The organism is Halomonas sp. C10-5 (assembly GCF_057169305.1).
The window spans coordinates 564754-620285 of sequence record NZ_CP175665.1 but is presented as its reverse complement, the minus strand read 5'-3'; the positions used below and the strand labels follow the sequence as shown (position 1 = coordinate 620285).

At 63.7% G+C, this 55532-nt stretch carries 53 protein-coding genes and 1 tRNA gene (2 of these 54 only partly in view); 21 read left to right on the top strand and 33 right to left on the bottom strand.

All coding sequences use genetic code 11. The features are described 5' to 3' along the window. The 3 genes in view from ACJ7IV_RS02925 to rnk are tightly spaced (at most 54 nt apart) and all read right to left on the bottom strand, a layout consistent with a single transcriptional unit that may run on beyond the window. Positions 1–840: the 5' portion of an EAL domain-containing response regulator gene (locus tag ACJ7IV_RS02925; RefSeq protein WP_483865686.1), read on the bottom strand. The gene continues 432 nt to the left of window position 1, outside the view; only the first 840 of its 1272 coding nucleotides appear in the window; it begins with the start codon at positions 838–840; its stop codon lies beyond the left edge, outside the window. A gap of 54 nt (positions 841–894) precedes the next feature. Beyond that, positions 895–1515 carry a LysE family translocator gene (locus ACJ7IV_RS02920; RefSeq protein WP_483865685.1) on the bottom strand — a complete coding sequence of 207 codons (621 nt, stop codon included), beginning with the start codon at positions 1513–1515 and terminating at the stop codon, positions 895–897. Positions 1516–1525: 10 nt separating this feature from the next. Further along, positions 1526–1939, bottom strand: a complete 414-nt coding sequence (gene rnk, locus ACJ7IV_RS02915; protein ID WP_161430600.1) for a nucleoside diphosphate kinase regulator — start codon at positions 1937–1939, stop codon at positions 1526–1528. 206 nt (positions 1940–2145) lie between these two features. On the opposite strand from rnk, the gene ACJ7IV_RS02910 reads away from it, so the two are divergent. Continuing rightward, entirely contained in the window at positions 2146–2301 is a 156-nt protein-coding gene (locus ACJ7IV_RS02910; protein ID WP_483865684.1) for a hypothetical protein, read from the top strand. Next, positions 2291–2887 carry an exopolysaccharide biosynthesis protein gene (locus ACJ7IV_RS02905; RefSeq protein WP_483865683.1) on the top strand — a complete coding sequence of 199 codons (597 nt, stop codon included), beginning with the start codon at positions 2291–2293 and terminating at the stop codon, positions 2885–2887. The genes ACJ7IV_RS02910 and ACJ7IV_RS02905 overlap by 11 nt, the downstream gene beginning before the upstream one ends. Before the next feature lie 8 nt (positions 2888–2895). Here ACJ7IV_RS02905 and ACJ7IV_RS02900 read toward each other — a convergent pair whose 3' ends face one another. Together ACJ7IV_RS02900 and ACJ7IV_RS02895 are read right to left on the bottom strand one after the other, a co-directional pair. Continuing rightward, positions 2896–3201, bottom strand: a complete 306-nt coding sequence (locus ACJ7IV_RS02900; protein WP_023006604.1) for an addiction module antidote protein — start codon at positions 3199–3201, stop codon at positions 2896–2898. Then, on the bottom strand, positions 3198–3530 hold the full coding sequence (locus tag ACJ7IV_RS02895) for a type II toxin-antitoxin system RelE/ParE family toxin (protein ID WP_483865682.1): 333 nt from the start codon (positions 3528–3530) through the stop codon (positions 3198–3200). Before ACJ7IV_RS02895 ends, ACJ7IV_RS02900 begins: the two co-directional genes overlap by 4 nt. 911 nt (positions 3531–4441) lie before the next feature. On the opposite strand from ACJ7IV_RS02895, the gene ACJ7IV_RS02890 reads away from it, so the two are divergent. From ACJ7IV_RS02890 to ACJ7IV_RS02855, 8 genes are all read left to right on the top strand, one after another. Next, positions 4442–5344 (top strand): DNA-methyltransferase, encoded by a 903-nt coding sequence (locus ACJ7IV_RS02890; protein ID WP_483865681.1) that lies wholly within the window; start codon positions 4442–4444, stop codon positions 5342–5344. Then, positions 5341–5805, top strand: a complete 465-nt coding sequence (locus ACJ7IV_RS02885; RefSeq protein WP_483865680.1) for a BglII/BstYI family type II restriction endonuclease — start codon at positions 5341–5343, stop codon at positions 5803–5805. The genes ACJ7IV_RS02890 and ACJ7IV_RS02885 overlap by 4 nt, the downstream gene beginning before the upstream one ends. Before the next feature lie 11 nt (positions 5806–5816). Next, positions 5817–7151 carry a hypothetical protein gene (locus ACJ7IV_RS02880; RefSeq protein ID WP_483865679.1) on the top strand — a complete coding sequence of 445 codons (1335 nt, stop codon included), beginning with the start codon at positions 5817–5819 and terminating at the stop codon, positions 7149–7151. Between the two features lie 6 nt (positions 7152–7157). Continuing rightward, positions 7158–9068: an SNF2-related protein gene (locus ACJ7IV_RS02875; protein ID WP_483865678.1), complete on the top strand. Its 1911-nt coding sequence runs from the start codon at positions 7158–7160 to the stop codon at positions 9066–9068. After that, positions 9065–9898 carry a protein NO VEIN domain-containing protein gene (locus ACJ7IV_RS02870; RefSeq protein ID WP_483865677.1) on the top strand — a complete coding sequence of 278 codons (834 nt, stop codon included), beginning with the start codon at positions 9065–9067 and terminating at the stop codon, positions 9896–9898. The genes ACJ7IV_RS02875 and ACJ7IV_RS02870 overlap by 4 nt, the downstream gene beginning before the upstream one ends. A gap of 4 nt (positions 9899–9902) precedes the next feature. After that, positions 9903–10646, top strand: coding sequence for a type I restriction enzyme endonuclease domain-containing protein (locus ACJ7IV_RS02865; RefSeq protein ID WP_483865676.1), 744 nt, complete (start codon positions 9903–9905; stop codon positions 10644–10646). Positions 10647–10930: 284 nt separating this feature from the next. Beyond that, positions 10931–11407 (top strand): hypothetical protein, encoded by a 477-nt coding sequence (locus ACJ7IV_RS02860; protein ID WP_483865675.1) that lies wholly within the window; start codon positions 10931–10933, stop codon positions 11405–11407. A gap of 1499 nt (positions 11408–12906) precedes the next feature. Next, positions 12907–14523, top strand: coding sequence for a hypothetical protein (locus ACJ7IV_RS02855; protein WP_483865674.1), 1617 nt, complete (start codon positions 12907–12909; stop codon positions 14521–14523). 1288 nt (positions 14524–15811) lie between these two features. On the opposite strand, the gene ACJ7IV_RS02850 is transcribed toward ACJ7IV_RS02855, so the two are convergent. From ACJ7IV_RS02850 to ACJ7IV_RS02840, 3 genes are all read right to left on the bottom strand, one after another. Beyond that, positions 15812–16123, bottom strand: a complete 312-nt coding sequence (locus tag ACJ7IV_RS02850) for a hypothetical protein (RefSeq protein ID WP_483865673.1) — start codon at positions 16121–16123, stop codon at positions 15812–15814. 558 nt (positions 16124–16681) lie between these two features. Next, on the bottom strand, positions 16682–18232 hold the full coding sequence (locus ACJ7IV_RS02845; protein ID WP_483865672.1) for a DUF6538 domain-containing protein: 1551 nt from the start codon (positions 18230–18232) through the stop codon (positions 16682–16684). 99 nt (positions 18233–18331) lie between these two features. Next, positions 18332–18418 (bottom strand) — tRNA-Leu (locus ACJ7IV_RS02840). A gap of 113 nt (positions 18419–18531) precedes the next feature. Here ACJ7IV_RS02840 and queA point away from each other — a divergent pair. The 5 genes from queA to secF all read left to right on the top strand — a co-directional run bounded on the left by queA (position 18532) and on the right by secF (position 24084). After that, a complete protein-coding gene (gene queA / locus ACJ7IV_RS02835) occupies positions 18532–19566 on the top strand; it encodes a tRNA preQ1(34) S-adenosylmethionine ribosyltransferase-isomerase QueA (protein WP_483865671.1) in 1035 nt (344 codons plus the stop codon). Between the two features lie 31 nt (positions 19567–19597). Continuing rightward, positions 19598–20716 carry a tRNA guanosine(34) transglycosylase Tgt gene (gene tgt, locus ACJ7IV_RS02830; RefSeq protein WP_483866538.1) on the top strand — a complete coding sequence of 373 codons (1119 nt, stop codon included), beginning with the start codon at positions 19598–19600 and terminating at the stop codon, positions 20714–20716. 106 nt (positions 20717–20822) lie between these two features. Next, on the top strand, positions 20823–21155 hold the full coding sequence (gene yajC, locus ACJ7IV_RS02825; RefSeq protein WP_161430555.1) for a preprotein translocase subunit YajC: 333 nt from the start codon (positions 20823–20825) through the stop codon (positions 21153–21155). Between the two features lie 145 nt (positions 21156–21300). Continuing rightward, positions 21301–23151, top strand: coding sequence for a protein translocase subunit SecD (gene secD / locus ACJ7IV_RS02820; RefSeq protein ID WP_483865670.1), 1851 nt, complete (start codon positions 21301–21303; stop codon positions 23149–23151). A 9-nt stretch (positions 23152–23160) separates the two neighbouring features. Continuing rightward, the gene (secF, locus tag ACJ7IV_RS02815) at positions 23161–24084 is read left to right on the top strand and encodes a protein translocase subunit SecF (protein ID WP_483865669.1); all 924 of its coding nucleotides are present in this window, start codon (positions 23161–23163) and stop codon (positions 24082–24084) included. An 87-nt stretch (positions 24085–24171) separates the two neighbouring features. Here secF and ACJ7IV_RS02810 read toward each other — a convergent pair whose 3' ends face one another. Then, positions 24172–24630: an META domain-containing protein gene (locus ACJ7IV_RS02810; RefSeq protein WP_483865668.1), complete on the bottom strand. Its 459-nt coding sequence runs from the start codon at positions 24628–24630 to the stop codon at positions 24172–24174. Next, positions 24624–25064 carry a VOC family protein gene (locus ACJ7IV_RS02805; protein ID WP_483865667.1) on the bottom strand — a complete coding sequence of 147 codons (441 nt, stop codon included), beginning with the start codon at positions 25062–25064 and terminating at the stop codon, positions 24624–24626. Before ACJ7IV_RS02805 ends, ACJ7IV_RS02810 begins: the two co-directional genes overlap by 7 nt. 90 nt (positions 25065–25154) lie before the next feature. Here ACJ7IV_RS02805 and ACJ7IV_RS02800 point away from each other — a divergent pair, with 90 nt between their 5' ends. Further along, positions 25155–25691 (top strand): DNA-3-methyladenine glycosylase I, encoded by a 537-nt coding sequence (locus ACJ7IV_RS02800; protein ID WP_483865666.1) that lies wholly within the window; start codon positions 25155–25157, stop codon positions 25689–25691. Positions 25692–25818: 127 nt separating this feature from the next. Continuing rightward, on the top strand, positions 25819–26886 hold the full coding sequence (locus tag ACJ7IV_RS02795) for a metal-dependent hydrolase (RefSeq protein ID WP_483865665.1): 1068 nt from the start codon (positions 25819–25821) through the stop codon (positions 26884–26886). A gap of 75 nt (positions 26887–26961) precedes the next feature. On the opposite strand, the gene ACJ7IV_RS02790 is transcribed toward ACJ7IV_RS02795, so the two are convergent. From ACJ7IV_RS02790 to metE, 3 genes are all read right to left on the bottom strand, one after another. Next, on the bottom strand, positions 26962–27570 hold the full coding sequence (locus ACJ7IV_RS02790) for an FMN-dependent NADH-azoreductase (RefSeq protein WP_483865664.1): 609 nt from the start codon (positions 27568–27570) through the stop codon (positions 26962–26964). Positions 27571–27719: 149 nt separating this feature from the next. Beyond that, positions 27720–28421, bottom strand: coding sequence for a COG3650 family protein (locus tag ACJ7IV_RS02785; protein WP_483865663.1), 702 nt, complete (start codon positions 28419–28421; stop codon positions 27720–27722). Positions 28422–28530: 109 nt separating this feature from the next. Beyond that, a complete protein-coding gene (gene metE / locus ACJ7IV_RS02780) occupies positions 28531–30831 on the bottom strand; it encodes a 5-methyltetrahydropteroyltriglutamate--homocysteine S-methyltransferase (RefSeq protein ID WP_483865662.1) in 2301 nt (766 codons plus the stop codon). A 100-nt stretch (positions 30832–30931) separates the two neighbouring features. On the opposite strand from metE, the gene ACJ7IV_RS02775 reads away from it, so the two are divergent. Continuing rightward, on the top strand, positions 30932–31846 hold the full coding sequence (locus ACJ7IV_RS02775; protein ID WP_161430539.1) for a LysR family transcriptional regulator: 915 nt from the start codon (positions 30932–30934) through the stop codon (positions 31844–31846). A gap of 2 nt (positions 31847–31848) precedes the next feature. Here ACJ7IV_RS02775 and ACJ7IV_RS02770 read toward each other — a convergent pair whose 3' ends face one another. Next, positions 31849–33462, bottom strand: coding sequence for an ATP-binding protein (locus ACJ7IV_RS02770; RefSeq protein WP_483865661.1), 1614 nt, complete (start codon positions 33460–33462; stop codon positions 31849–31851). Between the two features lie 3 nt (positions 33463–33465). Beyond that, the gene (locus ACJ7IV_RS02765) at positions 33466–34179 is read right to left on the bottom strand and encodes a winged helix-turn-helix domain-containing protein (protein WP_483865660.1); all 714 of its coding nucleotides are present in this window, start codon (positions 34177–34179) and stop codon (positions 33466–33468) included. 382 nt (positions 34180–34561) lie between these two features. Here ACJ7IV_RS02765 and ACJ7IV_RS02760 point away from each other — a divergent pair, with 382 nt between their 5' ends. Then, a complete protein-coding gene (locus ACJ7IV_RS02760) occupies positions 34562–34777 on the top strand; it encodes a DUF3565 domain-containing protein (protein ID WP_483865659.1) in 216 nt (71 codons plus the stop codon). 61 nt (positions 34778–34838) lie between these two features. Here the strand turns inward: ACJ7IV_RS02760 and ACJ7IV_RS02755 are convergent, their stop codons facing one another. The 9 genes from ACJ7IV_RS02755 to ACJ7IV_RS02715 form a co-directional block, all read right to left on the bottom strand. Next, positions 34839–35018, bottom strand: coding sequence for a PLDc N-terminal domain-containing protein (locus tag ACJ7IV_RS02755; RefSeq protein WP_483865658.1), 180 nt, complete (start codon positions 35016–35018; stop codon positions 34839–34841). 108 nt (positions 35019–35126) lie between these two features. Continuing rightward, entirely contained in the window at positions 35127–37451 is a 2325-nt protein-coding gene (locus tag ACJ7IV_RS02750) for a helicase C-terminal domain-containing protein (protein WP_483865657.1), read from the bottom strand. Next, a complete protein-coding gene (locus ACJ7IV_RS02745) occupies positions 37433–39127 on the bottom strand; it encodes a VRR-NUC domain-containing protein (RefSeq protein ID WP_483865656.1) in 1695 nt (564 codons plus the stop codon). The genes ACJ7IV_RS02750 and ACJ7IV_RS02745 overlap by 19 nt, the downstream gene beginning before the upstream one ends. Positions 39128–39158: 31 nt before the next feature. Beyond that, entirely contained in the window at positions 39159–40208 is a 1050-nt protein-coding gene (locus ACJ7IV_RS02740; RefSeq protein WP_483865655.1) for an NAD(P)H-dependent flavin oxidoreductase, read from the bottom strand. Between the two features lie 133 nt (positions 40209–40341). Next, on the bottom strand, positions 40342–40863 hold the full coding sequence (locus tag ACJ7IV_RS02735; RefSeq protein ID WP_483865654.1) for a retropepsin-like aspartic protease family protein: 522 nt from the start codon (positions 40861–40863) through the stop codon (positions 40342–40344). A gap of 22 nt (positions 40864–40885) precedes the next feature. Next, on the bottom strand, positions 40886–42046 hold the full coding sequence (locus tag ACJ7IV_RS02730; protein WP_483865653.1) for a phage tail sheath family protein: 1161 nt from the start codon (positions 42044–42046) through the stop codon (positions 40886–40888). Between the two features lie 74 nt (positions 42047–42120). Then, positions 42121–43482 carry an MFS transporter gene (locus ACJ7IV_RS02725; protein ID WP_483865652.1) on the bottom strand — a complete coding sequence of 454 codons (1362 nt, stop codon included), beginning with the start codon at positions 43480–43482 and terminating at the stop codon, positions 42121–42123. A 65-nt stretch (positions 43483–43547) separates the two neighbouring features. Continuing rightward, positions 43548–43721 (bottom strand): hypothetical protein, encoded by a 174-nt coding sequence (locus tag ACJ7IV_RS02720; protein ID WP_170293766.1) that lies wholly within the window; start codon positions 43719–43721, stop codon positions 43548–43550. Between the two features lie 65 nt (positions 43722–43786). Further along, positions 43787–45421 (bottom strand): BCCT family transporter, encoded by a 1635-nt coding sequence (locus ACJ7IV_RS02715; RefSeq protein WP_483865651.1) that lies wholly within the window; start codon positions 45419–45421, stop codon positions 43787–43789. 244 nt (positions 45422–45665) lie between these two features. Here ACJ7IV_RS02715 and ACJ7IV_RS02710 point away from each other — a divergent pair, with 244 nt between their 5' ends. Both ACJ7IV_RS02710 and ACJ7IV_RS02705 read left to right on the top strand, forming a co-directional pair. Next, the gene (locus ACJ7IV_RS02710; RefSeq protein WP_483865650.1) at positions 45666–46661 is read left to right on the top strand and encodes an LLM class flavin-dependent oxidoreductase; all 996 of its coding nucleotides are present in this window, start codon (positions 45666–45668) and stop codon (positions 46659–46661) included. An 84-nt stretch (positions 46662–46745) separates the two neighbouring features. Continuing rightward, entirely contained in the window at positions 46746–47150 is a 405-nt protein-coding gene (locus tag ACJ7IV_RS02705) for a hypothetical protein (protein WP_483865649.1), read from the top strand. 3 nt (positions 47151–47153) lie between these two features. Here ACJ7IV_RS02705 and ACJ7IV_RS02700 read toward each other — a convergent pair whose 3' ends face one another. The 9 genes from ACJ7IV_RS02700 to ACJ7IV_RS02660 all read right to left on the bottom strand — a co-directional run. After that, entirely contained in the window at positions 47154–48353 is a 1200-nt protein-coding gene (locus ACJ7IV_RS02700; protein WP_483865648.1) for a benzoate/H(+) symporter BenE family transporter, read from the bottom strand. Between the two features lie 92 nt (positions 48354–48445). Beyond that, positions 48446–49696, bottom strand: coding sequence for a benzoate/H(+) symporter BenE family transporter (locus tag ACJ7IV_RS02695; RefSeq protein WP_483865647.1), 1251 nt, complete (start codon positions 49694–49696; stop codon positions 48446–48448). A 99-nt stretch (positions 49697–49795) separates the two neighbouring features. Then, complete coding sequence (gene benD / locus ACJ7IV_RS02690) at positions 49796–50590, bottom strand: benzoate diol dehydrogenase BenD (protein ID WP_483865646.1); 795 nt, start codon at positions 50588–50590, stop codon at positions 49796–49798. Beyond that, complete coding sequence (benC, locus tag ACJ7IV_RS02685; protein ID WP_483865645.1) at positions 50587–51612, bottom strand: benzoate 1,2-dioxygenase electron transfer component BenC; 1026 nt, start codon at positions 51610–51612, stop codon at positions 50587–50589. Before benC ends, benD begins: the two co-directional genes overlap by 4 nt. 24 nt (positions 51613–51636) lie before the next feature. Next, positions 51637–52125: a benzoate 1,2-dioxygenase small subunit gene (benB, locus tag ACJ7IV_RS02680; protein ID WP_232912466.1), complete on the bottom strand. Its 489-nt coding sequence runs from the start codon at positions 52123–52125 to the stop codon at positions 51637–51639. 13 nt (positions 52126–52138) lie between these two features. Further along, positions 52139–53506: a Rieske 2Fe-2S domain-containing protein gene (locus ACJ7IV_RS02675; protein ID WP_483865644.1), complete on the bottom strand. Its 1368-nt coding sequence runs from the start codon at positions 53504–53506 to the stop codon at positions 52139–52141. Between the two features lie 81 nt (positions 53507–53587). Next, on the bottom strand, positions 53588–54562 hold the full coding sequence (gene catA, locus ACJ7IV_RS02670) for a catechol 1,2-dioxygenase (RefSeq protein ID WP_483865643.1): 975 nt from the start codon (positions 54560–54562) through the stop codon (positions 53588–53590). 68 nt (positions 54563–54630) lie between these two features. After that, the gene (gene catC, locus ACJ7IV_RS02665) at positions 54631–54921 is read right to left on the bottom strand and encodes a muconolactone Delta-isomerase (protein WP_023007444.1); all 291 of its coding nucleotides are present in this window, start codon (positions 54919–54921) and stop codon (positions 54631–54633) included. A gap of 60 nt (positions 54922–54981) precedes the next feature. Continuing rightward, positions 54982–55532, bottom strand: the end of a protein-coding gene (locus ACJ7IV_RS02660; RefSeq protein ID WP_483865642.1) for a muconate/chloromuconate family cycloisomerase. The gene runs 571 nt beyond the window's last position; the window shows 551 of its 1122 coding nt (coding positions 572–1122); its start codon lies off the right edge, out of view — the gene reads right to left on this strand; it ends in the stop codon at positions 54982–54984.

Here is a 55532-nt window from a genome sequence, read left to right as displayed (position 1 = left end):
GGTCACCTCCAGCACCAGCGGCGGGTCACCGGGCCGGCGGTGCCGGGTCAGCGCCAGCAGGTCCGGGCACATCAGGTCATCGGGGGTCACGTTCACCGATAGCGACGGCATGACGCCCTGGCGATGCCAGATGTCCGCATCGCGCAGGGCCATCTCCAGCACGCGGCGGGTCAGCCGCTTGCCCTGCTCGGGTGTCAGCAGCGGCAGGAAGCCCGCGGGACCGATCAGCCCCAGCTCGGGATGCGCCCAGCGTACCAGCGCCTCAACGCCACTCAGGCGCCCGGAGGAGAGCTCGAACTGGGGCTGGTAGTGAAGCGTCAGCTCGCGCCGCTTGAGGGCCAGGTCCAGCTCCTCGCAGGAGAATGGCGGCTCACCGTCGACTTCAGCAGGCGGTTCGCGCCCCACCCGCAGGTTGCCCAGGCAGCGGCGCAGATCGGCCAGGCGCATGGGCTTGTCGAGGCAGCCCAGCATATGCAGGCCCAGGGTCTGCCCCACACGCTCGGCGATGCGCGCGATCTTGCGCTCCACGCCAGAGAGCAGCAGCACCCACCCCCGGTAGCCGGTCGCTGCCAGGCGACGCAGCAGGGCGATGGCATCCTCGCTGCCCACCTCCAGGCCCATGACCACCAGCTGCGGGGGGCGCCTGGTCACCTCCTCGAGCAGGTGCGTGGAGTGGCGATAGTAGCGGCTCTCCAAGCCCAGCACCTCCAGCTGCAGGGAGAGCACTGCGGCCACCTCCATGTCCGCTTCCAGTACCAGGGCGAGCGCCTGTGGCGCCTGTGACGACTCTTTCATCGGCAGGATCTGCACGGCGGGTTCAGCACCGAGCCTATCACTCATTCCGGCCCTTCACAGGCGTGCCGGCCGCGCTTCGTCAACGCTGGAGCCCACCGTTCAGGCGAGCAGCGGCCCGCTGACCACCCGCGCCGCCAGTGCCAGCAGCAGTATACCGGTGGCGCGGTTGATCCAGTGGGCGTGGGCCTGCAGCCAGGGCAGTACCCGGGAGTGAGAGAGCCCCAGAGCCACCAGCACATACCAGGCGCCATCGATCATCATGGCGGTGAGCACGATCAGCGCCTGGCCGGCGAGGCTCATGCCGGGCGTGACAAACTGGCTGAGCAGGGCGATGAAGAACAGAATCAGCTTGGGGTTGCCGAGTGCCACCAGCACGCCGTCGCGGGCCGCCTGACGCCGCGTGGTGGTCGCCGCCCCAGCTTCCAGCGGGCCGGCGCGTCCGGCACGCAGCGCCCGGATACCCAGCCAGGTCAGGTAAGCCGCACCGCCCCAGGTGATGACCTGGAACAGCATGGGCTGGCGCACGATCAGCGCCCCCAGTCCCCACACGGTCAGCAGCGCATAGAAGCCGACACCCAGGGCGTGGGAGAGTCCCGCCACGACACCCGGGACACGCCCGCCCCCCAGGGTGTGGCGCAGCACCATGGCCAGGCTGGGGCCCGGCGACATGGCGCCCATGGCACATACCGCTGCCAGGGAGAGCCACAGGGAAAGGGGCATGTCGGTGACCTCAGCGGTGGTACTGCTTCTCGCGCTCGGGCTGCCACAGGATGGCATCCACACGCAGGTGGACCTGACCACCATCGGGCAGCGGCCAGTCGATGGTATCGCCGACCCGCATGCCGATCAGGCCGGCGCCCACCGGCGCCATCACCGAGATGGCGTCTTCCACATCGGCCAGCGAGCGGGGATAGACCAGGGTGCGAATCATCTGACGCCCGCGGGCCAGGTCGGTGAACTGGACGCGGCTGTTCATGCTGACCACATCCTCGGGTATCTCTTCGGGATCGACCACCTCGCCGCGCTCGAGCTCCTGCTCGAGGGCATCGGCCACGAAGAGGTCCTTGTCGCTGGCCTCATCGATCAGGCGCTGCAGACGATCGGCATCGAGCCGGTTGATGATGAGCGGGGGACGGGACTGCATGGCACCTCCTGAACGCTGATAAACGCTGTTTGTACGCTTATCGTGGTATCCAACGAAAACAGCCCTCCACCCGTAAGCGGGCGAAGGACTGTGAACCACCACCATACGACATCGCGCGACGGCGCAACAGCCCTGTCGGTCTACCCCGGGCTGCAGCCCCCTTCGCCAGCGGCTAGACTGGAGCCCCCTTTGCTACGGAGTGCCCCATGTCGGTTCGACTCTTCGCCTGGTTGATGATCGGCCTCGGCGTGCTGCTGCCCATCGTGGGCTGGCAAGTGGCCAGCCCGGTCGGCTTCGTTGGTCCCGTGCTGGTACTGCTGGGGATCCTGCTGCTGGTCACGCGTCGCCGACGTGGCCGCTGAGCGGGGACCGACCAGCCTGAGCGCCCTGCTGGAGCGGGTCAGGCATGCCGGATATCGAGACTCCAGCGTCAGCCTCGGCGCCATCCTGGAGGCCGTCGGCCGACGCAGCTTCGCCCCCTTCCTGCTGCTCGCCGGTCTGGTGACCCTGGCACCGCTGGTCGGCGACGTGCCGGGCGTGCCGACGCTGATGGCCAGCCTGGTGCTACTCGCGAGCAGCCAGCTGCTGGCCGGGCGACGCAGCATCTGGCTGCCGCACTGGCTGCTACAGCGCCGGGTGTCACGGCCGCGCTTCCATCGCGTGCTGGCCTGGCTGGAGCGCCCGGCGGCCTGGACGGACCGCCTGCTGCATCAACGCCTGACGGTGCTCACTCGCCCGCCGGCTCACTTCGCCGTGGCAGTGATCTGCCTGGTGATCGCACTGGCCATGCCGCCCATGGAGTTCATCCCGTTCAGCGCCAACGGCGCCGGCCTTGCGCTGACCCTGTTCGGCCTGGCGCTGCTCGCCGACGACGGCCTGCTCGCCCTGCTGGGCTACCTGCTGACCGGGGGCACCCTGGCCATCGTGGTGGTAAGCGTGATGGGGTAACGCGGCGGTCAGGAGGCGGCGCGGGTCAGGTCGTGGAAGTGAATGCCGGTCGCCTTGATGACGGCGGTCATGGTGCGCAGGGTCGGGTTTCCCCTGGGTGACAATGCCCGGTACAGACTCTCGCGTGAGACCTTGGCACGCTCAGCCACGGCAGCCATGCCGCCCTGGGCTTCCACCACATGACGCAGCGCCAGCAGAAAGGCAGACTCTCCCCCCTCCTCGTCCAGCTCATCGAAGGCGGTGCGCAGGTAATCGACCGCCATGCCAGGGTCATCACGCAGCATCTCGATTACAGCAGTGTCGTGGCTTTTCATTTTCGTGCTCTCCTCCGGTGGTCTTTCAGAAACGCCGTCGCCTGCTCGATGGCAGCCTGCTGGCGCTTCTTGGTGCCACCGATCAACAACATCACCAGGCGTCTGCCCACCTTGGCGTAATACACGCGGTAGCCAGGGCCGTAGTCGATTCGAAGCTCCAGCACTCCATCTCCAACGGCCTTGGTGTCGCCGGCGTTGCCAGCGGCCAAGCGGTTCAGCCGGGTCAGCACCCGCATGGCGGCCTGACGATCCTTGCTCTTGGTGGTATCCAGCCAGGCTTGGAAGGGGTCATGGCCGTCAGCGGTGAGGTAGTGCGTAAGCTCCATCATCGGACGCATTGTAGCTTAAAAACTACAAAAGCATGCAAGGAGACAGCCTCAAGAAGGCGCTGACGACGCCCTCCCTCTGCACCCTGAGTAACGTGGAGGCGAGAGGTAATGGCGAAAACGCCGACGGCCGCCTGCGGAGGAGGCAGGCGGCCGTCGTCATGATAGGGGGGCTGGTACCGGCGGTCGGACTCGAACCGACAAGGGCTTGCACCCGGCGGATTTTGAATCCAATCAATCAGTTAAGAGCAGAGCCAAGTTGCAGATTGTCCTAAAGTGTCACACCTTTTTGCCCTCTGAAGATAGCCCCAGCCAGGGGGATCTGCCAACCTCCTTGGGTGCAATAGCCTGGCAGCAGCCACATATCCTGACGAACACTGCAAGACGAACAGGAACAAGACCTTGGACAATAGAGACGTAACGAAGCGGCTGTGGGCAGCATCAGATGACCCCCAATTAAAAGACAGCCTCAGAAGCCACGACCAAAGCCACCCAGGGAATGTGTCGATCGCCACGAGCACGTCCACCCCTATCAAGTACCTTGGGGCTCAAGGGCAACCATCACTTGGATGTGCTGAGTTGGCGCCAATCGAACAAGCTGCCTTCTAGCGTAACGATCACGCCGCTGATGTGGAGAGGTTCGTGCAGCAGCAGAGCGAAGCTATCGGTGGTGGTGCGTTGACCGCCGAGATCAAAGGGGACGAACCTGCAGGAGAACACCCTTCGAATCAATGCACTGGCGCAAGGACTAGGTTGGTGAAGAAAGCACTATGAGAATTCTCTGATTCATAAATTCCTAATGGAAAGCCCGGCAGAAGGGTTGCAAACGCTCCGCACACCAAGGTACCGTAAAATACCAGTTTTTTACCAGCCACATTGCCTCAACTGCCCCAAATCACACTGAGAAACAGCGCATGGCACAGAAGCAAGTCCTCTCTGACACCCTGCTTGATTCGCAAGATGAAGGTAATGTTCACCGACTCAAGCGGGACGCGCAGGCCACAATATCCTGCGAGAGCAACCTCAAATTCATGCGCGACTTGCCCGACGAGTCCATGAACCTGATAGTGACTTCGCCGCCTTACAATATCGGCAAGGCATATGAGAAGCGAACCTCACAGGACAAATATGTTGAGGATCAAGCGGCTTGCATCGCCGAGGCAGTAAGGCTTCTCTCACCAACAGGCTCGATTTGCTGGCAGGTAGGCAACCATGTCGATAATGGTGAGATATTCCCGCTCGACATTATTCTCTATCCGCTTTTCAAACACCATGGCCTGCAGCTTCGCAACCGGATTGTCTGGACATTTGGCCACGGCCTACATTGCCAAAGGCGGTTTTCCGGTCGACACGAAACCATTCTATGGTTTACAAAGACCGACGATTACACCTTCAACCTAGACCCAGTCAGGGTTCCATCAAAGTACCCCAAAAAAAAGCATTTCAAGGGGCCAAATAAGGGTGAAATATCGAGCAATCCACTTGGGAAAAACCCCTCTGATGTCTGGGACATCCCCAACGTAAAATCCAACCATGTGGAAAAGACCGAGCACCCATGTCAATTTCCAATCGGCTTAGTCGAGCGACTGGTACTGGCGCTGACGAATGAGGGTGAGAGTGTTCTTGATCCTTATCTTGGTGTCGGGTCGTCAGCTATTGCGGCTCTGAAACACAACCGCAAAGCCTATGGCTGTGATCTTAACAAAGGCTACATCGATACCGCATGGGATCGCATTCAACAGCTTCGAGCTGGAACGCTTCGAACCCGCCCCATGAACAAGCCAGTCTATGACCCTATTGCAAAGAAGGATTCATGAAACTCGCATATACCTATGACGACCATCACAGCGCCGGTGCAGAATGGGAACGTCGAGACCTCAAAGAGTGGTTGACTGATGTATTCGAGGCTCCAGCAATCAAAATCGAGCCACGATGTACGGTCGCTATTCGAGAGCATGTCGAGACCGAACTTCTGAATGATGGATGGGCACTAAATGTCGATCTCGATCAAGGCCATCGCCTGAAAGTTTTTGCGCAGAATGATGATCTGGCAGTTCAGTTGCAGACCGGAAACATGAGCCGCGCGCCCTATGATCTACTGAAGATGCAGTACCTATTTCAAAGCCAGCGCATCGAAGCAGCGGCAATAGCACTCCCGACAAAAGAGGCTGCCAAGATGATCGGAGATAATATTGCCAACGCAGAGCGCGTCATCAACGAGTTAAAGCTTTTTGACCGCGTAATCACCGTACCGATACTTGTCATCGCCTTTGAGTGAAGAGAGGGGTCATGACCTACACCGTCAAAATGATGCCGAGATATGAGCGCGAAGCCATGATCGAAAAGCGTGTTGCTGCTTCCACCGAGTTTGGTGAAACCATCTACGATTTCAGAAGCGACACGTTCACCCCTAAAGTCATCTCTTTGCCCATCAATGTTCCACTCTATCGCATGGAAAATTGCCGCACATTCAGTGCGCAGCAAACAGAAATGGCAAGGAAGGGCCTGAATAAGGAATATTTCATAAAAGGCCAGGAACTCACTACGGCTCAGCAATCCCAGCATGAGATTCTTGCCAAGCTTGCGAAGCAAGGAACCGACTCAGTGACACCGATCATCACGGTCTTGCAGCAGGATGGGCAGCGCGAGCCGATTTTGATCAGCAGCTCAGGTGTCGTCGTCAATGGAAACCGGCGACTTAGCGCCATGCGTGAGCTTCTTCGTAAGAGCGATGGGTCCGTAGACGAGCGTTTCACAAACATCCGCTGCGCTGTCTTGCCCCCTGACCTATCGCGCGATGAAATCGATGACATCGAGGCCGACCTTCAAGCGCGACCGCAGACCAAACTCGATTATGATTGGATCGGCGATGCCCGTTTGATTCGCAGGCAAGTAGACAAGGGTAGGTCCACAAAAGAAGTGGCAGACCGGCTTAGGCGTAGCAAACCAGATATCGAGAATGTCCTACAGGCACTTGATGAAGCCGATCTATATCTGAGCGAATGGCTCGAAAAGCCCGGTGAATACGAACGTGTGCAGGATGGTCAGCAGATTTTTGGCGACCTGCCCAAGAGCATCGCCAGGAAAGATACCAATCTGCAAAATGCAAGCCGCGCTATCGCATGGTCAATTTACGAGAACCGCGACAAGATCACCGGGCGCGTTTACCGGTTAAATGCCGCCTTTGGCAGGCTAGCTCCCAACGTCTTGGAGATTCTTGAAGAGCAGCTTGATCTCTCGGAAGATCATGACGAAGTCGTCGATGACGATGTTTTTTCCATCGATATCGATGCTGATGATGCAAGCAAAGATTACTCGTCCATCATCGAGGCACTCCGGGATGACACAGCAAAAGATGATGTGCTCGAAACACTGGTTGATGCCTGTGAGACAGTTATCGAGCTCGACAAAGGTCAAAAGAACGAGCAAGCCGCTTTGCGGACGCTCTCGCAGGTAAACTCGAAGATCACGAGCATTGACGTGAGCTATGCTGGGTCCAAAACCCTTCCGGCAATGCTCAAGCAGATCGAGACGATCCGCAGCGCATTGCAAAAAATTGAGAGCGCGATTGACGCGCGGCAGACCGAGGGGCAAGCCGCCGATATTAGTTCAATTGATGAGTAGCGTTACGTGAATAAGAAGCCGACGGCCGTAGCTGTTCGCTACAATCCAGATCACAGTGGCACATTCGCTGTCTCCTTGGACGCTCTGGAAACGCCAATCTGGGCGCGATTGAAGCTGGCCATCCGGACCAAGAAACTTGATCACACCATCTCGGGCGGAGAGATATCACTTTCGTGGCCAGATACACTTGGCGTGATCAGAGAGCTTGGCAGTAAGACAAACCAGCAAAGCTTGCACTTCCGCTTCATGCCAGACGGCATCGCTGCTGAGAAACTGCGCGCGTTCGCAGCGCAGATTAAAAAAACCAGGGCTCAGCGCACCGAGCTTGTAGTCGAACTTTCTCCGCAGGATATCCAGGAGCGCTTACTGGAACACGGTTTTATCAAGCGCACCCTCAAGCCTTTCCAGTTTCGGGATTTGGCGCGGCTTCTCGCATTGAGTAATGGCGCAAATTTTTCGGTGCCGGGCGCTGGAAAAACCACTGTGACTTTTGCACTTCATTTATTGACACGCAAGCCCGGCCAACACTTTATGGTGGTAGCACCGAAGTCGGCTTTTCAGGCATGGAGCGATATCGTCACTGAGTGCATGCAAGAGGATGCACCAGATGGTGGCAGCGAGCCCTTTACGCTTCTGACCGGTTCAGAGGAGCAGACACGAGAAGCGCTCAACTCCGGTGCAACCCGGTTTGTCATTTCTTATGACATGGCGATCCGCCAGCAGGGCTTACTCGCCACTCATTTTGCGACCACCGAAACCCATCTCGTTCTAGATGAGTCGCACCGTATGAAGGCGGGCTGGAATTCCCAGCGTGGTGCATTTCTCTTGCGCGTGGCCGATGATACTTTCCGGCGTGACATACTGACGGGAACACCGATGCCGCAAGCGGCCTCGGATATGGAATCGCAACTCGATTTCCTATGGCCTGGGCATGGCTACGGCCTTGAAATATCCCAGGGAAAATCGCCGCGTGATGTTCTGGGAAATCTGTATGCACGTACAACCAAGAAGGAGCTTGGGCTCCCCAAGGCCAATCGGCACTTCATCGATGTGGGCATGGATGACGGGCAGCTCGCCTTGTACTCGATAGTCCGCAACGAATTCCTTCGCAATCACTCGAAACAAGTCTCGCATGGTATGGGTCATGCGCAGTTTTTAAAGGCTCGCAAATCCATCATGCGGCTTTTACAGCTATCAGTTAACCCGGTTCTCGCACTCAGCGCGATAGCCAATGATGATGTAAAAATTGACTCCGGCATTGTCGATCTCGTCTTGGAAGAGGGGCATTCCGCTAAGGTGCGTGCCGTCATAGATCATGCTTACGCGCTTGCAAGGCAGGGGCAGAAATCCGTGATCTGGACTATATTCACCGACACAATCCATAGCCTCGCCTTGTCGCTTGCTGATCTAAACCCCGTAGTCGTCCACGGTGGCGTGCAGTCTGGTCTTGCGACGGATCCGGAAAGCCGAGAAGGTCGGATACGAAGGTTTCACGAGGACTCGAGCTGTTTTGTAATGATCGCCAACCCTGCAGCCGCTGGAGAGGGGATCAGCCTTCATACAGTATGTCACAATGCTATCTATGTCGACCGAAGCTACGTCTCGACGCACTATTTGCAATCGATTGACCGTATTCATCGCCTCGGGCTTCCGCCTGATCAAGAAACCCATATTTATGTCTACCGATCGAAGGCTCCGCCCGTCATTGGCAGTATTGATATGTCTGTCAGCCGGAGACTGGTCGAGAAAATCCGCAATATGCAGATGTTGCTCAATGATCCTGATCTTCACGAAATCGCTTTCGATGAAGAGGAAGCCGCCGATCCCATCGATTATGATATCGAGCTCCAAGACATCGTCGATCTCATTTCCGAGCTGGAGGGAAGCGCGGCAGATATTTCGTCGGAGGATGAATGAGTTTCCGCATTTCCACGGAGCGCGTGCTTTCTCTACCATGCTTTGAAGGTATGCGTTTGCTACGGCGGTACAGCAGTCGCTATCCTGATATGGATATAGCCGAGCTCTTAGGACTGATCGACCAGGTCGAGGCTGATGCGCAAGCGCTGGACATGGAAGCTTCGGTGTACCTTTCATCTTTGGTGGAAGCAGATTGTGCTTTAGATGGGCAAGCCTTCTATCAAGACTGCATTAAAGCGGTATTACTAAAGCATCAGCCAGTCTGGTCAAAGGCTATGCGTAGTGGGCGAAGACGGTTTGTTCAAACGCTAGGCACCAACGATCAGGATGTTTTTGCGGCGGCAGGCCTGATGGAGCATCCCACACCTCATCAGGTCGTGACATGGTGGGATGCAGTGTCAGGGTATGCACGTCTCATGTCCGACCAGGAGAAGATGGATCAAGGCCGTTTTGCGGAGATACTTACGCTCGATCACGAGCGAGCGCGATTGAAAGAGATGGGTATCGAAAAAGAACCGGAGTGGCCTGGCTTTGACGACAATCTCGCTGGCTATGATGTTCTCTCCTACGACAAAGGAAAGACCGGCCTTCAGAACAGAATGATCGAGGTAAAGTCCACAAAGTTTTATCCACTTCGTTTCATCCTGACCCGCAATGAGTGGTGCAAGGCAGAGCAAACTGGCGAGGCTTATCTTTTCCATATCTGGGATATGAAAAAAGAGCCACCCGCCCTCCATATCCGCACCGTAGCAGAGGTTTCGCCACATATCCCATCGGATAACGGCAAAGGAAAGTGGAACAACGTTTCTGTTCCAGTTGAGAATACTTGATGACGTGTACACTGCCTCAACCATCACCCAATTCGACTTCTGTCTACTCTCGTTTTGCCTCTTGTCAGAAGCACGCTCCCAGAAGGTGGCTTTGCTGGACGAAGCTGTGGAGATACTGCTGGAAAGTGATGAGACCAAGAAGTACTTCCTGAGCCTCACCAGGACCACCTCCCGAGTCTACCGGGCCACCCTCCCCGACCCCTCAGCCAATGAGCTGGCCCCTGATGCGGTGCTGCTGTCCGTACTGGCTCAGAAGATCAAGGCGCTGGAGCCCGAGGTGGACATCTTACAAGTTATGCGGGAGGTGGACGACCTGCTGGATCAGTCAGTGGCCCCGGTGCCCTACGTCATCGACGACGAGGATGACAAGCCACTGTTCGACCTGAGCCAGATCGACTTCGAGAAGCTCAAAGAGAAGTTCAACAAGGGCAAGAAGCGCACCGAGTTCGAGAAGCTACGAGCGCTGTTGAATCAGAAGCTGGAGAGCATGGTGGCCAAGAATCCCAGCCGTGCCGACTTCATGGAGAAGCTGCAGAAGCTGATCGTGAAGTACAACTCCGGCAGCATGAACATCGAGGCGTTCTTTCAGGAGCTGATGAGCTTCACCGAGGAGCTGCAGGAGGAAGAACAGCGAGCGATCCGCGAAGGGCTGAGCGAGGAGAAGCTGGCGATGTTCGACATCATCACCATGCCCGCCCCCGAGATGACCGACAAGGGGGTGGCCCAGGTGAAGGCCATGTGTCGGTAGCTACTTGAGACACTCAAGCAGGAGAAGCTGGTACTGGACTGGCGGAAGAAGGCTCAAGCCAAGGTCGATGTCCGCCATACCCTGGAGATCGTCTTCGACCGAGGGACGCCCGAGAGCTTCGATGAGACGGTCTACAACGAGAAGTGCGAGGCAGCGTTCCACCACCTGATGACGAGTTACTACGGTGGTGGGCAGAGCGTGTATGCGTCTACAGGAAGGGCTTGAGCTCCCCACCTCTAGCTGCCAAGCCAGCAAGGTTATGAACCAGAAAAGGAGGCACGCGTATGGATGCTGAGCTGATTTTCAACCTATGGGCACTGTATGACTCGGCCAGTGGCACTGTGTATGGGCTTTCGGGTAAGGCATACAACATCGCTGGCTCCGACAGGGAGAAGCTAGACTTCCTAAAGACCGCATCACGTACTGACTACGTGACAGCTAAGAGGTACAAGGTACCAGATCGGTTCGGCATCACGTTCCCAGATGGCGAAGTTCAGGAAGGAGTCACCTACCTCAACGCGATGCATGATCCCGACGCCCAGCTCTTTGAAGACGTGCTCAGGAATATCGAAGCTGAGCTGCCTCCCCTACCTGACTTCTCCGGACCGGACATCTTGAACATCAAGCAGACGGTTCCAGATGATCCCCTCTGCGTCGTGACAGCACTCTACGAAGATGAGGCCGGGAACATTCGACCGATCATCACCGATGAGGACCGTGAGTGGATCGCGCAGCATCAAAAGATGACCCTCAACCTGTAGCGCTACCGACAAGTAAGGCCTGGGAGTGATCCATGATCCGTACCGGCCCTCTCGGAGACTCGCGGGTTTGAGCCAGGCCCCATTCTTGGCCTGACCCTGTTGCTCATAATACAGTACTTCTCGCTCGTCAGATGGCATGTTGCCAATCGGTTCCAGGAGCCTCCGATGATTGAACCAGTCGACCCTCTCCTGATGACCTACTCAACGGCTTCCAGGCGGCGACGGCCCTCTGACAGGCCTCAGGGGCATATCGCTTGGAAGTGTTCATGGCTCCTTTCTCTCAAGGTCTGGAACCTCCCGGAATCTCGGTACGGTTCAGAATATCTGGGTGGAACCAGTTGCCCCCAGCCTGACGTATAGATCAGTGACTCTCTTACACGGAAATCAGCGATCTCTTACACCGCCCCCCCGGTTCATGGTCAACGCTGGTAGGTGTGGGCGTCGCCAGAAGTCTTCGGCCTCAGGTCGTCTCGTAGCACGCAACGCCACAGGGATCTCATGGAGCTCTCCTGCCAAGGATGGCCAGGATGCCCGAACAGCCACACCCCAAACCAGGAACAGCAGGGCAGTGTCCACGGGGTACTTGGTTGATCCCAGTAGCAGTAGCAGTACCAACCTTGATCTCCTCATGCGTCTCGAGCCCCCATGGCAGCCTGCTACGCTCATCAGGATTCAGGAAGGATGCCAACCAAAGCAGAAAGCCGAACCAGTCCACCTGAACCTCCCAGGGCCCCCTCCCCCGTCTATCACTCATTCAGTCCCCAAAACCAGTAGAAACACATCAATATGATCAGCCCCCTTTCATACGGATGATGAGAAGGGTTGTCCCCACGTCAGGTACGTCTGGAAGCTGGCTTCAGGATCCCTGAGGTAGCCATGCTGTATCAGCCCCTCACTCTTCACCAATAGCTTTCCGTGGCCAGGCTGCCATCCACCGGGTCGCCACCTTACCGCCTGGCGTCGCGTTCGCTGCGCTCACGCTCCTGGGCTCGGTGGCTCCCGGTGGACGGCACCAAAACCCCAAACCCCACCCCCACCATGACACCCTTCGGGTGCCATGATGGGTACCCCAAGAAATCAAAGGGGAAGCCAACAGTCCGAGCCAGACGCACGGGACGAGTAGCAGAAGCCCCCGCCAGCGAAGCGCAGCGGGGGAGTGTCTGCTGCGAGGTCCCGGTGCGGTCTGGCGAAGGAGGTGCGAAAAGACGATAGCCAGGCTCCGGAGCCGCAAGGCCCGCCTGCGGGCCGAGCGGTGAGAGGGGCCCCCCATAGCAGCCTCAACCACCAGGGCACCGCTAGACTTCCTAGTGATATGAGACACCCACCGGGCGTTCAATGAGGGTACAGGACGTAAGCGATGATGTGTGCCAAATCCCTATACAGGTATATAGAGAAATGGCACAAATACGACTCACCCACAGCTAGACCACGATCGTGGCTTGTGAATAATAGGTTCGCTCCCACCAGGTCACACTCAGTCTACAAGCCAAGGAACGCTAGTGGTCAACGTCATCCACCACATCACCAGTTGCTGTGGAGCAGGAAAGAGCCGCTTCACGATAAATCAACTCTACCACGACATGGCTCAAGGAAATATCCCTGAGCAGACGGTAGTGATTGCCAGCAAGTCAAAGCTTCTTCTTGAACAAAACGAAGCCGTGTTCAATGAGGCAAGGGTTCTACCTGTTCAGAGATCAGTCCCGAGTAGAAGAATAGATGACTCAACAGTTCATCGAGTGCTGCCTGAGCTAAGCCAAGCACTCAAGGAGAAATTCCAAGGTGTTCTCTTCATCACCCACGCAGCCTTGGCAATGGTCAGCAGCGAGCTATTGGCTGACACCCGAATCATCATTGATGAGGTTCCAAGTGAACTAGTAAAGCATCACTCCTTACAACACAGCATTACCAACAACCCTCCTGAATGGGCATCATGGTTGAGAAGTGGTGGAATGCGTTTCGATGAAACCTCATCCACCACCCAAGAAATTGACGTTCCATCAATGATAGCGAGGCCTCAACTGGAGGAGCATGTAGAGAATATAAGAAAGGCAGGAAAGCCGGGGGTTCACTCACCAAAGGTAGCTGAGTTCATTGAGTTCCTTTTAAGCGGACATGGAAAGGCGTACACACACATCAGCAAGGACAAAACCACCAGATTCTACAACGCTATCTGTGACAAGAAGCTCACTGGCTTGATCCAACATGCCAGTCATATCACCATTCTCAGCGCACAGCTGAAAGAGACAGTGATTGGTTTCATCTTGCAACACGTGATGAACATCACAATCAGAGAAACCAGGATGGCTGGCGGAATACAGCTCCCAAGAAAGCACCGTAAGCGCATCAAGCTGATCCCCTTCCTGAAGGATGGAAACTGGACCAGAGGGGTAAAAGATGACAAAGCCAGTAACATACTCATGCTGGCTGGATCTCGTGTAAACGGTAGCCTGACCTGCGGGGAACTGGCTCAGGAGTTCTCGGGGATCCAGATCCCAACTGACGACTTTTTACTGATACGTAACGACGGTGAAGCGGTAGTAAAAAGCATCGAACCTAGAGTGTCATTAACCACAAACCAAGTGCATGGCATGAACAGCTTCATCAAGCTTCATCATGCAGCCTACGTTGCAACCAGCATTCCATCAAACTATGAGTATAAAGCATACAATCGTTACCTATTGGACAAAGGGTTACCCCCCACCATCACTATCGACAACACCATGAAAACGGAGCGCTGCTACGAGTCAGCCTATCAATGCATTGCCAGGACTAGCCTGAGAGATTCAGCCAACAACACGCCTGTTCACACCATCATAGTTCCTGACAAGGGATACGCTGACTACATAGCCGACTGGTTTTACAGTAGCTACATTACCCCTTACAACCAAGACTCATACACCCGCCACCACAAGACATCAAAGAGAAAGACTGACCAAGATTGGCTGGATATTGTGAGAAGAATTCTACGGGATGAATCGGCCGGAATTGGATCAATCACCTCTCTATGCAAGCGAGAAGGAATCAGTCGAAGAACCTTCTACAACAAGCTAAGTCAGTTCAGCCCAAAGCTAATATCAGAAGGCTTCAACCTGGGCTCTATCAAGAAAACAGCCTGACCGATATAGAAACGATACCCTAAGGTTACATCATCTTTAAAATCATGACTCTCCACCCCACGTAAAACGTGGGGCCAGGAGAAGTCTTTCAGACTTCTCGCTGACTTCTACCCGATGTACTAACCCACCTCCATCCGCTCTAAACCAGAGGTGCCAGCCGATACACTATCCGCAACATATCCAGGTGACATTCCAGCCCCGAATGGACTGGCTCAGGTTTTCCACAACCCCCTCATCTAGGTACGACCTCGGTAGTGAGAGGTGACGGCTCAAAGAGTGAGGTACCCCCCCCCTACCTACCTGGCTCAAAAAAGAAGCATACCCCCACCCTACTTCACAACGACTACCCTTTATCTCCCTACACATCAAACCGCTACACAACCAAGACAGTATCAATAGATGAGGTGGGAACCTAACAAACGCCACTCCCTTTTCATCACTGGCAACCAAGTCAGGATTCACGATCAATCTACTGAGACAAGAGATGCGCTCCGCGCATTCGATTGGATACGTCGTGTAGGTCATTCCTCTCAGCATCACCTGATCATCCTTGGTTACAGGAGGGGGCGCTCCGCGCCCGCTGTGAGTAAGAAAGAAGAGAAACCCCAATGAGAAATCAGAGACTGGTTTTACTGAAATGCAGGGTATGGCATCCCCAAACCCACCTAAATACCAACCATACAGTCAGGTCAACAAACCTCACACCACCAGAGAGGAGGAGAGCATCCCCATAAATCACACGAAAACTAATCTGAACCACGAAGTCTTGGAATACATCCTAAACTTAACACTCACCCACGGAACACAATCGAATGAAATCCCTCCCACCATCCATCATTACCACCCTCTCCCTGCTGAGCCAAACCATGGCAACACTGCTCATCTACCATGATGCCTCTATGTTGCTTTACAGCTATGCCGTTACTGTTGTGTAACTCCAAAACCAAGAGACCACGCGCAGCAACTTGCATGGTTGAACCAGTCCCTTTAAGCCTATGAAGGCTGCAGATGTAGGGATTGGTGATTCGCATACCTCCTGACACCCAGCACCTCAGCCATGAGGAGATGCATGAAGGAAGACCATATCACTGGCTTCCTTCAGTACAACAGCATCGAAATGACGAAGTGCACCTGGCAGACGAGAGCACCCTACGATGAGCCCCGACTTGGTGATATCAGCTGTCGGTATAGTGACGGTCGGACACCTATCAAGAGACCCATCCGCATGAGGATCGACTCTCAATAACTGCTGGTAATGTGCATGCCTAGCTAGCGACACAACGCACAGTCATTTATATCTGGAATTGCCATTATTACGAGGAAACCATCCAGGGGAATTGGCTTTGAAGCGAGGACTTGGAATGTACTCATGATCCTTATAGCCCAGAGCATGCTGGGCTCGAATCCAGGTTTTGAACTCCTCTGTCGGCTTAGCCGTACCTGAGCTGTCGATCTCTTCTTGAGTGAGAGGCTGCGCGGGGTACCGGGCCTCGTACATCTTGTTTATCCAACCGGCCTTGTACTTCTTGTAAAAGGCATAGGTCCGCAGCATGGCCACAAACCGAATTGCTTCGATCTTCATATAACGAGGAACACTCATTAGATGCATCCTTCAAGTCAGCTAAGGCTTCGGTGATTGATACCCCTCATCAAACGCCCCCAACTGGCAGAAGATCAGCTTTCAATCATAGCCGCTATGAGCTCCACTAGAGAAAGACCGACGCCACGAATATTTAGGGGATATCTCTACGCTATCCGAGGAATGAAATCAGGATATTCCCCCTTCAACCCTGGAGTCAACCCCACCAAAACTCAGAACAACGAAGGAGTTTTAATTGCATTGATTCATCACTTAAATAGGCACTTATTGCAATAATGCAATACCTTCCTCACCTAACCAATCATTCACGCCTAGCGCACCCCAACTTTCCGAAGAAATCGATCAGATTTGACCCCGCCCCCTTGGATTTAATTCCTCGATAATGGCTGCATCCTGCGGTAATCGACTTTCGTATCGGCGAGGCTAGGCAGTGTCATCCGTATCGAGGCTCCCATTCACCGAAGGCTTCATGGCAAACACACACCCCATGCTGACGAGACAGAGACGGCATCCCCAGCCGTGACCTACCCTGCCCATCCGATGGAGATACCATTGGCTTCATTCATCACCAGGCACCACGTCGTACCAGTCTAGCTTCTCCACCACATCCTTCAGCACGGGCAACCACTTCCGCTTGTCTGTCGCACTACCGTAGTGATCCGACATAGACACCCCGGTATGACCAACCAGCCACTCGATATGGGTCAGCGAAACTCCCTTGAGCTTCAGGGCTTCAACCACGGTGTGTCGGTACCCATGGAAGTCGGGGCTAATACCGAGCCTCTCCCTGAGATAGCCAAACGCTTTCGAGGCCCGCTTCCCGTACTGCCCCTGGTAGGGTTCTATGGTGAACAACCGCTCGCTTCCCTGTCTCTCCGCCACATAGTCGAGAAACCCCAGCGAGATCAGTCGCGAGTGAACCGGGACCATCCGCCAGGACGAGGCGTTCTTGACGAACCTTCCGTCCTCCCCATGGATCTTGAAGGCCTGGATGCCCGCATGCTCGAAGAAGTCATCCGGTGACAAGGCTGCGAGCTCCTCGAGCCGTGCCCCTGTGTGGATAGCCAGCAGAGGAAGCCAGTACTTCCAGGCATACCGGCTGCTACCTCGGTGCTGCAGTACCAGCTCCGAGCAGAACCAGCGTTTGAGCTCGGCCTCCGTCCACGTCCTGTCTGGCTCGGGTGCCTTCGCCTTCTTCTTCAGCTTGAACTTGAAGGGGTTGCTGTCTAGCTCCTCGATCTCGACCAGCCACTCCGCAAAGGTGTGCAGGTTCCCGATCATGTTGTGCTGCGTCGTCTCACTGATCAGTTGCTTACCAGCAGCTCGGATATCATCCAGCGACATCTTCTTCCAGCGACCATGGTTCCGGTGGGACGGGTAGTCCTTCAGCTCCTTGATGAAGGACCTCACCACAGGCTTCCTGAGCTTGCTCACCGGCAGGTCCCCCTTCAGCTCGATGAAGACCTGGAGGTGCTGTTGCATCGTCTCCACCGTCTTCCTGCGAGCCTCCGTCAACCGCTCCTCGGTGAACTGTTCGAACAGGGTGCTGATACGTTGGGCTGGCTTGGAAGAGGACTGTGCATGCACCTGGGGCTGCTGAAACCTTGCAGGAGCCTCTCGAGACTCAACCTGAGCTATCCCATGCCCCCAGCCCCTTCGCAGTTGTACAGCGCTCACCAGGACAGCCCCCGGGGACTCAGGAACCAGAAGCTCACCAGAGACCGGGTTGATCCTTACACGGGAGACAGAGAAGTACTTCCCACCTCTGCCTTGCGCCCTCATCGAGAAGATGCGGAGAATCCTGAGGTTAGGGGCTGACCAGGGAGAGATGTCAGCCACCAGGCTCGGTGTAGGCAAGGAAGCCAAGGCCTTCCACTCAGGGGCAGTACAGGCAACACGTTGACCGTTACGTAGCGAATCGAACACCTGCTGGTAAACCAGCCACAGCTGCATGGCACGGCGACGAGCGGTCACCTTGCAGGGAGTATCGAGAGTCTTGCGGATTTCACGTCGATGGTCGTACGCATCACGGAGGTCATGGGGAATGACGATCCGGGCATACCAGTTGGTGCGGTGACGGCTGCGCGTCAGGTAGGTTCCGTAGGGCATGTCAGATCTCGAAAGTGGATCACCGAAGTGTCACACCTCAGAACCTGATCATGGCCTGTAACCCCTTGAACCCCATGGTTATTGGGCTCGTAAGCTACTTGGTACCGGCGGTCGGACTCGAACCGACAAGGGCTTGCACCCGGCGGATTTTGAATCCGCTGCGTCTACCAATTCCGCCACGCCGGCAACGCCGCGAGCATTATACGTGGGCCGCCCGGCAGGTCAATCTCGGGCCTGACTTCGCGCCAGCGAGCCGGTATCCTAGGCGGCTTGCCAGAAACCACCGGACCCCGAACCGCATGCAGCGCGCCGACTTCCATTTCGAGCTTCCCGACGAGCTGATCGCCCGCTACCCCTCCGAGCAGCGCACCGACTGCCGGCTGCTGTGCGTGGACGGCACGAGCGGCACGCTGAGCCACCGTTGCTTCCCGGACCTGCTCGAGCTCCTCGAGCCAGGCGACCTGCTGGTGTTCAACGACACCCGGGTGATCCCGGCGCGGCTGCACGGCCACAAGGCCAGCGGCGGCAAGGTGGAGATGCTGCTCGAGCGCCCCCTGGATGCCCACCGCGGCCTGGCCCACCTGCGCTCCAGCAAGTCCCCCAGGCCCGGCACCGAGCTGATCTTCGAGGGCGATGTGCGTGCCGTGGTGGAGGGACGCCGCGACGCCCTGTTCGAGCTGCGCTTCCTCGGCGACACCCCGCTGATCGAACTCCTCGAGCGCCACGGCCATATGCCGCTGCCGCCCTATATCGACCGCGACGACGAGCGCAGCGACCGTGAACGCTACCAGACCGTCTATGCGCGTCGCGACGGCGCGGTGGCCGCCCCCACCGCGGGGCTGCACTTCGATGAGCCGCTGCTCGCGGCACTTGCCGAGAAGGGCGTCGAGCGCGCCTTCGTCACCCTGCACGTGGGCGCCGGCACCTTCCAGCCAGTGCGCGTCGACGATATCCGCGAGCACCAGATGCACAGCGAGTGGCTGGAGGTGGACGAGGCCACCTGCGAGCAGGTGCGCGCCGCGCGGGCCGCAGGCCGCCGCGTGATCGCCGTGGGCACCACCAGCGTGCGCTGCCTGGAGAGCGCCACCGACGCGAGCGGCGAGATCGCTCCCTACCGCGGCGAGACCGACATCTTCATCTACCCCGGCTACGAGTGGCGCTGCGTGGACGCCCTGATCACCAACTTCCACCTGCCGGAGTCCACCCTGCTGATGCTGGTGGCCTCCTTCGCCGGCTATGACACCACCCTGGCCGCCTATCGCGAGGCGGTGGCCGAGCGCTACGCCTTCTTCAGCTATGGCGATGCCATGTTCCTGACCCGCCAGCGTTCCTGACCCGAGACCGATCATGCGTGACGAATGCTTCATGACCTTCGAGCGCCTGGCCAGCGATGGCCGGGCGCGCCGCGGCCGCCTCACCTTTCCCCGGGGCAGCGTCGAGACACCCGCCTTCATGCCGGTGGGCACCTACGGCACCGTCAAGGGGATGACGCCGGAGTCGGTTGCCGAGATCGGCGCCGAGATCATCCTCGGCAACACATTCCACCTGTGGCTGCGTCCCGGCATGGAGGTGATCGAGGCCCACGGCGACCTGCATGACTTCGCCCAGTGGCAGAAACCGATCCTCACCGACTCCGGCGGCTTCCAGGTCTTCTCGCTGGGCGCCATGCGCAAGATCACCGAACAGGGCGTGCACTTCCGCTCGCCGGTGGACGGCGCCAAGGTCTTCATGGGCCCGGAGGAGTCCATGGCGGTACAGCGCTCACTGGGCTCCGACGTGGTGATGATCTTCGACGAGTGCACCCCCTACCCCGCCACCGAGAAGGAGGCGCGCCTCTCAATGGAGCGCTCGCTGCGCTGGGCCAGCCGATCGCGGGAGGCCCACGGCAGCTCCCCCTCGGCGCTGTTCGGCATCGTCCAGGGCGGCATGTACCCGGAGCTGCGCGAGCGCTCCCTCGCGGGGCTGCAGGAGATCGGCTTCGACGGCCTGGCCATCGGCGGCCTCTCGGTGGGCGAGCCCAAGGAGGAGATGATCAAGGTCCTCGACTACCTTCCCGCCTGGATGCCGGAAGACAAGCCCCGCTACCTGATGGGCGTGGGCAAGCCCGAAGACCTGGTGGAGGGCGTGCGCCGCGGCATCGACATGTTCGACTGCGTGATGCCGACCCGCAACGCGCGCAACGGCCACCTGTTCACGGCCGAGGGCACGGTCAAGATCCGCAACGCCAAGCACCGCCACGACACCGGCCCGCTGGAGGCAGAGTGCGACTGCTATACCTGCCGGCACTTCTCCCGGGCCTACCTGCACCACCTGGATCGCTGCGGCGAGATGCTCGGTTCGATGCTCAATACCATCCACAATCTGCGCCACTACCAGCGACTGATGGCCGGTTTGCGCGGTGCCATTGAAGCGGGTACATTGACCCACTTCGTGGAAGGCTTCTATGCCCGGCGCGGCCTGCCGGTGCCTCCCGCCCCGAATTGACAGCCACCGGTACCGCCCCGCTCTCTGAGTGCGAGGTACCGGTTGCCACTGCCCCGCAATGGCGCGGCAGACCCCCTTACCCATCCCAATCAGGAGACCCACATCCATGCTGGATTTCTTTATCGCGCCGGCCTACGCCCAGGACGCCCCCGCCGGCGGTGGCATCGCCCAGATCGTCATGCTGGTCGGCTTCGTTGCCATCTTCTACTTCCTGCTGTGGCGGCCCCAGGCCAAGCGCGCCAAGCAGCACAAGCAGCTGATCGCCGGCCTCTCCAAGGGTGACGAGGTGGTCATCGGTGGCGGCATGCTGGGGCGTATCACCAAGGTCAGCGACGACAGCGAGTTCCTGGCCATGGAGATCGCCGAGGGTACCCAGGTCAACGTGCAGAAGAGCGCCGTTGCCGCCGTGCTGCCCAAGGGCACCATCAAGTCCATCTGACCCGTGCCCTGTCCGGCCCTGCTGCCCAGTCGGCGGGGCCGACCTTCGACCGCCGCCGGCAGTGCCGGCGGCGGTCGAGGCGTGATCGCGTCAGCTTCCCTGCTGTTTCAGCAACCTATCGCCAGCTACCTAGGACAGGGCCCGCATGCTCAACCGTTATCCCCTGTGGAAGTATCTGCTGATACTCATCGTCCTGCTCGTCGGCCTGGTCTACTCGCTGCCCAACCTCTTCCCGGAAGACCCGGCGATCCAGATCAGCAGCGAGCGCGGTGACGCCACCGTCGATGAGCGCCAGCTCGAGCGTATCCAGTCATCCCTGAACGAGGCCGGCATCGAGATCAAGGACGTCGAACGCAGCCAGACCAGCACCCTGCTGCGCCTGCGCAACCCCGACGCCCAGCTCGCCGCCCGCGACCGCGTCGCCGCCATGCTCGGCGAGGAGTATGTGGTAGCGCTCAACCTAGCCGAGTCGACCCCCGAGTGGCTGCAGTCGCTCTCCGCCTCACCGATGACCCTGGGCCTCGACCTGCGCGGCGGCGTGCACTTCCTGCTGGAAGTGGACATGGATGCCGCCGTGAGCCAGCGCCTGGAGGTCAACGCCAGCGCCATGCGAGAACTGCTGCGCGACGAGCGCATCCGCTACCGCGACACCGAGATCGACGACCGCACCCTGACGCTGAGCTTCACCGATGCCGAGGATCGTGATACCGCGCGGAGCCTGATCAGCCGCGAGTTCCCCGACTTCCAGTACGAGAACCAGGGGGATGGTCGTGGCGCCGCCCTGGCCATGACGCTCACCGACCAGGCTGTCAACGAGATCCAGGACTATGCCATCAACCAGAACCTCACCACCCTGCGCAACCGGGTGAACGAGCTGGGCGTGGCGGAGCCGCTGGTACAGCGCCAGGGACCGGATCGCATCGTGGTGGAACTGCCCGGCGTACAGGATACCGCCGAGGCCAAGCGCATCGTCGGTGCCACCGCCAATCTGGAGTTCCGTCTCGAGGCACGCCCCGACACACCCGACAGCGAGACCGAGAGCTTCCCGTTCCGCAATCAGGCGTCGCGCAGCGCCGACCTGATGCGTGACGTGATCATCACCGGCGACCAGGTCTCCAACGCCAACCGCAGCTTCGACGAGAACGGCCGTCCCCAGGTCAACATCGACCTGGACGGCACCGGCGGCACCCTGATGAACCGTGCCACCCGCACCAACATCGGCCGCAACATGGCGGTGGTCTATATCGAGCACAAGACCCGCGACAGCGTGGAAATGGTCGACGGTGAGGAGACGGTGGTCCGCGATGCCTACACCGAGCGCGGCATCATCAGCCTTGCCACCATCCAGAGCGCACTGGGCAACAGCTTCCGCATCACCGGGCTCGACTCGCCCACCGAGGCGGCGGAGCTCTCGCTGCTGCTGCGCTCGGGCTCGCTGGCCGCGCCGATCTACTTCGTGCAGGAGCGCACCATCGGCCCGAGTCTGGGCGCCGAGAACATCGAGCGTGGCGTGATGTCGGTGCAGATCGGCCTGTTGCTGGTGGTGCTGTTCATGCTGATCCGCTACAAGGTGTTCGGCATCTTCGCCAACCTGGCCCTGGCGCTCAACCTGACCCTGCTGGTGGCGGCGATGTCGCTGCTCGGTGCCACCCTCACGCTGCCCGGCATCGCTGGCATCGTGCTGACGCTGGGCATGGCGGTGGACGCCAACGTGCTGATCTTCGAGCGGATACGCGAGGAGCTGCGCGGCGGGCTGTCGGTACAGCAGGCGATACACGCCGGCTACGAGCGCGCCTTCACCTCCATCGTCGACGCCAACATCACCACCCTGCTGGTGGCGGTAATCCTGTTCTCGATCGGCACCGGACCGGTCAAGGGCTTCGCCGTGACCCTGTCGCTGGGCATCCTCACCTCGCTGTTCACCGCCCTGATGGTGACCCGCGCCATGGTGAACCTCGCCTACGGCGGCAAGCCGGTCAAGAAGCTCTGGATCTGAGAGGTAATCATGAAAACCCTGGTCAATAGACAGCTCGACTTCATGGGCAAGCGGAAGGCCGCCTTCGCGGTCTCCGGCCTGCTGATCCTGGCGTCGATCGTCGCGCTGCTGCTCCAGCAGCTCAACCTGGGCCTGGACTTCACCGGCGGAACCCTGGTGGAGGTGCGCTACGCCGTGGCGCCCTCCCTGGACGCGGTGCGCCAGACCCTGGAGGCCGCGGAGTTCCGCGATGTCTCGGTGCAGACCTTCGGCGCCGCCAACGAGGTGCTGATCCGCCTGCAGCAGGCCTTCGATGCCGACGTGGGCGACCGCGTGGTGGAACTGCTGCGCCGCAGTGGCGAGGAGGTCAACCTGGTGCGCGCCGAGTTCGTCGGTGCCCAGGTGGGCGACCAGCTCCGCGACCAGAGCGGGCTGGGGCTGCTGGTCGCGCTGGGCATCGTGATGCTCTACGTGGCCTTCCGCTTCCAGTACAAATTCGCCATCGGCGCACTGCTGGCGCTGCTGCATGACGTGATCATCGTGGTGGGCGCCTTCGCACTGTTCCAGTGGGAATTCGACCTCACGGTGCTGGCCGCGGTACTGGCGGTGATCGGCTACTCGCTCAACGACACCATCGTGGTCTACGACCGCATTCGCGAGAATATCCGCAAGTCACGCATCGACGACATGCCGGCGATCTTCAACGAATCGCTCAACCAGACCCTGTCGCGCACCCTGGCCACCTCCGGTACCACCCTGCTGGTGCTGGTGGCGCTGCTGGCGCTGGGCGGTGACATGATCGAGGGCTTCGCCATCGCCCTGATCCTCGGCGTGGTGGTGGGCACCTACTCTTCCATCTATATATCAGGCGCCCTGCTGCTGCCGCTGGGACTCAACCGCGAGGACCTGATTCCGGCGAGGAAGGAGGACCCCGAGGCCGAGGAGCTGCCCTGAGCGGCAGGCCTGCCGGGCCGAAAGAGAGCGCCCCCGCCGAGCCATCGGCGGGGGCGCTGTCGTTTCAGGTGCCCGATTGCCTGGGGCTCAGTTGGCCTGGCGCCAGCCACCCAGCACCCGCTGGTCGGGGCCGAAGAACACCAGCCGATCGTGGTCGATCAGGTAGCGGTAAGCGGTCTCCAGCATCCCGCCAACCCTCGCGGCATCCTCCAGCTGGGGACAGCCGCGCCGCGTGGTGGCGAGCTCGGTGACCTCGATACGCTGGCTGTCGCCGAGGCGTACCCGGCCACGCATCTCGTTGCAGCCGTCGCTGCCCACCAGGCGACCCTCGCGGCCGATCTCGAACCAGGGGGTCTCGGGCATCGAGAGCCGCTCGCTGGTGCCCACCAGCAGCAGGTTCCAGCGCTGCTCCACCAGCGGCCCCTCCAGGCCGCCGGAAGTGACCTCGGCGGGGGCCGGGGAGCGACTGCCGCAGGCGGCCAGCAGGGCGGCGGCAGCCAGCACCAGCAGCGGGCGGGCCTTGCGCATCGGTTGTGCCGTTACCATGTGCCGGTGTTCTCCATGGAGGCCCAGGGTTCGCGGGGCGGCTGTGCCTCGCCCTTCTGCAGCAGCTCCACCGAAATGCCGTCGGGGCTCCTGACGAAGGCCATATGGCCGTCACGAGGCGGGCGATTGATGGTCACCCCGGCGTTCTGCAGCTTCTCGCACAGGGCGTAGATGTCCTCCACCCGGTAGGCCAGGTGGCCGAAGTTGCGCCCGCCGCCGTACTCCTCCGGATCCCAGTTCCAGGTCAGCTCCAGCTCCGGGGCCTGGAGTTCGCTGGAGCGCGACTCGTCATCGGGCGCGGCGAGGAAGACCAGGGTGAAGCGCCCCTTCTCGTTCTCCTTGCGGCGCACCTCCCTGAGGCCCAGCAGGTCGCAGTAGAAGTGCAGTGAGGCGTCCAGGTCACTGACGCGCACCATGGTGTGCAGGTACTGCATATCGGACTCCTTGTCGTGTGGCGTGAGTCGTGTAGCGTGAATGGGCAGTGTAAACCCGATGGGAGCGGCGCGTAATGGGGGGACCCAAGCATGAGCGACTACTGTGACATGGCGCCGGGACATCCGTTTCACGGCCCCTACCACGACCACGAGTACGGCTTTCCGGTGGACGATGACGACTCCCTGTTCGAGCGCCTGACACTCGAGATCAACCAGGCGGGGCTCTCCTGGCTCACCGTGCTGAAGAAGCGGGAGGCGTTCCAGCACGCCTTCGAGGGCTTCGATATCGACCGGGTGGCCGCCTACGGCGAGGCCGAGCGCGCCCGGCTGCTCGCCGACTCCGGGATCATCCGCAATCGTCTGAAGGTCGAGGCGGTGATCCACAACGCCTGTGTGCTCCAGACCCTGCGCGACGCCCACGGCAGCTTCCGCGGCTGGCTCGACCATCACCATCCTCTGCCCCACGCCGACTGGGTCAGGCTCTTCAAGCGCACCTTCAAGTTCACCGGACCGGAGATCACCGGGGAGTTCCTGATGAGTACCGGCTACCTGCCCGGCGCCCACCGTGACGACTGTCCGGTGCAGGCGCGCATCCTCGCCGCCGGGCCTCGCTGGGCGGAACCATAAGCCACTGAGCGAGGAGCGCCGGAGACAGCCCGAATCAGCTCCGGCCCAAGGGCCACAACAGCAAAAGGGAACCCGCCAACCGACCATGGCATCATAGTCGGGCACTCTCAGCGAGGAACGCTTCCCGATGGATTCGATTACCCAGGCCGCCCTGGGCGCCGCCGTGGGCGGTGCCGTGCTCGGCCGCCGGCTGGGCCGCAAGGCGGTGCTGATCGGTGTCGTGCTCGGCACCCTTCCCGACCTGGACGTGGTGATCGACTACGGCGATGCCGTGGCCAACGTCACCGAGCACCGCGGCTTCTCCCACTCGCTGTTCCTGCTGGCGGGGCTTGCCACGGCACTGACGCTGCTCGCGGCGCGCTTCGCCCCGGCCCGGGATATCTCCCTGGCGCGCTGGGCGACCTTCTTCGGCCTCTGCCTGCTGACCCACCCGCTGCTCGATGCCCTGACCACCTATGGCACCCAACTCCTCTGGCCACTGGAGCTGCCGCCCGTGGCCTGGCCCATCGTCTTCATCATCGACCCGCTGGTCACGCTGCCGCTGCTGGTGGGGATCGGGGTCGCCCTGGTCACCGGCAACGGCCAGCGCGCCCCGGCCCGGGGGCTGGCACTGGCGGGGACCTACCTGGTGCTGGCCTTCGGTGCCAAGCAACTGGTGGAGCATCGACTAGAGCCTGAACTGGCCAAACGGGGCCTGGAAGCAGCACCACGCCTTGTCCAGCCCACGCCCTTCAACAGCCTGCTGTGGCGGGTCACGGTGGTGAACGGCGATGACCATCATGAGCTGCTCATGGGGGTGCTGGACGGCGACACACCGCCGTCGGTGGAGACCTTCAGGCGCGGTGCCGAGCTGGAGGCCGAGGCACTGGCGAGCGATCGCGGCGCCCGGCTGGACTGGTTTGCCGGCCCCTTCCTGCGCTACGAGACCCGAGTGCTCGAAGGGCGCGAGACCCTGGTGGCCACCGACCTGCGCCTGGGCTTTCCCGGCTTCCACCCCTTCGCCTTCACCCTGGCCACCCGGGAGGGGGGCGACTGGCAGCCGGTAGCGGTTTCGAAACAGCTCCCCTCCTCCTCGAGGGGGAACCGGGAGGCGCTGTCCCGACTGGCGGGACGCGCCCTGTCACCTGAATCTGCGCTGTGCACCAGCGAGTTTGTGGCAGCAGGCTGGCTGCGGGAGGCACCTGCCGGCTGCTGATCTTCGCCATGCATAACGCAGCGGGGCGGCCATCTGGCCGCCCCGCTGCGTTGCACCCCTTCGGCTGATGTCGCCTTACAGGCGCTCGACCAGACCATCGATGGCCTGGCGGGCCTCCTTGAGGGCCGACTCGCGATGGTTCTCGCCCATGTTGAGCCCCTCGGCGAATACGGTGTCCACCTCGGTGATGCCCATCATGCCCAGCATCAGCTTGAGGTGCGGGGTCTGGGTGTCCTTCTCGGTGCCGGCATACTGGCCACCGCGAGCCGCCAGGATCACCGCACGCTTGCCCTCGACCAGGCCCTGGGGACCGTTCTCGGTATAGCGGAAGGTCTCGCCGGCACGCATCACGCGGTCGAACCAGGACTTGAGCTGGCTGGGGATGCCCAGGTTGTACATGGGCACCGCCAGCACCACCACGTCGTGGTCGCGAAGCTCGTCGATCAGGGCGTCGGAGCGCGCGGCCAGCTCGCGCTGCTCGGCACTGCGCTCCTCCGCGGCGACCTGCCAGCTACCCAGCTCGGCCAGGCCAAGATGGGGCAGCTCATCGGCCACCAGGTCACGGTGAGTCACCGCGAGGTCATCGCGCCCCTCCGCCTGGGCGATAAAGTGCTCGGCGAGGCCCTTGGACTGGCCGTTCTCGGCGAGAATGGACGCGGTAATCACGAGTGCTCGGGTGGTCATGGCGATCTCCTCCAGCGGGATTCAGGAATATGATCGCCATGATAGATGAATCCATTGCAACGAAAAGCGCAAAAAACCGCAGTCCACATTCGACAAAAACGAAAAATTCGCTCGAATCGCCAGGCCTCGTGAAAAGCACCGAGCCTCGGTCAGGGGGCGATGCCCTGGCCGCAGCCGCGATACTGCTCACCGTCCGCGCTCAGCGTGACCCGTGCCGGGAAGGGCTCGCCGCTCATGTCGTCGAAGCAGGCTCCGGCCTCGATACGCAGCTCGAAGGGGGTGTCACCGCGGCCGCTGGCCAGGATCACCCGACCTGCCTCGTTGTCCATGGTGGTGACCCGGTAGGGCAACGTCTGCTCGCGGCTACCGTAATCGAGGCTGAGATGCACCTCGGGCCGGTCGTGGGCGAGGCTCGCCATCCAGCCCGGCTCGTTGCCCCGGGCATGAAACATCACACCGGGGCGCTGCTCGCGGGTCAGCGCCTGGCGCCGCATGCTCGCCTGGCACTCCAGCCGGCCGCGGGGCGTCTCCACGACCGCCGCGTCGCCCTTGTTCCAGAAGCTGATTCCGTCCCGCTCGAAGCGCGCACCACTGGCCACCACGGCTGGCGCCAGGCGCCAGGCGCCATGGGTCGACCACAGTCGCAGCTCACCTTCGGGGGCAGGATCGGCAGTCACCAGCCCCTGGTCCGGGGTGCAGCGCCAGGTGGTGAAGGCCTCGGCGCCACCGGAGAATAGCACCGAGGGCAGCAGCGGGGCGTGATCGCCCGAGGTGATCGGCGCGGGAGCGGTGGCACAGCCACCCAGCAGCAGCGACAGGCCGAGGACGGCGGGGACGAGTGGGCCAGGCATGGCATCTCCTTGCGGGGGTTGCGGTTCCATGATGGGTCGAGCATAACAGTCCCCGCGACACCCGACCTCCATTCACGGCTCACGGCTGCCGCACCGCCGGGCCAAGCACTCAGCCGTAGCGTCGCCGCAGCCGCTGCGCGGCCTCCACCATATTGGCCAGGGCCGGCGCCACCTCCTCCCAGCGGCGCGTCTTGAGGCCGCAGTCGGGATTGACCCACAGTCGCTCGGCTGGGATGCGCTCGGCGGCCTTCTCGATCAGCGCCACCATGGCCTCCACCTCGGGGACGTTGGGCGAGTGGATATCGTAGACGCCGGGTCCGATCTCGTTGGGATAGGCGAAGTCGTGGAAGGCATCGAGCAGTTCCATGTCCGAGCGCGAGGTCTCGATGGTGATGACATCGGCGTCGAGGGCGGCGATGGACTCGATGATATCGTTGAAGTCCGCATAGCACATATGGGTGTGGATCTGGGTCTCGTCGGCGACGCCAGAGGCGGCCAGCCTAAAGCACTCCACCGCCCAGGACAGGTAGCCCTGCCACCGAGAGCGGCGCAGCGGCAACCCCTCGCGCAGCGCCGGCTCGTCGATCTGGATGGCGCGGATGCCGGCCCTCTCCAGGTCGAGTACCTCGTCGCGCAGGGCCAGGGCGATCTGCCGACAGGTGGTTTCGCGGGGCTGGTCATCGCGCACGAAGGCCCACTGCAGCAGGGTCACCGGCCCGGTCAGCATGCCCTTCATGGGCCTGTCGGTGAGCGACTGGGCAAACTCGCTCCAGCGCACGGTGATGGGCCCCGGACGGCTGACGTCGCCGACGATGATCGGCGGCTTGACGCAGCGCGAGCCATAACTCTGCACCCAGCCGAAACGGGTGAAGGCGTAGCCATCGAGCCGCTCCCCGAAGTACTCCACCATGTCGTTGCGTTCCGGCTCGCCATGCACCAGCATGTCGATGCCCAGCGCCTCCTGGCGGGCCACCGCCTGGGCGATCTCCTCCTCCATGCGCGCCTCGTAGGCTTCCCGGGAGAGCTCGCCGGCCTTGAGCGCCCGCCGCGCGGCGCGGATGGCATCGGTCTGGGGGAAGGAACCGATGGTGGTGGTGGGGAACAGCGGCAGGTCCAGCGCCCGACGCTGGGCCAGGGCGCGCCGCGGATAGGAGCTCCGGCGCTCATGATCCGTCGGCTCTACCCCGGCCAGGCGGTCGGCCACCGCGGGGCGATGCAGGCGTGGCGACTCGCGGCGAGCCTGCAGCGCCTCGGTGGCCGACTCAAGGCGCCGCTGGTCGATCTCGCTGGCGCGACCGTCGAGCAGCCGCGCTAGTGTCACCGTCTCGTCGAGCTTCTGGCGGGCGAAGGCCAGCCAGCTCTTGAGCTCGGGATCCAGCTCGCCCTCGCGCTCGAGGTCCATCGGTACATGCAGCAGCGAACAGGAGGGGGCGATCCACAGCCGCTTGCCCAGTCGCATGCGGGCCGACGCCAGGCGCTCACGCAGCAACGCCAGGTCAGCGCGCCAGACGTTGCGGCCATCGATGGCGCCCACCGACAGCACCTTGTAGGCGGGTAGCCGATCGAGCACCCTCTCGAGTTGCTCGGGGTCGCGTACGGCATCGATATGCAGCCCGTCGGTGGGCAGGGCGACGGCCAGATTCAGGTTATCGCCGAGTCCGCCGAAGTAGCTGGCCAGCAGCAGCTTGACCGGGGCCCGGGCGAACACGCTGTAGGCGGCCTCATAGGCCTGCTGCCAGGCTTGCGGAAGCTCCTGGACCAGCGCCGGCTCGTCGAGCTGGACCCACTCCACTCCCTGTTCGGCCAGACGTGCCAGCAGTTCGGCATAGACCGGCAGCAGGGCGTCGAGCAGCGCCAGGCGGTCGAAGGCGACCTCGCCCTTCTCCTTGCCCAGCCATAGCCAGGTCAGGGGGCCGAGCAGGGTCACCTTCACGGGGTGACCGAGCGCCCGGGCCTCGTCCACCTGGTCGAACAGCCGTGAGCTGGCCAGGCGAAAGCTCTGGTCGGCGTGCAGCTCGGGCACCAGGTAGTGGTAGTTGGTATCGAAGTACTTGGTCATCTCGCAGGCCGCGGCGGGTTCGCCGCTGGGCGCGCGGCCACGGGCCATGCGGAAGGCGGTGTCCAGGTCGACCTCGCCACGAGCCACCTCCTCCTCGGCGGCGAAGCGCCCCGGCACGGCGCCCAGTGTCACCGAGAGGTCGAGCACCTGGTCGTAGAAGGCGAAGTCACCCACCGTGACCAGGTCGAGGCCGGCGCGGCGCTGTTCCTCCCAGTGACGGGCACGCAGCTCGCGCCCCACGCCCTCCAGTCCCTCGCGGTCGAAGTCACCCTGCCAGTAGCCCTCCACGGCCTTCTTGAGTTCACGATCCGCACCGATGCGGGGGTAGCCGGCAATATGAGCCCTGGTCATGTTTCCACCTGTTTGCATGAAGGATACGGCGGATTCTGGCTGGCCATGGGATGTGAATCAAACTAAACTTCCTAATCTTTAAAATGAAAGCGACTCACTCATGCTCGAGCTGCGACACCTCCGTACCCTGATCGCCCTGCGCGACGCCGGCTCCCTGGTGGAGGCGGCCGAACGGGTCCACCTGACCCAGTCGGCCCTCTCCCACCAGATCAAGGACCTGGAGGAACGCCTGGGCAGTCCGCTGTTCGTGCGCAAGACCCGGCCGGTGGAGTTCACCCGGGCCGGCCAGCGGCTACTGACCCTGGCCGAGCAGGTGCTGCCCCAGGTACGCATGGCCGAGCGTGACCTGGCACGGCTGGCCGGCAACGAGCAGGGGCGGCTACATATGGCCATCGAGTGCCACAGCTGCTTCCAGTGGCTGATGCCCACCATCGACCATTTTCGTGACCACTGGCCGGAGGTGGAGATCGACATTCCCGGCGGCCACCACTTCGACCCGCTGCCGGCGCTGGCCCGGGAACAGCTCGACCTGGTGATCACCGCCGACCCCCAGCCGCTTCCCGGGGTGCACTATGAGCCGCTCTTCCGCTATGAGGGGTTGCTGGCGGTGGCCCGCCAGCACCACCTGGCCGGCAAGGGCTTCGTCACCCCCGAGGCGCTGGCCGAGGAGACCCTGATCACCTACCCGGTGGAGCACTCGCGGCTGGACGTCTTCACCCAGTTCCTCGACCCGGCGGGGGTACAGCCAAGGGAGGTGCGTACCGCCGAGCTGACCATCATGATGATGCAGCTGGTGGCCAGCGGCCGCGGGGTCTGTGCGTTGCCCAACTGGGCACTCACCGAATACCTGGAGCGCGACTACGTGAAGGCCGTGGCACTCGGCGAGAAGGGGGTGTGGAGCACGCTGTTCGCGGCGATTCGCGAGGAGACCCGCAGCGCGCCGTGGATGGAGGATTTCCTGCGCACCGCCCGGGAGACCTCCTTTGCGGTCCTCGACGGCATCAAGCCGGCCTGAGGCTAGCCGAGCTCGTTGCGCTGCGGCAGCAGCAGGGTGAAGCGTGCCCCGCCGAGCTCGGCGCTGTCGTCCACGCTCACGCTGCCGCCGTGCCAGTTCATCACCTTCTGCACGATGGAGAGCCCCAGCCCATAGCCGCCGGAGCTGCGGGTGCGGCTGTCGTCCAGTCGCGCGAAGGGCTTGAAGATCGCCTGGCGCTCACCCAGCGGCACCCCGGGACCGTCATCCTCCACGTCGATCCTGACCAGGGCATGCTCGCGACGCACACGGATCAGCACCCGAGAGCGAGCATGTCGACAGGCATTGGCCACCAGGTTCTGCACGGCACGCTGCAGGTAGCGAGGCTCGGCCAGCACCTCCACCTCGGTTCCCTCGGCAAGCTCCAGGGCCAGCCGCTCATGCAGCGGGCTCAACGCCTCGATCACCCGCTCCGCCATGGCGCGGCAGTCCACCAGCACGGCATCCATCTCGCGGCCGTTGATGGCATCGCTGCCCAGCCGGGCGTAGGTGAGAATCTCGTCGATCAGGCCGTCGAGCTCCTGGATGTCCCCATCGACTCCCTGGAGCTGCCGGCGCACCGCCGGTTCATCGGTCATGTCCTCGACCATCTGCACGGCGAAACGGATCCTCGCCACCGGGGTTCGCAACTCGTGGGAGACCGCGCGGATCATGTCCTGCTGGGCGCGCAGCAGCGACTGTACCTGGGCGGCCATGCCGTTGAGTGCCATGCCCAGACGGCCGACGAAGTCGGCGCTCTCCACCCTGACCCGGGTATCTAGCCGTCCTGCGGCGATGCGCGATGCCGCCAGTTCCAGGCGTACCATGCGTGCTTCCACGCTGCGCACGATCAGATAGATCGTCACCCCCAGCACGGCCAGAATGATCAGCACCAGCAACAGCTGCAGCGACCCGGGCATCGGTTCGAAGGCCTGGACCGGACCGATCACCAGCCAGCTGGCGTCGCCGCTGCGCTCCTGAAGCGCCAGGTAGATCGCCACCGACCAGCGCCCGGGCAGCAGCTGGATAACCACTTCACCATCGGTAAGCCGGCGTAGCTGGTAGTCGTCGAGCCCTTCGGGCGGGGCTTCCTCGAGGGAGACCGGCAGGCGTCCGCCGGCCAGGCGCTCGAGCCGGGCCTGGCGGGCGGCGGGGGATACGGCCGTCAGCCACTCGCCGAGCAGCTCGGTGAGGCCACGCAACTGGTGCTCGCTGAGGTTGGTGAGTTCGACCCGCAGCAAGCGTTCGCTGCCGGGCAGCAGCGACAGCAGCCGCCAGCCCTGGTCGTCCTGCGGCTGCACCAGCACCTTGCCGCGGCCCAGACGCAGCCGCGCGAAATAGCCCAGCTCCGCCTCCTCCAACGGCCCCACGCTGGCCCGCATGTCCAGGCGTTGGCCCTGGGCATCGAGCCAGGCGCCGTGAGCCGCGGGTGGCAACGCCGAGAGTCGTTCGGCCAGCAGGCGCATCGGGGCCTCGGCCAGCTGTTCGCGATGCGCCTCGCGACGCACCTGGTCGACCAGCGCCACCCCCAGCAGGCCCAGCCCGAAGGTCAGCAGCAGAGCCAGCGCCAGCAGCAGATAGACGCGCAGGAAGGTGCTGTCGGCCAGGACCCGACGCATGGGTCAGGCATCCCTGACGAACAGGTAGCCCTTGCTCCGCACCGTCTTGATGCGGTGCGGCTGGTTGGGGTCGTCACCGATCTTGGGGCGAATACGCGACACACGTACGTCGATGGAGCGGTCCTGACCGTCGTACTTGATGCCGCGCAGCTGGGAGAAGATCTCCTCGCGGGTCAGCACGCGCCCGGCATGGCTGGCCAGCAGCCACAGCAGGTCGAACTCGGCGCTGGTCAGTTCGATGCGCTCGCCCGAAAGCCACGCCTCGCGGGTCGCATTGTCGATCTCCAACTCGTCGAAGGTGAGGCGCGTCTCGCCGCTGGCCTCGACCACCTCGGAACGGCGCAGCAGCGCACGCATGCGGGCCAGCAGCACCCGCGGCTGTACCGGCTTGGCCACGTAGTCGTCGGCGCCCATCTCCAGGCCCAGCACCTGGTCCATGTCATCGGTACGCGCAGTAAGCATCAGGATCGGGCCGCGATAGTCGTCACGGACCCGGCGGCAGATCGACAGGCCATCCTCACCGGGCAGCATCAGGTCGAGAATCACCAGGTCCGGCTGCAGGGAGAGGATCCGCTCGACCCCGCGGGCGCCATCGGCCTCCAGGGTGACGCGGAAGCCATTGGCCTCGAGGTAATCGCGGGTCAGGTCGGCCAGGCGCTCGTCATCCTCGATGATCAGCACATGGTCCTGCTCACGGGGCTGCAGGCTATAGTCCATCCTTGTGTGAACTCCATGGGTCGTTGGGTGGCGGCCGCGGCGAAGGTTCTTGCCGCCTATGACTAAAGTGTACCTGAAAACATGAGGTCCGCCTGTGCCACCGCCAGGGGGGGCGGGCAATGGCGGAGAGGATGTGGGCCGGAGCCTGGCGGCGGGCATGGCTGGCGAGGAATAGCCCCGCAGAGGTATTGCCAGCGCCGGCTGTCGCGCCCCACACTGATCAGGCCCTGCCGGTGCGGGGCCATGCTTCAGGAGAGCCCCATCATGGACAAGAGTGTCATCAAGCGAGTCTACGTCCCTACCCATGTACGCATCCTGCCCAGCGGCGAACGGGTCACGGTGCCAGGCCACTACAAAGCCCCGCCGGAGCGCCGCTAGCGCCATGCGACAGCCCATCGTCGGCTACCATCGCGACGAGGAGGAGCACTGGGTCGCCGAACTGGCCTGTGGCCACAACCAGCATATGCGCCATCAGCCGCCCTGGGTGGAGCGCCCCTGGGTCACCAGCGACGCGGGGCGACGTTCCCGCCTGGGCCTAACCCTCGAGTGCGTCAAGTGCGACCGCGGCGAGCCGCGCGACAACCCACTGCCCGGCTGAGGCATCACGCATCGGGCCGCCCGCAGGCGGCCCGATGCGGCTCCTGTGCCCCCTGGTGTGGCTAGCCCTTGGGGCCGAACAGTAACCAGACGATCAGCCCCACCAGCGGGAAGATCAGCAGCACGACGATCCAGATCAGCTTGGCCAGGCCACTGGCCGAGCTCTTGGCCACCTTGACGATGGCCCAGATCACGATGATCAGCCAGATCAGGCTCAGCAGGCCGGTCACTTCGATACCCATCCAGTACCTCCTTGTCAGCTTTCCTCGGGCGAATTGCCACTCCCCTATGGGTAGCACAGCCATGGTCCGGGGTACAGCCTCGCGCGCGACACCCTGTCTCCGCCGCCCTCAGCCGTGGCCGAGCCGCAGCGGCTCGCCCCACCATCCCGGCAGCCGTCGGCGCACCTCGGGCCGGGCGAAGCGATCGTCCAGCAGCACCACCACGCCGCGATCCTCGGGCCCACGGATCACCCGTCCGGCGGCCTGCACCACCTTGACCAGCCCCGGCACCCGGTAGGTGTACTCGTCGCCGCGGCCGAAGCGGGCCTGGAGGCGCGCCCTGAGCACCTCGTTGAAGGGGTCCACCGGCGGCAGCCCCAGGGTGGCGATGAAGGCGCCCACCAGGCGCTCGCCGGGCAGGTCGATGCCCTCGGCAAAGGCCCCGCCCAGCACGGCGAAGCCGATGCCGCGGCCATCCGCCGTGAAACGCGCCAGGAAGGCGTCGCGCTCGGCCTCGGCCATGCCGCGATGCTGGGCCCAGGCGGGAATCTCCGGGTGCGCTGCGCCGAAGCGCGCCAAGGCCACCTCCAGGTAGGCGAAGCTGCTGAAGAAGGCCAGATAGTGGCCCGGACGGCGCGTGTACTGGGCCGCGATCTCCTCGACAATCGGCGCAAGCGAGACCTCGCGATCCCGCAGCCGCGTCGACAGGTCGGTGCGGATACGCACCTCGAGCTGCTCGGCGGCGAAGGGCGACGGCACCTCCCGCCAGACGCAGTCGTCGGGCAGGCCCAGCAGGTCACGCTGGTAGTCGGGGGGCCCCAGGGTCGCCGAGAACAGCACCGTGGTGTGGGCGGCCTGGAAGCGCGGGGCCAGGAAGTCCGCCGGGATCAGGTTGCGCAGTGCCAGTCGCGCCCTGCCGCGCCCCTCGCGGGTCAGCTCGCACAGCGAGTGATCGCCGAAGCGCTCGGCCAGGCGCGTGAAGGCCAGCGCCTCGAACAGCAGCTCCTGCCACTCGACACCGAGCTCGGGATGCTCGCCCAGCGCCTCGCTGAGTGCCGCGGCGAGCCCCTGCAGGGTACCCAGCATGCCGTCGGGCAGCCCCTCCAGCTGCCGCCAGGCGGGCCGCCCCGGCTCGCCGGCATCCGCCAGCCCCGCCTCGCTTACCAGCGCCTGCCAGCGCCGCGCGAGGCGCCCCAGCGGCGACTTCAACGCCGCCGGCGCCGTGCGGCGCAGCCGGCTCAGGTCGCGCTGGCGCAGCGCCACGCTGTACATCCCCCGTGCGCGCCCCACCAGGTTGTGGGCCTCGTCCACCAGCAGGCCGACCCGCCAGCCGTTCTCCCGGGCCAGGCCATGCAGCAGGGCGTGGTCATCGAACCAGTGGTTGACGTCGCCGACCACCACGTCGCACCAGCGCGCCATCTCCTGGCCCAGGTAGTAGGGGCAGACGCCGTGCTCGGCGGCCACCTCGCGCAGCCCCTCACGATCCAGCCAGCCGCGCTCGGCCGCGGCGAGGCGCGCCCCGGGCAGGCGGTCATAGAAGCCCGCGGCCAGCGGGCAGGCCTCGCCGTGGCAGGCTCGCCCGGGGTACTCGCAGGCCTTGTCGCGGGCGCTCAGCTCGATCACCCGCAGCGCCAGGCCGCCCTGCCCCGCCGGGGACGAAGCACCCAGTCGCGCCAGGGCCTCCAGCGCCAGGCGCCGCCCGGGGGTCTTCATGGTCAGGAAGGCGAGGCGGTCGAGGCCCTGGCGCGGCATCGCCTTGAGCAGCGGGAAGAGCGTGCCCAGGGTCTTGCCGATGCCGGTGGGCGCCTGAGCCAGCAGTACGCGACCGGTGGCCGCGGCCTGGTAGCACGCCTCCGCCAGGGCGCGCTGGCCTGGGCGAAAGCCGGCGAAGGGAAAGGCCAGGTTGGACAGGGCCGCATCGCGCAGGCGGCGGTGCGTCGCCTCCCGCTCGGCCCAGGCGCGGTAGCGGCGGCAGCGCTCAATGAGCTCCTCCATCAGCCCCTGCGCCGTGGCGTGCTCGCTCACCAGCGTCTCGCGGCCGCTGCCCACCTCCAGGTAGACCAGCGCCAGTTCGATCTGCTCGAGGCCATGTTCGGCGCATAGCAGCGCGCCGTAGGTGCGCAGCTGGGCACGATGCAGGGCACGCTGGTTGGCGGCCTGGCGCCCAAGGTCACCACGATGAGTCTTGATCTCCTCCAGCCGGCCGGCCACCGGATCGTAGCCGTCAGCGCGCCCCACGACACGCAGGCCTTCCACCTCGCCTGCGAGCGGCAGTTCGGCCAGATAGTCCGCCCCCCGGCGCCTCGCCACCTCGCGATGCCCCTCGATGCCCTCCCGGGCGCTCGGCGAGGGGGTGAAACGATGGTCGAGATCGCCCTCCCGAGCGGTGACATCACACAGGGTCCGTACCGCCACCCGCAGCGCCGACGACTCGCTCACGCCGGTGTCAGCCATTCGAGGTGGCAAACCACGGCCGGGATGCCCCGGTGCCGGAAGAAGGCCAGCCAGCGGCGCTGATTGTCCTGCAGGCGATCGCCGGGGCCCTTCACCTCGATCAGCCGGTAGCGCGGCTCCCCCGTCGGGGCCTCGGGGAGGAACTGGATCAGGTCCGGCAGACCCGCACGATTGGCACGCAGGTTGCCCAGCAGTCGCTCGAAGCAGGCGCGAAGGTGCTCGGGGGGAATACACGCCAGAGCCTGCTCGAGCAGCTCCTCGGAGAGTGCGCCCCAGTGCACGAAGGGATTGGCGATGCCGGCCTTCATCCGCCAGTTGTCAAGGATCGCCTGGCGGTACCGACCATCCTCCAGGCGCGCCAGGCAGGCGTCGAAACCCTCACGGCGGCGAGCCACGAAGTCCTCGCGATAGAGATCCGCGGGGCCGGACTGGAAGGGGTGGAAGAAGGCGCCGGGCAGCGGCGCGAAGAGCACCTCCCAGCAGAGCAGGCCGAACAGCCCGGTGATCAGGACATTCTCGACGTAGTGGACTGGTGCCGACTCGCGATGCAGATGGTTGCGCACCGCCGCCTCGACCCGGACAGGGCCGGGCAGGCGCAGGGTGAAACGTTCGGGGGGCGGTTCGGCGGGGAGCGTGCGGGGCGGCATCTCCAGGCGCCGGCGCAGCCGCGGCAGCAACCTGCCAAGCGCCTGGACTTCGGCCTCGTCACGGGTCGCAGCGACGAGGGGTTCGGCAAGCATCAGCGCCTTGCGGATCTCACCTCGCCTCTCGGCCAGGCGCAGGAAGCGAATCCGCCCCTCGGCGCTGCCCGTGTCCGCCGGCCACCCCGCCCGGGCATAGAGCGACAGCGACCTGCCGGCCTGCCCCTCGCGCTCCGCCTGGCGCCCCAGGGCGATGCACAGCCGCGCGCGGCGGGCCGCCAGCCAGGGGTTGGCCGGCGCGGGCGGCAACGCCTCGGCCAGCGGCGCCACGGCTTCCCCCTCATCAAGGCGCTGGCGCAGGCGATGCAGCGCCAGGTAGGCATCCACCTCGTCACGCCGCCGGAAGGCACGGGAGTCGTCGCCGAACGCCACGGCCTCGAAGCGCTGATGTCCCAGCTCGCTGAGCACGAACTCCGACCAGTCCTGGCGCAGGTTGCCGAAGAACATCAGCCGCAGGCGGTCACAGGTCGCCATCACCGTGAGCCGCACCACCCGCTCGGTGCTCTCGGGCCACCAGCTCTTGAGCGTCCGCGGTGCCGGCTCGTGCGCCAGCAGTGCCTCACGCAGTGCCGCCTTGCTCGCGCTGGCGGGCAACCCCGCATCGGCAATCTCGCTCGCCAGGGCACAACGCAGTTCGGGCAGCCGCAACTGGGCGAAGAGGGTCTCGAGGTCGAGCAGCGGCTCCTCCTCCACCATCCCCGCCGCGACCAGGGGCGCCAGCGCCGGAGTGGTATCGCCGATCTCGGCATAGGCCAGCCGTGAGCAGCGAAAATGCTTGCCCCTGCGCATCACCATGCGCACCAGCAGCGCGCGGGAGGCCCGGGGCAGGGCCGCGAAGGCGACATGGAAGCCCCACTCCGCCTCGCCCAGCAGGTCGCCGTGACGTTCGGTTACCCAGGCCAGCACGAACTCGAAGTTCGTCAGGTAGTAGAAGGGATCATCGAGGGGGGCGGCAACCGCCGCGGCACTGTTCATGCATCCATGATATCAGCCCTGCCCACCGGGCTCACAGCCCCGCGGCGAGTGACTCGATCACCTCGGCGGCGGGCACCTCGCGACAGCGGCTGGCGTTCTGCCCGGCCCACAGCGGCGAGAAGTCGCCGCTGCCGCTGGCCTCGGCGGCGGCGCGCAGCGGGGCGATGGCCGCGGTGGCCAGGGGGAAGGCCGGTGCCACCTCGGCCATGGGGCCCAGCTCGCGCATCAGCCGGGTGATGATGCCCCGGGCCGGGCGGCCGCTGTAGAGATTGGTCAGCGCGGTGTGGCGTGCTGCCTCGGACTGCAGCGCTCGGCGATGGATCGCCGAGATCGTCGCCTCCGGACAGCACAGCAGCGCGGTGCCTACCTGGACGCCATCGGCACCCAGCGCCCGGGCAGCCGCCACACCGCGGGCATCGGCGATGCCGCCCGCGGCGATCAGCGGCAGACCGATCGCCTCGCGCACCTGGGGCAACAGGGCGAAGGTGCCGACCTGGGTGGTGACTTCCCCGTCGAGGAACATGCCGCGGTGTCCGCCCGCCTCCAGCCCCTGCACGATCACCGCATCAGCCCCCCGGGCCTCGAGCCACTCGGCCTCGGCCACGGTAGTCGCCGAGGCCAGCACCGTGGCCCCCCAGGCCTTGACCCGCTCGAGCAGCGCGGCCTCGGGCAGGCCGAAATGGAAGCTCACCACCTCGGGACGCAAAGGCTCCAGGGCGTCACACGTCTCGCGATCGAAGGGGCGTCGCCCCGGGCCCTCCGGCACGGCATCGATATCCAGGCCGAACTCGGCGAAGAAGGGGGCGAGGGCCGCGTGCCAGCGTGCCTGGGCCGCAGGGTCCGGCTCGGGCGGGACGTGACAGAAGAAGTTGACATTGAGGGGTGCCGGCGTGGCGGCGCGGAACGCCGCAATCTCCTCGGCCATGGCCTCCGGGGAGAGCATGGCGCAGGGCAGTGCCCCCAGCCCACCGGCACGCGCCACGGCGATGGCCAGGGCACTGCCCTGGGCACCGGCCATGGGTGCCTGGAGGATGGGCAGCGCGATACCGAGACGCTGATGGAGGGCTGGTGACTGGCTCATGGCGGACTCCGGCAGATCAAGAGGGATCCTGGAGCCTGCCTGCCCTCCCCGTCCACGACAAGTCGACATTGGGGGAGTGCGGCGAGAGCGCCGGGCTTCCAGCACAGCGGGGCTGCTCCGGGAAACGGGTGTCTCAGCCGTCGGCAGGCTCCAACACCATCTGTGCGTCGCGGATGCGGATATCGAAATGGTCCAGGAAGCTCATGCCCAGCAGGGCGGTATCGCCCTCCAGCCCGGCGCTGATGGAACCGCGCACATCGCGGGCCACATGGCCACCCAGGCTGACCTCGTCGAGGGTGGTGAGCTCTCCGCGCACCCGGCCGTTGGCGGTATTGAACCAGGCGCTACCGGAGGGCTCGAGACCCAGCCGCTCGGCCATCTCCCGTGGCAGCGCCACGTAGGTGGCGCCGGTATCCACCAGGAACTCCACCGGCTCGCCGTTGATGCGCCCCGTGGCCACGAAGTGGCCGCCGCGATTGCGCTCGAGCACCACCGGCGCTCCCTCCGCCACGGCGCTGACCAGGTGGCTGTTGGGATTGCGCTGGCGTTCCACATAGCCGTGGAACCACCAGGTCCCCATGGCGATGAACAGCATCCAGAACAGCAGCATCATGCCGATCCCGGTGCGCTTCACTCCCCTGCCCTCGTCGCTCATCGCGTCCTCCTCACCTTTCGGCTCAGCCCGGTCCGGCCGCCAGCACCAGGCGCAGCACCATGAACTCCCCCGGCTTCATCACGGCCACCCCTAGCTGGATCACGACCCGATGCCGCGCCAGGTCGTCGGGCGTCATGGTATCGCCGAGACCGCAGCGCACGAAGTAGGCCTGGCGGGGCGAGGCACCCTGCAGGGCACCAGCCCGGTGGAGGCCATCCAGGAAGGTCGCCACCGAGAGGCGCAACGAGGCCCACAGGGCGGCGTCGTTGGCGGCCCCCGCGACCCAGGAGAGCCCCTGGCGCAGGCTCTCGCGCAGGAACAGCGCCAGGCGCTGCACCGGCAGGTAGCGCCGCTCGTGGTCGTTGGGCGGAGCCAGGGTGCGCGCCCCCCAGGCCAGGCAGGCGCGTCCCGGGAAGTCGACGATGGCATTCACTCCGCGGGGGTTGAGCACCTGGAGATGGACGCGGGTGACCGGATGTTCCAGGCCCGTAATACCCCTGACCCGGGCCTCCAGGCCGGCGGGCGCCTTCCAGACACCGCGGCTGGCATCGCTGCGCGCCCAGAGGCCGGCCATGGCGCCGCTGGGCGGCAGTGACAGGCGTGGGGCCGAGGCCCCTGCGGTCGCCCGAGGATCGGCCATCTCCACCCAGGGATAGTAGCAGGCCGCATATGGCGAGGCCGGCAGCTCCAGCGCCGCAACGTCCGCAGCATCGGTGAGCGCCAGACCGACGGGGGGATCGACCAGCACCATGCGATCGCCGAGGCGCTCCGCCTGGTCGATGGCCGCCTGGACCACCGGGTTGCCGGGGGCCATCCAGGTCTGTCCGGGCAGACAGACCGCCGCGACGCTGCCAGGCGTCTCGAGGGTCGCCAGCGCCGCCAGGTAGTCGGCATGTGTTGGGGCACGGGAGACGCTGCCCAGCGGCAGGACGTACGCTTCCTGACCGCCATTGTCGAAGAAGAGGCGTAGCGAGGCGCACAGCTCAGCGGCCGCCACCGACGGGGGCACATCCGCAAGCCATGCATCGAGAGCCGAGTAACCCCGCAGCGTCTGCGGAGAACGCTCGACGTCACCCTCCCAACGACCAAGGAAGGCGGTACGAACGGTGGCGACTGGCTCGATGGTGCGCAGCCGCAGCGGCATCTGGCTAACATGGCGGCCGGGTGGGTAGGCGTCAGGCATCTGCGTCATCCTCGCCGCCCTCGGCGGCAGCATCCATATAGTGAGCATCGCCCAACCGTGAGGACTTGGCGAACTCAGATGACGCGGCCGTTGCGCGCCTCCCAGGCCGCGGCGGCGCGCTGGCCGCGGGCCTGGTCGACGAATAGGCAGATCAGGATGGCGACGATGAACAGCGCCGCGCACAGCAGGATCGAGGCCTGCAGCCCCACCACCGTCTGCAGCAGTCCCAGGGCAATGATGCCGAACACCCCGGCAAGCTTGTTGGCCAGCCCCCAGAAACCGAAGAATTCGGCGGCCTTGCGTGTCGGCGAGAAGAGCCCGACCAGGGCACGGCTGGCGGACTGGCTGGAGCCCAAGGAGAGTCCCGCCAGGCAGCCGACGAAGAGGAACAGGTGCTGGGCCTCCCAGTCGAGGTCGAAGCGTGCATTGAGCAGCGCGGTGACCTCCGGGGTGGCCCAGATCGCCAGGATCGCCGCCACCCACAGCACCAGGGTGAACTGGTAGGTCAGCTTGGTGCCGATGCGGTCCTGGATGAAGCCGAAGCCCAGCGCCCCTGCCGCCGCGGTGATCTGCACGATGATGAACATCAGGTTGCGGATCGACTCGTCCCAGCCGATCACCTGGGCGCCGTAGATGAAGGCGAAGGCGATGATGATGTAGACCCCGGCCATGGAGAACAGCAGCGACACCAGGAAGGTGGCCAGGTCACGGAAGCGCTTGAGCTCGTGGAGGGTCGTCGAGACACGCTCGATGGCGATCTCGCGATAGGGCTTGCCCGCCGGCTGGGGCGTGCCGCGCTCCTTCACCCACAGGAAGGTGGGGATGGCGGTGACCAGGAAGAAGCCGGCGGCGAAGGGACCCACCCAGCGGATGCGTTCGAAGTTCTCCGCCGTGGCCTCGCCCAGCACCACCAGGGTGAACCCCGCGGCGAAGAGCCCGCCGACGTAACCCAGAGCCCAGCCGAAGCCCGAGATCTTGCCCAGGTCCTCGGGCGGCCCGAGGTCGGGCAGGAAGGCGGCGATGAAGGACTCGCCCATGGAGTAGGCGTAGTTGGAGACCACGATCAGCAGCAGGCCGAGCACCACATAGCCCGGCGCCACGAAATAGAGCATGGCGGTGGCGGCCACCGTGGCCAGGTAGCTGGCGAACAGGAAGCGTTTCTTCTCTGCCCGATAGTCCATCACCGCCCCGCACAGCGGGCCGGTGACCACCACCAGCAGGTAGCTCACCGCCAGCGCCAGGCTCCACAGGAAGTTGGCCAGCCGATAGTCGCCGCCACGCTCGCCGACGATCACCGTGGTGAACAGCTCGCCGAACACCACGGTGATGATCAGCAGGGTATAGGCCTGGTTGGCGAAATCGAACATCGCCCAGCCGACGATCTCGCGGCGCGAGGCACGGCTCCTGGCGGGCAGCAGGCTGTCGGTCGAGCTCATCGCAACGTCCCTGTGGATAGCGGCCCCTCACCATAGCAGCCCGCCCCCGATCGAGCGAGATGACGCTAGCGCAGCAGCGTGAGCACCAGGGCGATGCCTCCCACCAGCAAGGCGATGATCACGGCGGCATCCACCAGGCGATCGAGCCAGCGATCGAAGCGGGCGCCGCGGGCAGCGGGCACGCGCCGTCGGGTAGCCCCCCGACGGCGACGGTCACCTGCGATGGGAAAGAGAGACATGGCGGAAGTCCGATTTCACCATTTATCCCCAAAGCTTACGACCTCCGCCGCCGTCGGGCCAGCGACTAGATGCCGTCGCGACGATTGATACGCCGATTGACCACGCTGGGGGCCCGGCGCAGCCGCTCCTCCTCGGCCAGCTGATCCGCCTCGAAGGCATCGGCACCCACCGGGGTCTCGCCATGGCGGCGATAGAGCTGGGTGAGCATCGCTCGGCGATCGGCGCGCAGCTCACGCACCAGCACGATCACCATGCCGTAGAGGATGAAGGTGAAGGGCAGCGCCGAGAGTACCGAGGCCGCCTGCAGCCCGGAGAGGCCCCCGGCGGCGATCAGCGTCAGACAGATCGCCGCGATCAGCACGCCCCAGGTAACTCGCTTGTAGAGCGGCGGGTTGATGGAGCCATTGTCGGTCATCTGGGCGACGATATAGGAGGCGGAGTCCGCCGAGGTCACCAGGAAGACGAAGATCAGCATCATCGCCACCACCGAGAGCACCCCCGAGAAGGGCATCAGGTCGAACATCTCGAACAGCGCCACGGTGATATTGGCCTGGGTGGCCGCGGCAAGGCCCACGTCACCGCCCAGCTCCATGTTGAGCGCCGCACCGCCGAACACGCCGATCCACAGGCAGGCCAGCAGCGGCGGCACGACCAGCACGCCGAACACGTACTCCTTGATGGTACGACCACGGGAGACACGCGCCACGAAGGTGCCCACGAAGGGCGACCAGGCGATGACCCAGGCCCAGTAGAAGATCGTCCAGCTGCTCGCCCAGGTGTTGTCGCTGTAGGGCGAGATGCGCAGGCTCATGCCGATGAAGTTCTGCAGGTAATCGCCGATCCCCAGGGTGATGGTCTCCAGTATCGCCAGCGTCGGACCGGTGATGAGCACCCACAGCATCAGGCCGATGCAGAGGATCATGTTGAGGTTGGAGAGCCGCTTGATGCCCTTGTCCAGGCCCGACCAGGTGGAGGCCATGTAGGCCAGGAACATCACGAAGAGGATGATGAACTGCCACAGTACCGACTCGGGCAGGCCGAACACGGCGTTGAGGCCGCCGTTCATCTGCAGCACGCCGAGCCCCAGCGAGGTGGCCACCCCCATCACCGTGGCGACCACGGCGAAGATGTCCAGTGCCGGCGCGTAGCGGCGCGCCCCGGGATGCTTGGCGGTGACCGAGGAGAGCACCGAGGAGACCAGGCCGGCCTGCCCCTTGCGGAACTGGAAGTAGGCAATGATCAGGCCCACCACCGAGAAGGCTGCCCACTGATGGATGCCCCAGTTGAAGTAGCTGTACTGGATAGCGTAGCGAGCCGAGGCCTCCGTCTGCGCAGGCACGTCGCCGTAGGGTGGCTCGATATAGTGAAACATCGGCTCGGCCATGCCATAGAACACCAGCCCCACACCGAAGCCCGCGGCCAGCAGCATGCTGATCCAGGAGAAGAAACTGAAGCTCGGCGTGCTGTCCTGGGGCCCGAGGCGAATCTTGCCGTACTTGCTGAAGGCCAGCACCAGCAGGAAGATGACGAAGCCGAACACCGAGAACAGGTAGAACCAGCCGAACATTCGGGTCACGCTGCCGAGAGCGGTGGTGGCAATGTTGCCGAACCCTTCCGGGAAGGCGGCGCCCACCGCCACCAGGGCGAGTATGATGATCGTCGAGACGGTAAAGACCGTCTTGCCTCCATGATCTGCCATCTAATGGTTCCTGCTGTCTAGAATTTGTACAATAATGATACCAGCCTGCCGCACGCCAGACAGGTGGCATTGGCGCTGCAGCACACTTGTACGCACGTTGACACACCACTGCAGAGGGCGAGACAGAGAGATGCAAGACGAGAGATAGTGCCAGACGGTGCAAGGGGCATTGCATCCGACCGGGAACGCCCCCATCAACATCTCTCAGCAGGCTAACTATTCACCCGACCCAATCGGAGCCGTCATGTCTCGTCTCGCCGATACCCCCCTTTCCGTTCTCGACCTGGCCCCGATCCGCGAGGGTGGCAGCGCCGCCGACAGCTTCCGGGAGAGCGTGGCCCTGGCCCAGCAGACCGAACGGCTCGGATTTACCCGCTTCTGGCTCGCTGAGCATCACGGCATCGAGGGCATCGCCAGTGCCGCCACCGCGGTGCTTATCGGCCATGTGGCCGGGGCCACCCAGCGCATCCGCGTGGGCAGCGGCGGCATCATGCTGCCCAACCACCCGCCGCTGGTGATCGCCGAACAGTTCGGCACCCTGGAGACGCTCTATCCCGGGCGCATCGACCTGGGCCTGGGCCGCGCCCCGGGCTCCGATGGCGCCACCATGGCAGCGCTGCGCCGCGATCCCTATGCGGGAGTGGAGGACTTCCCCCAACGCCTTGAGGAGTTGCAGGGCTTCCTCGGCGACGAACAGCCCGGCCAGCGGGTACGGGCGGTGCCCGGCCAGGGCACCCAGGTGCCGATCTGGCTGCTCGGCTCCAGCGGCTACAGCGCCCAGCTGGCGGCGCGCCTCGGCCTGCCCTTCGCCTTCGCCGCCCAGTTCGCGCCTGGCTACCTGTTCGAGGCGCTGCGCCTCTACCGCGACAACTTCCGCCCCTCCGAGGCACTCGAGCGCCCCCATGCCATGGTCGGCCTGCCGGTGGTCGCCGCCGAGACCGATGCCCACGCCGAGTACCTGGCCACCACCTCTCAGCAGAAATTCCTGGGCATGATCCGCGGCCGGCGCACCTGCGCCAGACCGCCGGTGGAGCACCTGGAGATGACGCCCATGGAGGAGGCGCAGCTGCAGCAGTTCCTCGGTGCCGCCATCGTCGGCGGCCCCGAGACCGTGCGCCAGGGGTTGGAGAGCTTCCTCGAGCAGACCGGCGCCGACGAGCTGATGCTCAATACCGACGTCTATGCCCTGGAGGACCGCCTGAGAAGCTACGAGATCGTGGCCGAGGTGTGGAAGGGCTAGCCTGAAAGGAACGAACCTGCCTTCTGGCCTTCCAAGGGGCAGCACATTTTGCGGCGCACCGACGCCACCCCTCAGGAGAGTCAGATGCCCGATTCCCAAGGTCCCCACCGCGACCCCCGCCAGAATCCCGCCTGGCGCGCTGCCCAGGCATGGCAGCAGCGCGCCCGCCAGAGTCAGGGTGGCGGCCTGCTCGACAGCCTCAAGATGCTGCTCGCCTGGCTGCTGTTCGGCACCCTGATGATCGTGGCCATGGTGTTCGGCCTGATCTTCCTGCTGCTGGGCTGGGCGCTGATGCCGCTGCTGCGCCACCGGCTGAAGAAGCGCATGGAACAGATGCGCGCCGAACAGGCCGAGGACGTGGACGGCGCCAGCTTCCACTATCAGGAAACCCGTTATCGGGAGACGCACACCTCCAGCGGCAGCCATCACGAGCAGCAGGTGCTGGAGGGGGATTATGAGGTAAGACCTGACGAGCAGGACAAGCGCTGAGTGTCAGGCGGCCTCTCGCCGAGCCTCCCGACTGGCCTGGCGCCACGGGCGATGTAACAGCTGGTAGGCCAGCGCCCCTGCCACCACTCCCCAGAAGGCCGATCCGAGCCCCAGGAAGCTGATGCCCGAGGCGGTGGCGATGAAGGTGATCACCGAGGCCTCGAGGTGGTCCCTGTGGGCGGCAAAGGCGCTCAGGTTGCTGGTGATGGCACCGATCAGCGCCAGCCCCGCCAGGATGGCAACGAACTCGCCGGGCAACGAGGTAAACAGCGCCACGATGGTACCGGCAAAGGTGCCCCCCACCAGGTAGAAGACGCCGTTGGCCACTCCCGCCACATAGCGCTTGCTCGGGTCCTCGTGGGCCTCCACGCTGGTGCAGATCGCCGCCGTGATCGCCGCGATCACCGTGGTGATCCCGCCGAAGAAGGCGGTGACGAAGGAGGTCAGGCTGGCCAGGGTGACGATCGGCCTGGCCGGGGTGTTGTAGCCGGCGCCGCGCAGGATCGCCATGCCCGGCAGGAACTGCCCCGTCAGGCTGACCAGTACCAGCGGAATGGCCAGGCTCAGGGTGGCATTCCAGCTCCATTCGGGGCGAATGAACTGGGGCTGGGCCAGTGTGAGCGACACGCCTTCCAGGCTGGCACCCTCGAGCACGACAGCCAGCACCACCCCTACCACCAGCAACAGCACCAGGCTGTAGCGTGGCGTCACGCGCTTGAAGAACAGGTAGGCGAGCAGCATCCCCGCCGCCAGCGCCGGCACCGATGCAAACGACTCGAAGACCCCGACCCCGAACTGGAAGAGGATGCCGGCCATCATCGCGCTGGCGATGCCTGGCGGGATCATGCGGATGATGCGATCGAAGGAGCCGGTGATACCGATAACGAAGATCACCGCCGCCGCGGTGAGATAGGCACCCACCGCCTCGGCCAGAGACAGGCCGGGGAACAGCGTGACCAGCAGTGCCGTGCCCGGGGCCGACCAGGCGGTCACCACCGGCACCTTCAGCCACAGGCTGAGCATGATGCCCGAGACGGCGGCACCGATGGAAATCGCCCACACCCATGAGGTCATCATGGCCGTGGAGATCTCGGCACTCTGCGCCGCCTGGAAGAAGATCGCCAGCGGCCCCGAGTAGGAAACCAGCACCGCCACGAAACCGGCGGTGACCGCGGGTATCGAGGCGTCCTTGAATAGCGACATGTTGAATAGCCCTGATGCTTGTCTGTCGAAAAAAGGCCTGAACTACCGAAGCAGATTCAGGCCAAGGAGGATAAACGTCGCCTAAGGCGGGCTCAGGCGGCTTCGCCGGCTGCCCTCGCCGCCTTGCTCTCGCGGGAAAACTCGAAATCCCGGAACTCCACCAGCATCGAGATCCCGGCCCCCAGCACCAGCGCCCAGAAGGAGGCACCGACACCGAAGATCTGGACTCCGGAGACGGCAATCAGGAAGGAGAACATCGCCCCCACCTCATGCTTGCCGGAGAAGGTGATATGCATGGCGGAGCTGATCACACGGAGCAGCGCGAGCCCCGCGATGATGGCGATGAAGTAGCTGGGCATCGCCTCGATCAGGCTGAACACGAAGCCGTAGAAGGGCGCCGCCACCACGAAGATGATGCCGACAATCACCGCTGCCACCCAACGCTTGTCATGGGTCCCGGCCTCGGGGCCGGAACAGATCCCGGTCATGGGCGCGGCGATACAGGTGCTGTGCAGGTTGAAGAAGGCCGAGACCATGGTGCCGAAGCCTCCCAGCGCGGTGATGGCATTGGCCGGCGCCTCCTTGTAGCCCATGCCCTTGACCAGCCCCACGCCGGCTGGGGTCTCCATGCCGACCAGAATCAGCGCCAGCGGCAGCCCATAGGCCAGGAAGGCCTCGAGGGTGAAGGCGGGCATGATGAACTCGGGCAGCCTGAAGGAGAACTCCACGCTGGAGAAATCCGCGCCCGAGAGGGCCATGTAGGCCACCCCCACCACCAGCGTCACTACCAGCGGCGGCACCCGGCGCAGGTAGCGGGCGGAAAAGAAGAACGAGAGGATCATGACGGCAGCCGGCAGCATGGCATTCTGCAGCGGCATCACCATGTTGGTCCCGAACTTGAGCAGCACGCCCGCCACCATGCCCATGACGATGGGCATCGGGATCAACCACATGACGATTCGCATCCAGCCCGCCAGGCCGACGACAAGCGCGATGGCACCCGCCATCAGCGTGGCCCCCAGGGCTTCATTGAGGCCCACGATGGGAATGATGGCGGCAAACAGCAGCGCGCCGGGAATGGAGTTGGCCATGGGCAGCGGCAGCCGGTAGTAGGCCGGCAGAAACAGTCCGAACAGCCCGTTGATGAACAGGTAGCTGATCACCCACAGCAGGGTGAACTCCTGGGAGAGTCCTGCGGCGGTGCCGGCGCTGATATGGATGATACCGGCGCTGAGGCCGAAGATACCGGCCACCAGCCCTGCACTGAGGTTATCCGCGTTGAGGTCTCGCAGGAAGTCGCGCGGCGCCGATGCGAGGCCGACGCCCTTCTCGATGTGTTTCATGTGTGCTCCAGGGGATTATTATCGTTGCTCTTGGAAAGGCACGGGGCGTTCATGGCCGACATGAAAGGGCGGCCCATCGGGCCGCCCTTCTGTTCCGTATCAGCCCTGGTCACCACCGGCCACCGGCAGCACGCTGCCGGTGATGTAGCTGGCATCGTCGGAGGCCATGAACAGGATCGGTGCGGCCATCTCGTCCAGGGTGCCGTAGCGGCCGAACAGGCAGCTCTGCCTGGTCTGGTCGATATGCGCCTGGAACCACGCCAGCTCGGTCTCGTTGCGCGGCTCCGGCGTGCCCCGGGAAATCTTCCGGGGCGGCGCCTCGGTGCCGCCGGGAGCGGTGGCCACCACGCGAATACCATGCTCGGCATACTCGAAGGCCAGCGAGGCGGTCATGGCGTTGACGCCGCCCTTGGCCGCCGAATAGGGGATGCGATGGATCCCGCGAGTCGCGGCAGACGACACGTTGACGATGACACCACTACCCTGCTCCACCATGGTCGGCAGCACCGCACGGCAGCACCACAGGGTCGGCATCAGCGAACGGGTGATCTCGGCCGAGATCTCGGTAGCGCTGAACTCGGTGAACGGCTTGAAGTTGATCGCCCCGCCCACGTTGTTGATCAGGATATCGATCCGCCCGAAGTGCTCGACGCTTTTCGCCATCACCTCGGCGGCACCCTCCCAGGTCTCCAGGTCAGCCTGCAGCGCAATGGCGTCAACGCCCTGCTCCACCAGGCCAGCCACCACCTCCTGAACGAGATCGGCGCGATCCACCAGCGCCAGGCGTGCGCCCTCGGCGGCGGCTCGCTCGGCGACCCGCCGCCCGATCCCCTGGGCGGCACCGGTGATCACCATGACCTTGCCGTTGAAACGACCGTCGGTGAGGCGACTCATGCCTTGCTCCCCGCCTCGTTGGGCGTGAACTTCTCGTAGTGGAAGCTCTGCGGCACGATGCCCTGGGCGTCGAAGTGCTTGAGCACCGCATCGACCATGGGAGGCGGACCGCACAAGTAGACGTCGACGTCACCATCGTGCATCACCTCGGCATCCATATGGTGGGTCACATAGCCCTTGCGCGGATGCTCGCTGGCCTCGTCCACCACCACAGTGGAGTAGGTGAAGTTGGGAAGCTTCCCGGCGAAGGCCTCCAGGGCATCCACCTTGACCAGATGGTCATCCTTGTTGACACCGTAGATCAGGTGAATCGGCGCCTCACAGCCCTTCTCGACCAGCTGGGCAAGCATGGAGAGGAAGGGAGCCAGGCCGGTGCCACCGGCCAGCATCAGCACCGGACGGGTGACGTCACGGATATAGAAGCTGCCCATGGGGCCGGTCAGTACCAGGCGATCACCCACCGCGGCACGCTCGCCGAGGTAGCTGCTCATCACGCCATTGGGGATATTGCGGATCAGGAAGGTCGCACGCTTCTCGCCCGGCAGGGAGCTGAACGAGTAGGAGCGATGCACCTCGGTGCCCGGCACGTCGATATGCACGTACTGGCCGGGCAGGAAGCTGAGCTCGGCGCCATCGTCCAGATCCACCACCAGCTCGATGCTGTCCTCGGAGAGTTGCTCGACCGCGGCTACCGTGCCATCGACCTTGCCTACCGCCGTCTTGCACACGGTCGAGGCGACGGGTATCTGGATGACACAGTCCGAGGAAGGCACCATCTGGCAGGTCAGGACCTGACCCTCGACAGCCTCCTCGTCGGAGAGCGCCTCCTCGATGTACTCGTCGCCCATGTCGAATTCACCCTGCTCGCAGTGCCCCTTGCAGGTGCCACAGACACCGTCGGAGCAGTCCATGGGCAGGTTGACCTTCTGCCGGTAGGCCGCATCGAGGACCGTTTCACCTTCCTTGCAGCCGATGAATCGGGTGACGCCGTCCTCGAAGTTGAGGGCAATGGTATAGCTCATGGTCGAATCTCCTCCCGCACCGGGTCAGATGTGATAGATATCGATGACCTGATGGATATAGTCGTTATTGAGTTGCACCACCTTGCGCGTGATCAGCGGCTGCTCTCCCGACACGTCCAACGTATAGAAGGCGGTCCCGAAGTAGCTGAAGTTCGTCTTGTAGACGTGGCCCAGCGTGTGCCAGTTGAAGCGCAGCTCCAGCTTGTCCCCTTCCTGATTCAGCACCTCGATGTTGCTGACCTGGTGCGTGGTGCGTGGCTCCGGGAGGGTGGCGCTGCTGCGCTCGGTCTTGATCCGGTAGACCCGGTCCTCGAGACCCTCGCGGTTGGGGTAGTAGATCAGCGAGATCTCGGACTGCGGGTCCTCGGTCAGCCGGTCGTTGTCGTCCCAGGACGGCATCCAGAACTCGACGTCCTTGTGGTAGCACTCCAGCCACTCGTCCCACTGGCGTTCGTCGAGCAGGCGTGCCTCGCGGTACAGAAAGGCCTGGATATCCTGATAACTGATGCTCATGGCGATGCTCCCCTTAGGCGGACGCGGTGGCGATAAACTGGCTGCGCTCTTTCTCGATGGCGCGCAGCATCTCCTCGACCCAGTGCTTGTGGTGCAGCACATAGAGGCCCTCGTCCTCGGGTGAGGCACCGCTGAGCAGCGGCTTCATGCCGATCGCCTGGGCGTTCTCGTCGGCGCCCTCGATCCACTGCTTGGCACCGCGAGAGAGGTCGTTCCACTCGGCCAGCGACCCGTTGTAGCCTTCCTGGCAGCTGCGAAACTCTTCCAGGTCATCCGGCGTGCCCATGCCCGAGACGTTGAAGAAGTCTTCGTACTGACGGATACGCAAGCGGCGGTTCTCGGCCGACTCGCCCTTGGGCGCGAAGCAATAGATGGTGACTTCGCTCTTATCCACGGAAATCGGTCGAATCACACGAATCTGCGTGGAGAACTGGTCCATCAGGTAGACGTTGGGGTAGAGGCAGAGGTTGCGGGTCTGGTTGACGATGGAATCGGCACGCGCCTCGCCGAATTCCTTCTCGATCCACTCCTTCTGCTGGTAGACCGGACGCACCTCGGGGTTGAGCAGCCGGGTCCACAGCAGCATGTGGCCGTTCTCGTAGGAGTAGAAGCCACCCTGGCTCTTGGACCAGCCATCGGCGTCCACCGCCTTGGTGCCGCCGGCGTCGTAGTTGCGGCGATCCATGGTGGAGGCATAGTTCCAGTGCACGGAGCTGACGTGGTAGCCATCGGCGCCGTTCTCGGCCCCCAGCTTCCAGTTGCCGTTGAAGGTGTAGGACGAGGTGCCACGCAGGATCTCCAGGCCTTCCGGGGCCTGATCGACGATGTTGTCGATGATCTTGGTGGTCTCACCCAGATACTCTTCGAGCGGCTTGACGTCATCGCTCAGACTGCCGAACAGGAAGCCCTTGTAGTTCTCGAAGCGCGGCAGGCGCTTGAGGTCATGGGAGCCGTCCTTCTTGAAACCATCCGGGTAGGCACCAGCCTTCTCGTTCTTGGCCTTGAGCAGCTTGCCGTCGTTCTTGAAGGTCCAGCCATGGAAGGGGCAGGTGAAGGTGCCCTTGTTGCCACGCTTCTTGCGGCACAGGGTGGCGCCACGGTGGGCACAGGCGTTGATCAGGCCGTGCAGCTCACCCTGCTTGTCGCGGGTGATGACCACCGGCTGGCGGCCCATGGTCACAGTCATGAAGTCGCCCGGCTCGGCGATCTGGCTCTCATGGGCCAGGAACAGCCAGTTGCCTTCGAAGACGTGCTTCATCTCCAGTTCGAAGAAGGCCGGGTCGGTGAACATGCTGCGATGGCAGCGGAAGATGCCCTTCTCGGCATCGTCCTGGACGGCGCCCCGGACGCGCTCCTCGAGTTGATCAAGCTTGCTGGTCATGATCCATATCCTCGGTATCTTGTCGTATTGGTCCGGCGGGCCCAGGGGGTGGCCCGCCGTCATCAAGGGATGGCCTGCCGATCAGACCTTGGCGGTACCTGCCAGTTGGCTGGCCTGGTCCTGCTCGTCTTCCTTGGCGCGCGGACGGGCATGGCGAGTCTGCAGCTCGGCCTTGTCGGTCTTGGACAGCTCGACGTCGAACACCACCTCGGAGAAGGGACCGTCCATCTCGCGCTTGGCGATCTCGTCCTGCTCCTCGATGCGCTTGGCCGGCACCACCAGCTCCTCGCGGGTCGCAAAGGCGAAGTCATCAAAGGTGTAGGGGTCGCCGGCCAGGTTGATCTGGGTGGTCAGGTGCTGGTGACCCGGTGCGGAGACAAAGTAGTGGATGTGCGCCGGACGCTCGCCGTGGCGGCCCAGGGACTTGAGCACCACGTCGGTGGGAGCACCTTCCGGCACGCCGTAGCCGGACGGGATGATGCTGCGCGCGGTGTAGCGACCTTCGCTGTCGGTGTAGATGGTGCGGCGCAGGTTGTACTCGCTCTGGGTCTGGTCGAAGAAGGAGTAGCCGCCCTTGGAGTTGGCATGCCAGATCTCGACCTTGGCGCCGGCAATCGGGGTGCCGTCGACATCACGCACCTGGCCGGTCAGCCACATGGCTTCGCCGTCCTGGTCCTGGCCGTCGTCCATGCGCGCGAAGCCCTCGGCTTCCGGGGCGCCGGCCACGTAGAGCGGACCCTCGATGGTGCGCGGGGTGCCGCCGGTACGCTGGGCCTCGGCGTCGATGGCGTCCTGACGCATGTCGAGGAAGTGGTCGAAGCCCAGGCCCGGGGAGAGCAGGCCGAACTGGGTCTGGCTGCCCAGGGCGTTGAGCAGATTGACGGCGGACCAGTACTCCTCCTCGCTGACGTCGAAATCGTCGATCAGCTTGAACAGGTCGGAGATCAGGCGATGGACGATCTGCTTGGCGCGCTCGTTGCCACCCTCCTGGTCGAAGCCGGCGATGGTCTTCAGGAAGTCCTGAACCTCGGGGGTATCGAAAATCTTCACGGTCATGGTCGGTTATCCTCGTTCGTTATATGGTTGTGTTCCGCTAGACGGAACTGACTGGCTTCATCCGTGACTCAGGAGTCGTCCTCGCGCACGGAGGACGGGTGACGACACAGCGGCTTGACGCTGATCTCCATGTAGGGAAAGAGCGGCAGGTTGCTGACCAGCTCCTGAAGCTCGGCGTTGTCCTCGACGTCGAAGATGCTGACGTTCGAGTAGCTGCCGGCCACGCGCCACAGGTGGCGCCACTTGCCGGAGCGCTGCAGCTCCTGTGAGTAGGCCTTCTCGGTCGCCTTGATCTCGGCGGCCTGCTCGGCCGGCATCGACGGCGGCAGCTTGACGGTCATTTCCACCTGAAACAGCATGACGTTCTCCTCTTCAGCGCAAGCACACCGACGTGCTTGCGGGACTCGGTTCTCTGGGACTCAGCTCTTGCGGGAATAGTGGGCCAGCTTGTCTTCGTCTAGCGTGATACCCAGCCCCGGCCCCTTGGGCAGTTCCACGCCGAACTCGCGATAGGCCAGCGGCTCGACGACGATGTCGTCCTTGAGCAGCAGCGGGCCGAACATCTCGGTACCCCAGGCCATCTCCGGCAGTGTCGCCCAGGCATGCAGGGAGGCGGCGGTGCCGATGGTGCCCTCGAGCAGGGTGCCGCCGTAGAGGCCGATGCCGGCAGCCTGGGCCACGTGGGCCAGCTCCAGTACGCCGAGTACACCGCCGGACTTGGCGATCTTCAGCGCGAAGGCGCCGCTGAAGCCCCCCCGGACCAGGTCGAGGCCGTCGCGGGCATCCTGCACCGCCTCGTCGGCGAGCATCGGCACGTTGAAGCGGTCGGCCAGCCGGATCAGGCCGGCATGCTCGCGCGCCGGGATGGCCTGCTCGATCAGCTCGATGCCGGCGTCCTGCAGGGCCTGGATGCCATATACGGCGGTGGACTCATCCCAGGCCTGGTTGACGTCGACACGCACACTGGCGC

Excerpts from the sequence above, each read along its gene's own strand:
- benB (WP_232912466.1), bottom strand. The coding sequence starts at position 52,125 with ATGAGCATCAGTTATCAGGATATCCAGGCCTTTCTGTACCGCGAGGCA.
- ACJ7IV_RS02845 (WP_483865672.1), bottom strand. The coding sequence starts at position 18,232 with ATGCCCTACGGAACCTACCTGACGCGCAGCCGTCACCGCACCAACTGG.
- catA (WP_483865643.1), bottom strand. The coding sequence starts at position 54,562 with ATGACCGTGAAGATTTTCGATACCCCCGAGGTTCAGGACTTCCTGAAG.
- tgt (WP_483866538.1), top strand. The coding sequence starts at position 19,598 with ATGACCTTCGAGCGCCTGGCCAGCGATGGCCGGGCGCGCCGCGGCCGC.
- rnk (WP_161430600.1), bottom strand. The coding sequence starts at position 1,939 with ATGCAGTCCCGTCCCCCGCTCATCATCAACCGGCTCGATGCCGATCGT.
- ACJ7IV_RS02695 (WP_483865647.1), bottom strand. The coding sequence starts at position 49,696 with ATGAAACACATCGAGAAGGGCGTCGGCCTCGCATCGGCGCCGCGCGAC.
- ACJ7IV_RS02900 (WP_023006604.1), bottom strand. The coding sequence starts at position 3,201 with ATGAAAAGCCACGACACTGCTGTAATCGAGATGCTGCGTGATGACCCT.
- ACJ7IV_RS02890 (WP_483865681.1), top strand. The coding sequence starts at position 4,442 with ATGGCACAGAAGCAAGTCCTCTCTGACACCCTGCTTGATTCGCAAGAT.
- ACJ7IV_RS02735 (WP_483865654.1), bottom strand. The coding sequence starts at position 40,863 with ATGAGCGACGAGGGCAGGGGAGTGAAGCGCACCGGGATCGGCATGATG.
- ACJ7IV_RS02755 (WP_483865658.1), bottom strand. The coding sequence starts at position 35,018 with ATGGGTATCGAAGTGACCGGCCTGCTGAGCCTGATCTGGCTGATCATC.
- benC (WP_483865645.1), bottom strand. The coding sequence starts at position 51,612 with ATGAGCTATACCATTGCCCTCAACTTCGAGGACGGCGTCACCCGATTC.
- ACJ7IV_RS02710 (WP_483865650.1), top strand. The coding sequence starts at position 45,666 with ATGTCTCGTCTCGCCGATACCCCCCTTTCCGTTCTCGACCTGGCCCCG.
- ACJ7IV_RS02805 (WP_483865667.1), bottom strand. The coding sequence starts at position 25,064 with ATGCAGTACCTGCACACCATGGTGCGCGTCAGTGACCTGGACGCCTCA.
- ACJ7IV_RS02765 (WP_483865660.1), bottom strand. The coding sequence starts at position 34,179 with ATGGACTATAGCCTGCAGCCCCGTGAGCAGGACCATGTGCTGATCATC.
- catC (WP_023007444.1), bottom strand. The coding sequence starts at position 54,921 with ATGCTGTTTCAGGTGGAAATGACCGTCAAGCTGCCGCCGTCGATGCCG.
- secF (WP_483865669.1), top strand. The coding sequence starts at position 23,161 with ATGAAAACCCTGGTCAATAGACAGCTCGACTTCATGGGCAAGCGGAAG.
- ACJ7IV_RS02760 (WP_483865659.1), top strand. The coding sequence starts at position 34,562 with ATGCGACAGCCCATCGTCGGCTACCATCGCGACGAGGAGGAGCACTGG.
- secD (WP_483865670.1), top strand. The coding sequence starts at position 21,301 with ATGCTCAACCGTTATCCCCTGTGGAAGTATCTGCTGATACTCATCGTC.
- ACJ7IV_RS02730 (WP_483865653.1), bottom strand. The coding sequence starts at position 42,046 with ATGCCTGACGCCTACCCACCCGGCCGCCATGTTAGCCAGATGCCGCTG.
- ACJ7IV_RS02920 (WP_483865685.1), bottom strand. The coding sequence starts at position 1,515 with ATGCCCCTTTCCCTGTGGCTCTCCCTGGCAGCGGTATGTGCCATGGGC.
- queA (WP_483865671.1), top strand. The coding sequence starts at position 18,532 with ATGCAGCGCGCCGACTTCCATTTCGAGCTTCCCGACGAGCTGATCGCC.
- ACJ7IV_RS02850 (WP_483865673.1), bottom strand. The coding sequence starts at position 16,123 with ATGAGTGTTCCTCGTTATATGAAGATCGAAGCAATTCGGTTTGTGGCC.
- ACJ7IV_RS02880 (WP_483865679.1), top strand. The coding sequence starts at position 5,817 with ATGACCTACACCGTCAAAATGATGCCGAGATATGAGCGCGAAGCCATG.
- ACJ7IV_RS02795 (WP_483865665.1), top strand. The coding sequence starts at position 25,819 with ATGGATTCGATTACCCAGGCCGCCCTGGGCGCCGCCGTGGGCGGTGCC.
- ACJ7IV_RS02775 (WP_161430539.1), top strand. The coding sequence starts at position 30,932 with ATGCTCGAGCTGCGACACCTCCGTACCCTGATCGCCCTGCGCGACGCC.
- ACJ7IV_RS02785 (WP_483865663.1), bottom strand. The coding sequence starts at position 28,421 with ATGCCTGGCCCACTCGTCCCCGCCGTCCTCGGCCTGTCGCTGCTGCTG.
- ACJ7IV_RS02750 (WP_483865657.1), bottom strand. The coding sequence starts at position 37,451 with ATGGCTGACACCGGCGTGAGCGAGTCGTCGGCGCTGCGGGTGGCGGTA.
- ACJ7IV_RS02895 (WP_483865682.1), bottom strand. The coding sequence starts at position 3,530 with ATGATGGAGCTTACGCACTACCTCACCGCTGACGGCCATGACCCCTTC.
- ACJ7IV_RS02860 (WP_483865675.1), top strand. The coding sequence starts at position 10,931 with ATGGATGCTGAGCTGATTTTCAACCTATGGGCACTGTATGACTCGGCC.
- ACJ7IV_RS02885 (WP_483865680.1), top strand. The coding sequence starts at position 5,341 with ATGAAACTCGCATATACCTATGACGACCATCACAGCGCCGGTGCAGAA.
- ACJ7IV_RS02725 (WP_483865652.1), bottom strand. The coding sequence starts at position 43,482 with ATGAGCTCGACCGACAGCCTGCTGCCCGCCAGGAGCCGTGCCTCGCGC.
- ACJ7IV_RS02675 (WP_483865644.1), bottom strand. The coding sequence starts at position 53,506 with ATGACCAGCAAGCTTGATCAACTCGAGGAGCGCGTCCGGGGCGCCGTC.
- ACJ7IV_RS02770 (WP_483865661.1), bottom strand. The coding sequence starts at position 33,462 with ATGCGTCGGGTCCTGGCCGACAGCACCTTCCTGCGCGTCTATCTGCTG.
- ACJ7IV_RS02740 (WP_483865655.1), bottom strand. The coding sequence starts at position 40,208 with ATGAGCCAGTCACCAGCCCTCCATCAGCGTCTCGGTATCGCGCTGCCC.
- ACJ7IV_RS02790 (WP_483865664.1), bottom strand. The coding sequence starts at position 27,570 with ATGACCACCCGAGCACTCGTGATTACCGCGTCCATTCTCGCCGAGAAC.
- ACJ7IV_RS02910 (WP_483865684.1), top strand. The coding sequence starts at position 2,146 with ATGTCGGTTCGACTCTTCGCCTGGTTGATGATCGGCCTCGGCGTGCTG.
- ACJ7IV_RS02720 (WP_170293766.1), bottom strand. The coding sequence starts at position 43,721 with ATGTCTCTCTTTCCCATCGCAGGTGACCGTCGCCGTCGGGGGGCTACC.
- ACJ7IV_RS02800 (WP_483865666.1), top strand. The coding sequence starts at position 25,155 with ATGAGCGACTACTGTGACATGGCGCCGGGACATCCGTTTCACGGCCCC.
- ACJ7IV_RS02810 (WP_483865668.1), bottom strand. The coding sequence starts at position 24,630 with ATGGTAACGGCACAACCGATGCGCAAGGCCCGCCCGCTGCTGGTGCTG.
- ACJ7IV_RS02745 (WP_483865656.1), bottom strand. The coding sequence starts at position 39,127 with ATGAACAGTGCCGCGGCGGTTGCCGCCCCCCTCGATGATCCCTTCTAC.
- ACJ7IV_RS02700 (WP_483865648.1), bottom strand. The coding sequence starts at position 48,353 with ATGTCGCTATTCAAGGACGCCTCGATACCCGCGGTCACCGCCGGTTTC.
- yajC (WP_161430555.1), top strand. The coding sequence starts at position 20,823 with ATGCTGGATTTCTTTATCGCGCCGGCCTACGCCCAGGACGCCCCCGCC.
- metE (WP_483865662.1), bottom strand. The coding sequence starts at position 30,831 with ATGACCAGGGCTCATATTGCCGGCTACCCCCGCATCGGTGCGGATCGT.
- ACJ7IV_RS02705 (WP_483865649.1), top strand. The coding sequence starts at position 46,746 with ATGCCCGATTCCCAAGGTCCCCACCGCGACCCCCGCCAGAATCCCGCC.
- ACJ7IV_RS02870 (WP_483865677.1), top strand. The coding sequence starts at position 9,065 with ATGAGTTTCCGCATTTCCACGGAGCGCGTGCTTTCTCTACCATGCTTT.
- ACJ7IV_RS02715 (WP_483865651.1), bottom strand. The coding sequence starts at position 45,421 with ATGGCAGATCATGGAGGCAAGACGGTCTTTACCGTCTCGACGATCATC.
- benD (WP_483865646.1), bottom strand. The coding sequence starts at position 50,590 with ATGAGTCGCCTCACCGACGGTCGTTTCAACGGCAAGGTCATGGTGATC.